This is a genomic window from Microcoleus sp. D2_18a_D3 (genome assembly GCF_036702455.1).
GTDB lineage: Bacteria > Cyanobacteriota > Cyanobacteriia > Cyanobacteriales > Microcoleaceae > Microcoleus.
Window position 1 is genome coordinate 1 of the sequence record NZ_JAUBTK010000036.1, and the last position, 57,671, is coordinate 57,671.

44 protein-coding genes and 2 tRNA genes are annotated in these 57,671 nt (G+C 45.8%); 16 read left to right on the forward strand and 30 right to left on the reverse strand.

The annotated features are described in order from the left end of the window. Positions 1-268: 268 nt before the first annotated feature. The 4 genes from QUB06_RS17480 to QUB06_RS17495 all read left to right on the forward strand — a co-directional run bounded on the left by QUB06_RS17480 (position 269) and on the right by QUB06_RS17495 (position 4,377). Positions 269-1,135 (forward strand): alpha/beta fold hydrolase, encoded by an 867-nt coding sequence (locus tag QUB06_RS17480; protein WP_333436341.1) that lies wholly within the window; start codon positions 269-271, stop codon positions 1,133-1,135. Between the two features lie 144 nt (positions 1,136-1,279). After that, entirely contained in the window at positions 1,280-2,266 is a 987-nt protein-coding gene (locus tag QUB06_RS17485) for an aldo/keto reductase (protein WP_333436342.1), read from the forward strand. Between the two features lie 166 nt (positions 2,267-2,432). Continuing rightward, a complete protein-coding gene (locus QUB06_RS17490) occupies positions 2,433-3,836 on the forward strand; it encodes an AAA family ATPase (protein WP_333436343.1) in 1,404 nt (467 codons plus the stop codon). 10 nt (positions 3,837-3,846) lie between these two features. Beyond that, entirely contained in the window at positions 3,847-4,377 is a 531-nt protein-coding gene (locus tag QUB06_RS17495) for a hypothetical protein (RefSeq protein WP_333436344.1), read from the forward strand. 172 nt (positions 4,378-4,549) lie between these two features. On the opposite strand, the gene QUB06_RS17500 is transcribed toward QUB06_RS17495, so the two are convergent. Both QUB06_RS17500 and QUB06_RS17505 read right to left on the reverse strand, forming a co-directional pair. Further along, positions 4,550-4,690, reverse strand: a complete 141-nt coding sequence (locus QUB06_RS17500; RefSeq protein WP_190736053.1) for a hypothetical protein — start codon at positions 4,688-4,690, stop codon at positions 4,550-4,552. Positions 4,691-4,798: 108 nt separating this feature from the next. After that, positions 4,799-6,490: a transglutaminase domain-containing protein gene (locus QUB06_RS17505; RefSeq protein ID WP_333436385.1), complete on the reverse strand. Its 1,692-nt coding sequence runs from the start codon at positions 6,488-6,490 to the stop codon at positions 4,799-4,801. Between the two features lie 422 nt (positions 6,491-6,912). Between QUB06_RS17505 and QUB06_RS17510 the strand changes: the two genes are divergently transcribed. The 4 genes from QUB06_RS17510 (at position 6,913) to QUB06_RS17525 (ending at position 16,566) form a co-directional block, all read left to right on the forward strand. Next, complete coding sequence (locus tag QUB06_RS17510) at positions 6,913-7,779, forward strand: DUF928 domain-containing protein (RefSeq protein ID WP_333436345.1); 867 nt, start codon at positions 6,913-6,915, stop codon at positions 7,777-7,779. A gap of 115 nt (positions 7,780-7,894) precedes the next feature. Beyond that, positions 7,895-8,071 (forward strand): hypothetical protein, encoded by a 177-nt coding sequence (locus tag QUB06_RS17515; RefSeq protein WP_333436346.1) that lies wholly within the window; start codon positions 7,895-7,897, stop codon positions 8,069-8,071. Between the two features lie 24 nt (positions 8,072-8,095). Next, positions 8,096-10,255: a ShlB/FhaC/HecB family hemolysin secretion/activation protein gene (locus QUB06_RS17520; RefSeq protein WP_333436347.1), complete on the forward strand. Its 2,160-nt coding sequence runs from the start codon at positions 8,096-8,098 to the stop codon at positions 10,253-10,255. Positions 10,256-10,761: 506 nt separating this feature from the next. After that, a complete protein-coding gene (locus QUB06_RS17525; RefSeq protein ID WP_333436348.1) occupies positions 10,762-16,566 on the forward strand; it encodes a CHAT domain-containing protein in 5,805 nt (1,934 codons plus the stop codon). A 110-nt stretch (positions 16,567-16,676) separates the two neighbouring features. Here the strand turns inward: QUB06_RS17525 and QUB06_RS17530 are convergent, their stop codons facing one another. The 3 genes from QUB06_RS17530 to QUB06_RS17540 form a co-directional block, all read right to left on the reverse strand. Next, the gene (locus tag QUB06_RS17530; RefSeq protein ID WP_333436349.1) at positions 16,677-17,075 is read right to left on the reverse strand and encodes an alr0857 family protein; all 399 of its coding nucleotides are present in this window, start codon (positions 17,073-17,075) and stop codon (positions 16,677-16,679) included. A 160-nt stretch (positions 17,076-17,235) separates the two neighbouring features. Continuing rightward, positions 17,236-17,751: an HNH endonuclease gene (locus QUB06_RS17535; RefSeq protein ID WP_333436350.1), complete on the reverse strand. Its 516-nt coding sequence runs from the start codon at positions 17,749-17,751 to the stop codon at positions 17,236-17,238. 220 nt (positions 17,752-17,971) lie between these two features. Further along, on the reverse strand, positions 17,972-18,226 hold the full coding sequence (locus QUB06_RS17540) for a hypothetical protein (RefSeq protein ID WP_333436351.1): 255 nt from the start codon (positions 18,224-18,226) through the stop codon (positions 17,972-17,974). Positions 18,227-18,319: 93 nt separating this feature from the next. On the opposite strand from QUB06_RS17540, the gene QUB06_RS17545 reads away from it, so the two are divergent. Both QUB06_RS17545 and QUB06_RS17550 read left to right on the forward strand, forming a co-directional pair. Continuing rightward, positions 18,320-18,655 carry a ribbon-helix-helix domain-containing protein gene (locus QUB06_RS17545; protein WP_039886507.1) on the forward strand — a complete coding sequence of 112 codons (336 nt, stop codon included), beginning with the start codon at positions 18,320-18,322 and terminating at the stop codon, positions 18,653-18,655. A gap of 513 nt (positions 18,656-19,168) precedes the next feature. Continuing rightward, positions 19,169-20,500 carry a D-alanyl-D-alanine carboxypeptidase gene (locus tag QUB06_RS17550; protein WP_333436386.1) on the forward strand — a complete coding sequence of 444 codons (1,332 nt, stop codon included), beginning with the start codon at positions 19,169-19,171 and terminating at the stop codon, positions 20,498-20,500. A gap of 255 nt (positions 20,501-20,755) precedes the next feature. On the opposite strand, the gene QUB06_RS17555 is transcribed toward QUB06_RS17550, so the two are convergent. Then, positions 20,756-21,862, reverse strand: coding sequence for an N-acetylmuramoyl-L-alanine amidase-like domain-containing protein (locus QUB06_RS17555; protein ID WP_333436352.1), 1,107 nt, complete (start codon positions 21,860-21,862; stop codon positions 20,756-20,758). Positions 21,863-22,371: 509 nt separating this feature from the next. On the opposite strand from QUB06_RS17555, the gene QUB06_RS17560 reads away from it, so the two are divergent. Continuing rightward, entirely contained in the window at positions 22,372-23,547 is a 1,176-nt protein-coding gene (locus QUB06_RS17560) for a serine hydrolase (RefSeq protein ID WP_333436353.1), read from the forward strand. 514 nt (positions 23,548-24,061) lie between these two features. Here the strand turns inward: QUB06_RS17560 and QUB06_RS17565 are convergent. Next, positions 24,062-24,133: transfer RNA gene (locus tag QUB06_RS17565), tRNA-Gln, on the reverse strand. 101 nt (positions 24,134-24,234) lie between these two features. Then, complete coding sequence (locus QUB06_RS17570) at positions 24,235-27,039, reverse strand: GAF domain-containing protein (RefSeq protein ID WP_333436354.1); 2,805 nt, start codon at positions 27,037-27,039, stop codon at positions 24,235-24,237. A gap of 741 nt (positions 27,040-27,780) precedes the next feature. Here QUB06_RS17570 and QUB06_RS17575 point away from each other — a divergent pair. Then, positions 27,781-28,167, forward strand: a complete 387-nt coding sequence (locus QUB06_RS17575) for a response regulator (RefSeq protein ID WP_333436355.1) — start codon at positions 27,781-27,783, stop codon at positions 28,165-28,167. Between the two features lie 146 nt (positions 28,168-28,313). Here the strand turns inward: QUB06_RS17575 and cheB are convergent, their stop codons facing one another. The 4 genes from cheB to QUB06_RS17595 all read right to left on the reverse strand — a co-directional run bounded on the left by cheB (position 28,314) and on the right by QUB06_RS17595 (position 35,907). Continuing rightward, positions 28,314-29,399: a chemotaxis-specific protein-glutamate methyltransferase CheB gene (gene cheB, locus QUB06_RS17580; protein WP_333436356.1), complete on the reverse strand. Its 1,086-nt coding sequence runs from the start codon at positions 29,397-29,399 to the stop codon at positions 28,314-28,316. A 142-nt stretch (positions 29,400-29,541) separates the two neighbouring features. Continuing rightward, positions 29,542-32,034, reverse strand: a complete 2,493-nt coding sequence (locus tag QUB06_RS17585) for a hybrid sensor histidine kinase/response regulator (RefSeq protein ID WP_333436387.1) — start codon at positions 32,032-32,034, stop codon at positions 29,542-29,544. Positions 32,035-32,202: 168 nt separating this feature from the next. Beyond that, positions 32,203-34,086 carry a methyl-accepting chemotaxis protein gene (locus QUB06_RS17590; protein ID WP_333436357.1) on the reverse strand — a complete coding sequence of 628 codons (1,884 nt, stop codon included), beginning with the start codon at positions 34,084-34,086 and terminating at the stop codon, positions 32,203-32,205. A 357-nt stretch (positions 34,087-34,443) separates the two neighbouring features. Next, a complete protein-coding gene (locus QUB06_RS17595) occupies positions 34,444-35,907 on the reverse strand; it encodes a methyl-accepting chemotaxis protein (RefSeq protein ID WP_333436358.1) in 1,464 nt (487 codons plus the stop codon). A gap of 60 nt (positions 35,908-35,967) precedes the next feature. Here QUB06_RS17595 and QUB06_RS17600 point away from each other — a divergent pair, with 60 nt between their 5' ends. Next, positions 35,968-36,177 carry a hypothetical protein gene (locus QUB06_RS17600; RefSeq protein WP_333436359.1) on the forward strand — a complete coding sequence of 70 codons (210 nt, stop codon included), beginning with the start codon at positions 35,968-35,970 and terminating at the stop codon, positions 36,175-36,177. A gap of 305 nt (positions 36,178-36,482) precedes the next feature. Here the strand turns inward: QUB06_RS17600 and QUB06_RS17605 are convergent, their stop codons facing one another. The 7 genes from QUB06_RS17605 to QUB06_RS17635 form a co-directional block, all read right to left on the reverse strand. Then, positions 36,483-37,613: a chemotaxis protein CheW gene (locus QUB06_RS17605; RefSeq protein ID WP_333436360.1), complete on the reverse strand. Its 1,131-nt coding sequence runs from the start codon at positions 37,611-37,613 to the stop codon at positions 36,483-36,485. Between the two features lie 3 nt (positions 37,614-37,616). Then, positions 37,617-39,293 carry a CheR family methyltransferase gene (locus QUB06_RS17610; RefSeq protein WP_333436361.1) on the reverse strand — a complete coding sequence of 559 codons (1,677 nt, stop codon included), beginning with the start codon at positions 39,291-39,293 and terminating at the stop codon, positions 37,617-37,619. Positions 39,294-39,682: 389 nt separating this feature from the next. Next, positions 39,683-41,449, reverse strand: a complete 1,767-nt coding sequence (locus QUB06_RS17615; protein ID WP_333436362.1) for a R3H domain-containing nucleic acid-binding protein — start codon at positions 41,447-41,449, stop codon at positions 39,683-39,685. Between the two features lie 156 nt (positions 41,450-41,605). Beyond that, the gene (gene ldpA / locus QUB06_RS17620; protein WP_333436363.1) at positions 41,606-42,757 is read right to left on the reverse strand and encodes a circadian clock protein LdpA; all 1,152 of its coding nucleotides are present in this window, start codon (positions 42,755-42,757) and stop codon (positions 41,606-41,608) included. Between the two features lie 195 nt (positions 42,758-42,952). Beyond that, a complete protein-coding gene (locus tag QUB06_RS17625; RefSeq protein WP_333436364.1) occupies positions 42,953-43,153 on the reverse strand; it encodes a hypothetical protein in 201 nt (66 codons plus the stop codon). Positions 43,154-43,183: 30 nt separating this feature from the next. Then, the gene (locus QUB06_RS17630) at positions 43,184-44,506 is read right to left on the reverse strand and encodes a four-carbon acid sugar kinase family protein (protein WP_333436365.1); all 1,323 of its coding nucleotides are present in this window, start codon (positions 44,504-44,506) and stop codon (positions 43,184-43,186) included. A gap of 192 nt (positions 44,507-44,698) precedes the next feature. After that, positions 44,699-45,367, reverse strand: coding sequence for a hypothetical protein (locus tag QUB06_RS17635; protein ID WP_333436366.1), 669 nt, complete (start codon positions 45,365-45,367; stop codon positions 44,699-44,701). A 96-nt stretch (positions 45,368-45,463) separates the two neighbouring features. Here QUB06_RS17635 and QUB06_RS17640 point away from each other — a divergent pair, with 96 nt between their 5' ends. Continuing rightward, complete coding sequence (locus QUB06_RS17640) at positions 45,464-46,636, forward strand: IscS subfamily cysteine desulfurase (protein WP_333436367.1); 1,173 nt, start codon at positions 45,464-45,466, stop codon at positions 46,634-46,636. 133 nt (positions 46,637-46,769) lie between these two features. Here the strand turns inward: QUB06_RS17640 and QUB06_RS17645 are convergent, their stop codons facing one another. Together QUB06_RS17645 and QUB06_RS17650 are read right to left on the reverse strand one after the other, a co-directional pair. Continuing rightward, the gene (locus QUB06_RS17645; RefSeq protein ID WP_190657555.1) at positions 46,770-47,774 is read right to left on the reverse strand and encodes a glycosyltransferase family 2 protein; all 1,005 of its coding nucleotides are present in this window, start codon (positions 47,772-47,774) and stop codon (positions 46,770-46,772) included. Positions 47,775-47,826: 52 nt separating this feature from the next. Beyond that, positions 47,827-48,534: a C40 family peptidase gene (locus QUB06_RS17650; RefSeq protein WP_333436368.1), complete on the reverse strand. Its 708-nt coding sequence runs from the start codon at positions 48,532-48,534 to the stop codon at positions 47,827-47,829. Positions 48,535-48,642: 108 nt separating this feature from the next. Here QUB06_RS17650 and QUB06_RS17655 point away from each other — a divergent pair, with 108 nt between their 5' ends. Then, positions 48,643-49,581, forward strand: coding sequence for a serine hydrolase (locus QUB06_RS17655; RefSeq protein ID WP_333436369.1), 939 nt, complete (start codon positions 48,643-48,645; stop codon positions 49,579-49,581). 85 nt (positions 49,582-49,666) lie between these two features. Here QUB06_RS17655 and QUB06_RS17660 read toward each other — a convergent pair whose 3' ends face one another. The 7 genes from QUB06_RS17660 to alr all read right to left on the reverse strand — a co-directional run bounded on the left by QUB06_RS17660 (position 49,667) and on the right by alr (position 54,559). Further along, complete coding sequence (locus QUB06_RS17660) at positions 49,667-50,218, reverse strand: helix-turn-helix transcriptional regulator (RefSeq protein ID WP_333436370.1); 552 nt, start codon at positions 50,216-50,218, stop codon at positions 49,667-49,669. Beyond that, on the reverse strand, positions 50,215-50,661 hold the full coding sequence (locus tag QUB06_RS17665) for a DUF6932 family protein (RefSeq protein ID WP_333436371.1): 447 nt from the start codon (positions 50,659-50,661) through the stop codon (positions 50,215-50,217). The genes QUB06_RS17660 and QUB06_RS17665 overlap by 4 nt, the downstream gene beginning before the upstream one ends. Positions 50,662-50,672: 11 nt before the next feature. Then, positions 50,673-50,846, reverse strand: a complete 174-nt coding sequence (locus tag QUB06_RS17670; RefSeq protein ID WP_333436372.1) for a hypothetical protein — start codon at positions 50,844-50,846, stop codon at positions 50,673-50,675. Between the two features lie 33 nt (positions 50,847-50,879). After that, positions 50,880-50,968: transfer RNA gene (locus tag QUB06_RS17675), tRNA-Ser, on the reverse strand. A 153-nt stretch (positions 50,969-51,121) separates the two neighbouring features. Next, positions 51,122-52,249: a patatin-like phospholipase family protein gene (locus QUB06_RS17680; protein WP_333436373.1), complete on the reverse strand. Its 1,128-nt coding sequence runs from the start codon at positions 52,247-52,249 to the stop codon at positions 51,122-51,124. A 47-nt stretch (positions 52,250-52,296) separates the two neighbouring features. Next, positions 52,297-53,145: a mechanosensitive ion channel family protein gene (locus tag QUB06_RS17685; RefSeq protein WP_333436374.1), complete on the reverse strand. Its 849-nt coding sequence runs from the start codon at positions 53,143-53,145 to the stop codon at positions 52,297-52,299. Between the two features lie 211 nt (positions 53,146-53,356). Further along, positions 53,357-54,559, reverse strand: a complete 1,203-nt coding sequence (gene alr / locus QUB06_RS17690; RefSeq protein ID WP_333436375.1) for an alanine racemase — start codon at positions 54,557-54,559, stop codon at positions 53,357-53,359. A 234-nt stretch (positions 54,560-54,793) separates the two neighbouring features. On the opposite strand from alr, the gene QUB06_RS17695 reads away from it, so the two are divergent. Beyond that, positions 54,794-56,374 (forward strand): peptidoglycan-binding protein, encoded by a 1,581-nt coding sequence (locus tag QUB06_RS17695; RefSeq protein WP_333436376.1) that lies wholly within the window; start codon positions 54,794-54,796, stop codon positions 56,372-56,374. Between the two features lie 96 nt (positions 56,375-56,470). Here the strand turns inward: QUB06_RS17695 and QUB06_RS17700 are convergent, their stop codons facing one another. Both QUB06_RS17700 and QUB06_RS17705 read right to left on the reverse strand, forming a co-directional pair. Further along, positions 56,471-57,490 carry an S-layer homology domain-containing protein gene (locus QUB06_RS17700; protein WP_333436377.1) on the reverse strand — a complete coding sequence of 340 codons (1,020 nt, stop codon included), beginning with the start codon at positions 57,488-57,490 and terminating at the stop codon, positions 56,471-56,473. A 77-nt stretch (positions 57,491-57,567) separates the two neighbouring features. Further along, positions 57,568-57,648, reverse strand: coding sequence for a DUF3370 family protein (locus tag QUB06_RS17705; RefSeq protein WP_333284001.1), 81 nt, complete (start codon positions 57,646-57,648; stop codon positions 57,568-57,570). Positions 57,649-57,671: the final 23 nt, after the last annotated feature.

The window sequence follows — 57,671 nt, forward strand, 5'->3', positions numbered from 1 at the left end:
TAAATGAGAAATCATTTGACACGACAGAGGACGGGATAGCATTCTAAGGCGTAGCCGCCTACAGTAGGCGGCTAGATTAAAAAAAGCAAGGTAGAACAGTCAAGGTAGGATAGAAGATTGATAGAAGAGTTCGCTTGTAAGCGAGTGTCAGGTAAGAGACACTGGGGTAGGTAAATGGGTCACGGTAAGGGCTGAAACACCCCAAAAACATCCCTTTTGCTAGAGTGTTGATAGAAATTGGTCAACTAGAGCCTGAAAGTATTGAAAAATGGTAAATATGTTAAACTACTGGCAGTGGCGGGGGCATTCAGTATACTACGTTCGATCCAGCGATCGGCATCCAGAACGCCCTCCCCTGCTGTTAATTCACGGTTTTGGAGCCTCCACAGACCACTGGCGCAAAAATATCAGCGGCCTGAGCAAAGACTTTGAAGTGTGGGCGATCGACCTGCTCGGATTCGGGCGATCGGCAAAACCAGAATTGCAGTACAGCGGCGACCTCTGGCGCGACCAACTCCACGATTTTATCACCAACATCATCGGCCGGCCCGCCGTACTAGCCGGCAACTCCCTCGGAGGCTACGCCGCCTTGTGTGTAGCAGCCCAGCGCCCCGAATCAGCAGCCGGACTCATATTAATCAACAGCGCCGGCCCCTTCAGCGAACCGCAGCCCGCACCCGAAGCCCCGCCCTTGCAAAAAGCCATATCTGCAGTAGCTAAAACTTTATTTCAGCAAGATTGGGCAAGTTTTCTGCTGTTCCAGTACGTGCGCCAGCGATCGACAATTCGGAAAACCCTAGAAAAAGTTTATCTCGACCAAAGCGCGGTCACAGACCAATTAGTAGAAGAAATATACCTTCCCTCCTGCGATCCCGGTGCCCCCAAAGTATTCGCTTCCGTATTCCGAACACCCCAAGGCGAAAAAATTGACGTATTACTTAGTCAATTAACCTGCCCGTTGCTAATGCTGTGGGGAGAAGGCGATCCGTGGATGAATTCCGCAGAAAGAAGCGCCAAATTTCGCAAACACTATCCGCAGTTAACAGAACACTTTATCAAAGCTGGTCACTGTCCCCACGACGAAGTACCAGAACAGATAAACGAACTGATTCGCGCATGGATAATTGACCAATAGTCGATCGGCACATAGATAATTTTTCCCCTGCCATCTCCTCCCTCGGAGAGGGGGAAATTTATCCAATTTGCAGTAACAATCTATTTATTGTGTTCTCACAAACGCGGTTAAATTCTACTCACATATTCTGAGGAGACGGAAACAATGACCCGCAAAAAGACTCGCCGCAATTTTATATTGAGCAGTATAGCTGTTGCCAGCGGCATTGCAGGTGCTAAGGCGATCGAACAGCAGGATCGGGAAATCGCAGCCGCACCTAATAACAAGGCGGCCGCCACAGTAAAAATGCCAGAACGACTGTTAGGCAACACCGGCGTGAAAGTGCCGATTTTCGGTTTGGGGGGGGCCGGACAAACACCGCTGTCGCAGCCGGGAAGAGAAGCAGAAGCAGCGGCGCAAATTGAACGCGCGATCGAAGTAGGCATTCGCTATTTTGACACGGCAGCCGACTACGGGCCCAGCGAAGAAAACTTAGGCAAAGTTTTGCCACCATATCGATCGCGCCTATTCCTAGCCACAAAAACCGCCGCCAGAGACAGAGACGGCGCGTGGAGAGACTTAGAGCGATCGCTCAAAAGATTGAAAACCGATCGGCTAGACTTGTGGCAACTCCACCACGTCTCATTCCAAGCCGAATTAGACCAAATTTTCAGTGCCAAAGGAGCAATAAAGGCGATCGAAGAAGCCAAGGAGCAAAAAATAATTCGTTTTTCCGGCATCACCGGACACCACGAACCAGCCATCATTGCCGCAGGCTTGGATCGCTATCCTTTCGACACAACATTAATCTCCCTCAACGCCGCCGAAAAACATCACCCGCGCTCCTTTGTTACCAGCGCTTTACCTGTAGCCAAAGCCAAAAACATTGGCGTCATAGCCATGAAAATACCAGCTTACGGCAAATTATTTCAGAACGGTGTTTTAGATGGAATGCACCAAGCAATGGGCTACACGCTTTCACTTCCCGGCGTGCACTGCTGCGTCATCGCCGCCGACTCAGTAAAGCAATTAGAAGAAAACTTCAAAGTCGCCCAAGCATTCAAACCCCTGAACACAACAGAAATGGCAGCACTTGAAAAACGCACCGCCGCCGCTTGGCAAGAAAATACATTTTTCCGACAGTGGACTTAGAGCTGATGTTGGGAAATGCGGCGCGATCGCGTCGCCGCTCTACTTTCTATTAATATTGAACTGGAATTACCAATCCAGGTATAATGGGTTGAGGAATGAAAAATCTATACAACTAACGGTTTCAGGTTCCTCCCTATCTGATAGTTTATCAACAGGACATTTTTTAATGAAATTAGAAATTAGAAACTTAGGTGTTGTTGAAAAAGCAGAAATTGATTTAAAGCCTTTAACTGTTTTTATTGGTCGTAATGGTGAGGGGAAAACATGGGCTGCATACACTTTATCAGCGATCCTCGGACAGCAGGGAGGAGGAAATTACTTGAAAGCTTATCTTGACGGTAAAACCCAACAGACATATCCCATCATAGATAGCGCACTTCAGCAACTTTTTGATGAAGGTAATGCACAAATTGATATGATTAAATTTGCTAATGACTGTGCGGAAATTTATATTAATGATGTGGCTCGTTTGGCTCCAAACTGGATGCGCTCTTTTATGGCTACAGAACGAGCAGATTTTGAAAATTTGCAAGTAGATTTTAAGTTGGAAGAAACAAAATTAAAGCTTGTGGAAAGGATAAAATCAGTTTCTGTCCAGAGAGAAATTTCTTTGGGCTTACTAAATTCTGTGAAAGAATCAGGCGAAACAATATTATACTTTTATTCAGGAGGAGGCAAAGATTTGAAGAAGCTGCCTAAAAAAGCGATTAAGCGATTCGTAATTCAGGAAATTTTTCAGATGCTCCACAGAGCCTTTTATGCTTGTATACATATATTCCCTACTGAAAGGACTACTTTTATAACTTTACCATTTAGCTCTTTTAGAGTCAAAGAAATTATAGACGAAGAACCTTTAAAAGAAACAGATAAATCAGAATTTGAAGGAAGAAAAACGTCTTGGGTTGAACCAGTAAAGCGTTTTTTGAACATGATTATATTGAGTTCTCTAAAAAAAGAAGACAGAGAAAAGGAAATAAAAGAAAATCATTTGTTAGAGGAATATGTGAAGTTAGCTGATTTTTTGGAAAAAGAGATTTTACAAGGAGAGGTCGGCTTTGAAACAATATCCGAAGTGCGAAAAGAACTACTTTTTCAACCTAAAGAAAGTACCAACTTGGAGATGCCTATTGTTTCTTCAATGGTAAAAGAATTAGCTCCATTAGTTCTCTGTTTGCGCTATTTAGTTGCACCAAATGAGTTACTGATAATTGATGAGCCAGAAATGAATTTACATCCAGCGGCTCAAGTAGAGATAGCTGAATTTTTGGCAATGTTAGTCAATGCTGGATTGCACGTCTTAATTACAACCCACAGTCCCTACATTGTTGACCATCTTGCTAATCTCATGCAAGCAGCTAAGCATGAAAATCCAGATAGCATTAAAGAAATGTTTTATTTAGAGCGAACAGATGCTTTTATTTCTCAAGAAAAAGTTTCAGTCTATTTGTTTGAGGATGGAACAGCCAAAAACATTATCAGTGAAGAAGGTACAATAAATTGGGAAACTTTTGGTCAAGTGTCTGATGATGTTTCTCGCATTTATGCTAATTTACTGAAAATTCAAGATTGAGAGATAGTTAATGCCTTTTGAAAATTTGCTTTTATCCTCCTGTTTACTTCCAGGTCAAACCTATTTTAAGGAAAGTAAAGCTTCAGTAAAAGTAGAACCCCTAGCGGGCGAAACAATACTTTTTTTTAACATAGATGACCAATCAAATCCTGGTTGTAAGCTGCGTCAATTTTTATGGGGAATAGAAAAAGGTCAAAAAATGTGCGACCTGATGGTGTTTTACGCTAAAGACAGCAAGCGCGTTATCTGTTTTGTAGAATTAAAAGATAATATCGGTGATTTAGGTCATGCCACAAAGCAAGTAATTAATACATACGATACTTTCAAGGTACATCTGCAAAAAAGTTATACGCCGAAAGCATTTATTTATGCGTGGGCCGGTTCTTTACCCTACGAACATGAGGAATATCAGAGAGAGTTATTAAAGGCGTTTGGGAAAAATAATTTTGATTTTAATAACAGAAGTAATGATGCTTTAGGTGATTTGTTGCGGGGAAACCCACCTAAAACAGGTGGAGGGAAGCGGAAAAATAAAAAGTAGAAAAAATCTGTCAATTAAGGCTATTCAATAAGATTTTTTTGAAGCGCCACACCTAGGTTATCTCTTCCCTTGCACCTCTGCTGTGAAAATACGTCAAATCAAAAAACAAGGCGACCTGGTTTGGTCGCCTTGTTTTCAATCATAAAAGATGCAATTTGTCAACAGCCAAAAGCTACTTTTTTTTCCGTTTAGCCTTATCTAACCGCCTACGATCGCGCCACTCAACAGAAGTCAAATAAGCGACCCCGCCAGTCACCGTCACCAGCAGTACAAAGGCCACTAAAACGAGAAAATTAGCAATCGAAAATTCCACAACCCCTCTTCCTCTGATTTTACATTTTCTACTTTCGATTTTAGATTAAAAATGTTAACAATTAACAGTTAAATGTTGACGGCTAACTGTTAACTGTTAACACTCCCTTCAAATTGCTGGCAACTCTTCCAAAATGGTAAACCTCACATGATTAATTGCCAGACTCCCCACGGAAACATCCTCCTTGTTTAAAGGAAGACCGCCGCTGGTGAGACCTTGAAACCGGATTCCCTTGCCAATTTCTACGTGATACCAAGCCAAACCCATAAAAAATCGCAAAGGATAAGGGCCTCTGTCTTGAATATCATCAGGATTAGATTCCATCGGCACCCAGCCAAAACCTGGAATGTAAAATTCCAGCCAAACGTGATTGAAATCCGGCTCCAGCGAGACACCTTTTCTGTCACCAAAAGCCGGACACTTGTAGCGGCCGATCGTGCGGCAAGCAATCCCGTTTAACCTAGCCAAAGCTAACAAAAGTCCCACGTATTCGCCGCAGGAACCGATACCACGGCGCAGCACAATATCGGGAGTGTCAATGTGAGGTCTAATTCCGTAAGAAAGTTGATCGTAAACAAAATTACGAATGCTCAGCAATTGCCTGAGAATGTTAGTTTCCGAGCCAATGGCAGCCACAGCAGCCGATCGCACAATCTCCGTATCCATCGCCAAATTGTCATTATCCACCAAATACTTAGCTGCAAACTCCGGCGACAGCTTCGGACTCTTTTCGACATCCCGAGGCGACAACTGATACTTAATCGATCGAACTTCTAACAAAGCCTTCCAGCCAAAAATTCGGCGTTCCCCAGGGTGCAGCCGATCGAACTTAAACACCGCCACCCGTTCCCCTTCCTGAATTTCCTCAGTAAAAGGCATTCCAATCGGCGTAATTTTCCTGACCTTTTGCCGGTGAGTTTGCGAAGGCAAAGCAATCCGCCACTCCAAATTTTCGATTTCTACCTCATCGAGGGGAGACAGTTCCTCCACATAAGACATTTCCATCAAAAAACCGTTTGACAGAGCGTAGCGCTCGGCTTCATTGTAGTGAAAAGACAAAGGCTGAATAAAAGTGCGATCGCGCTTCGTCAACTGAAAAGGATCTTCCGAATTCGGGTCATCCCGGATGTAAAGTTCATCCCCGGCATAAGCCACGTACAGAACCTCTTCCCCGGTTTCCGAATCCTTGTGAAAAGCCAAACCCGAAGGCGACTCAAAGGGAGTCAAAACGCTAAATTTAATCTCCCCAGTTCCCCGTTCCAAACAGTAAACAGTTTGCTCAGTCTTGTCACAAACCCAAATTTCCTCATCCCGGACTGTGATATTTTCTACCCCAATACCGGGAGCGTAAAACCGAGTAATTTCCCGACCAGTTTTCAGGTCAAAAACCAGAATCGAGGCTAATCTCTGGCAAGTGACATAAAGCGTAGATTTCCAAACAGCAATCCCGTCAGCAGGATAAGAAAGTGAAACAAAATGTTCCGGTTTGAGTTCAGTTATCGCCCCGTCCCGAATTGCGCCCCGACAGCAACAAATATCCTCATCCCGCGCAAACCAGAGAGTATCTTCCGAAATAGCCAGCCCCGTTGCGCCCGCAAACTTAGGCGTTTGATAAGGATTCAAAACAGTAGTGTTGTCACTTTCTCGATCGATCTCCAATAGCAGCCCTTCGGCGCGATCGACAGCGAACAACCTATTTCCTAAAAAAGCAATGCCGTGCAGTGCCAAGACTCCGATGGGTCTGACCATCCGCAGCCCCGAAGGCTGTTTGTCCGAGAGAACAGGTGAATCGAGATTCATGCTAAATTTCTTGCCGGTATTGTACAGAAAAACTGATTTGTAACTTGTAGCCGATCGCTTGAGGTTCACCAGCAAAATTGCCGAGTTTCCTGATATCCAGGACTGACGCATCAACCGGGTGTTGTTAGGAAAAGACGCCTTGTAGCCTCTTGTCTGAGTTAAAAAACCCGGAATATTAGTCTTTGTCCAAGTTGGGTTTAACAAGCTCAACCGAACCTGCTGCCGTGAATGGAAGTAAGTATAACTACTAAGCTACCACTGACAAACGCGACAGAGAATTCTATGTTGAGCAGAGCAACCCAAATAATCGTATCTGCCTGAAGATATAAATTAAGTACAACAGATTACTAGATCCGTCAAAACCTTGGATAGAATAAAACCGTGAGATAAAGTTCCTAGGTTCATCAAAAGGCAGGTTCGTCATGGCTTTGAAGTCTGCTCTAAATATCGGTGCTCTTTCCTTAATTCTGTCTTTAGAGGCAGTTGCCGCCGGTAGTTTTTTAATACCTGCAGAGGCTCTCAACAGCCCCGCAAACATTGTCCAGCGCGCCTCACCACCGCAGCTACCCCTCAACTGGCAAACAGTTCAACCTCCTGAACCCAGCGGAAGCAGACCGAACAGCCAGCAATTGGAACCCGCGTGGAATAGCTTTCAACCGCCGCAGGACGGAGTACCCGGAAGGCGGGAAGGGGGAGGAACCCGCGGCTTAGAATGCCCCACGGCCACAACTGCCTTAACTGCCTTGATTCCCCAATCAACTATGGGGCAAACCATATCAGCAAAACCAACATTTTTCTACTACCTTCCCGTAGCGATCGACAAAACAGTTCAGTTTGAGTTAGCAGACGAAAGGGACAAAACACTATACAAAAAAAGTTTTCGCATGGTAACTAGCCGTGCAGGTGTAGTTAGCGTCAGCCTCGGCTCCGACGACAACTCGCCAGCCCTGGAAGTTGGCAAAAACTATCAATGGTACTTTACTATCAAATGCAACCCAAAAAATACAACCGATGATGTTCTCGTTTCCGGGTGGATCAACCGCACCGCACTCGCCCCAACCGTGAAAACAGAGTTGGATCGATCGTCCGATCTCACCAAGCTCAGCATCTTCGCCCAACAAAATCTCTGGTACGAGTACCTGGCAACTCTAGCTCAATTGCGTATCGAGTCTCCCAGCGATGCCAGTTTAGCGAGCCAGTGGTCAGCAGTGTTGAACTCAGTCGAACTCGGCAAAATAGCCCAAGAACCCTTAGTCGCAAGTGAGTTAACACCTATCACAAGAAAATAATTCAACACCAGTCTCAAAAAAGAATGCAACGGTAGGCCCGTGCCCCAAACCCTGATAGCCATAAGTCATTGCCAAATCTAAAATCTAAAATCTAAAATCTAAAATCTAAAATGGTATGACTGGTGCAGCAAGTACGAAAAACTCGGTTTCGAGCGCGGTATTTGGCAGCGCCACAGATGATTTTTGGCTGTTGCGGGTTGTTTGGTCGATCGTCCTAAATAAATTAAAATTTTTGTACCGATCGGCAGTTCGGACTTCTGGCAGATTGAAAGCCGGACTGTGGAAATTTTGATGGTCAAATTTCGCCGAATACTAAATGATAAACTGGCATAGTCAAGCAGCCGACAAACTTATTTTAGAGAAATTATTAATTATGCGCCCGAATGCAAATATTGCAATATTTCGGTTGGCGATTTCACTTCTGACTGGACTCCCCATCGCTTGCTTTTATGCCAATAAAGCTATATCCCAAACCGACGATATTTCTCAGTTGCCCGTCGCCGCTGACAACTCAGCAGATACGGGCAATCAAGTATTAGCACTGCAAAAACTGGAAATCAAGCAGGATGAAACAGCAACAAACTTAAATCAGCTTCCCGATTCGATCGACACCAACCCTGAACCAGAAACACAATCGAACCCCGCCGAGAACAGCCAAGAAGCCTGTTCCACAATCGATGAAACTGCTTGTGGTGCGGGCATCTTGCCCGTAGCAAAAAATCTCGTTGACAACGATCCCCAATGTCAGAACCCGCTAGAGTGTAATTTTTTAGCCCAGAACCCGCAGACGCCACCGGGAAACCTCCCGCCCGACTTAAACCGCGATCGACTACCAAATCCGCTGTTACCGTCGCCGCCGACTCAGCCCGATCCAAATCGCGATCGATTTCTGCAACCGGCCCCGCAGCCTTCCCCAGAACCTCCCCAAGTACCACCCACAGTAGCGCCGCCGTCCCCGTCGCCAGTTCCCCCAACGCTGCCGAATACACCAATTGAGGTGCAGAAAATTCAAGTAGTTGGCAGCACAATTTTAAGCCAAGATGAAATTAATGCCTTAGTCAACCCGTTAGAAGGCAGTTCTACGACCCTAGAACAGCTCAAACAAATCGCCGACAAAATTACCGAAATTTACCTCAATCGTGGCTACATCACTTCGAGAGCAGTCTTGCCGCCCCAAACTATCACCGCAGGGGTAGTCCAAATTCAAGTGATTGAAGGCAAGCTGGCCCGAATTGAGGTAGAAGGAACTAAAAGATTGCATCCGAGTTACATCCGCAGCCGGATTCGACTCGGTGCCGGAATGCCTTTAAGCACAGCTTCCTTAGAAGACCAACTCCGGCTGCTGCGAGTCGATCCTTTATTTGACAATGTAGAAGCCAGTCTGCGGGCTGGGGATAATGAAGGAGAGAGCATTCTGATCGTCCGAGTCTCGGAAGCTAATCCGTTTCAACCTACTTTCAGCATTGACAATTACTCGCCTCCCAGTGTCGGTTCCGAAAGATTGGGAGTTAGTTTGCGGCACCGCAATATAACAGGAAATGGCGACGAACTTGCGGCGGCTTATTACCGATCGCTCGGCGATTCAGACGTGTTTGATTTCAGCTATCGCGTCCCGCTAAATGCAATGAACGGCACTTTGCAATTGAGGGCGGCGCCGAATCGCAACAGTATCGTACAACCACCTTTTAACCGTGCTGACATTTCGGGAAAATCGCATTTATTTGAAATTAGTTACCGCCAGCCGTTGCGGAGAACGCCGATCGAAGAATTTGCCTTATCTGGCGGTTTTACTTATCAGACAGGTAGAACTTTTGTCGCCGGCGAACCGGTTCCTTTTGGCATCGGCCCGGACTCCAATGGTGTCACCACTACGAGTGCAATTAAGCTGGGACAGGACTACATTCGGCGGGACCCGCAGGGCGCTTGGGCTTTGCGATCGCAATTTACGATCGGCACTAGCTTGTTTGATGCTACTCAAAACGAAGGTTCTGATCCCGACGGACAATTTTTTAGCTGGCTGGGTCAAGTGCAGCGAGTACAGCGATTGAATGACAAACATTTATTAATTTTGCAGGCAGACTTGCAGTTGTCAGCTAATAGTTTGTTGCCTTCACAGCAATTTGTAATAGGCGGCGGGCAATCTTTGCGCGGCTACCGCCAAAATGTCAGTTCTGGCGATAACGGCTTCAGAGTTTCGATCGAAGATCGGATTACTTTGCAGCGCGATGCTTCGGGAAATCCCAAACTTCAATTGGCTCCCTTTTTGGATGCGGGTATGGTATTGAACGTTGCGAACAATCCTAATAAATTAACAAATCAGACATTTTTAGCAGGTGTGGGTTTGGGGGTAATCTGGGAACCGATACAGCGGGTGAACCTGCGCGTAGATTACGCTTTTCCTTTGGTGAGAATTAGCGATAAAGGCGACAATCTGCAAGATAACGGCATTTATTTCAACATAATTTATACACCTTAAGAAGAGAGGGGCGAGGGGGAGAGTTGGAGAGGGGGAGAGTGGGAGCATTTTTCATCTTCTCCATGCAAAAGTGAGTGAAATTAATCCTCGCATTGCCACGCCAGAAATCAGACAGTGCATGGGCAAAGACGCAGGTAGCAGTCCCTTGAGAAAAATCAGCTCGCTTTACAAACCACATTCAGCCCGTCAAAAAATAATAACATCGACGAGCCAACGCCCCGCCGCCGATTCAAGTTACTTCCCTTAACGTCTTTACCTCACCCTTGACGCAGCCAATGACAGACAACGATTATGAAAAATGATAGAGTTTGTCCTTAACATAAATAATTTTTTCTGACAACTAACCCCCAGCCCATCTTAATTTTGATGACCTCGGTAAAAAAAAGAGCCAACGCTAAGCAGATTTGCCTATCCAAAAAACTATAGCTTTTGGCTTTTAGGGATTCGCTAGAGACAGGTTTAGTTGACCCCCCTCTCCCAATTCTTAACTCTCCCAAAAAACAATTATGCTGCCAGATAAATACCGAAAAGTGCATCGCTGCCTCCCTCTGGTAATGGGAGTTGTATTCGCTACTACCTACAGCATCCCCATCAGCGGCCAACCCAGGATTGCCACACCATCCCAGTCACCGGCAACAGAAAAACCCAACCCATCAGGAACGCAGCAACCCGTGCAAGCATTTGGCGGGCAACTCGCCATATTTGTGGGGCATGAAAATTCAATCAACAGTGCAGTATTTAGTCCGGATGGTCGGCACATATTGACTGCTAGTGCAGATAAAACCGCCCGCTTGTGGGATAGGAAGGGCAATCTTCTGGCTGTGTTGCGGGGGCATGAGAAAGGTGTCTTCGATGCAGTATTTAGTCCCGATGGCAGACAAATTCTCACCACCAGTGACGATCAAACCGCCCGCCTGTGGGATACTTCTGGCAATATGCTAACCGAGTTCCGGGCGTCTGACGATCAGTCTGTTATTAGAGATAGAAGTGCCGTATTTAGCCCCGATGGTAGCCAAATCCTCACCTTTAGTATGTTTGCGGATAAAGCCGACAGGTGGGATAAACTCCGTTTGTGGGATACCAAAGGCAATCTCAAAGCAGAGTTCCAGATCAGAAGTGACAGATCAGGAGGCTTCGTAAAAGCCATATTTAGCCCCGATGGTCGCCAAATCCTCACCCTTAGTTGGGATGGAACCGCCCGGTTGTGGGATATCAAAGGCAATCTTCTCAAAGAATTCCAGGCGCATAGGGAGCCTGTCGTCAATGGAGTATTTAGTCCTGATGGCCGGCAAATCCTGACCGCCAGCCAGGATAAAACTGCCCGCCTGTGGGATACCAAAGGCACTCTCTTAACCGAGTTCCAGGGGCATGAAAATCATGTCGAAAGTGCAATATTTAGCCCCGATGGTCGTCAAATCCTCACCGCCAGTATAGATAAAACCGCTCGCATTTGGGATACAAAAGGCTATCTCCTCGCTGTGTTCGGGCAGCATGGAGATTCCGACTGGAGTTCTGTCGGGAGTGCAGCAGGATTTAGCCCCGATGGTCGCCAAATCCTCACCACCAGTTTGGATGCAACCGCTCAAATTTGGGATACCAAAGGCAATCTGCTGGCACAGTTGCGGGGGCATAACGATAGCGTGGGGGCAGTATTTAGTCCCGATGGCAGGCAAATCCTCACCTTCAGTTGGGATAAAAAAGCCCGCCTGTGGGACGTGTCAGCCGCCATTACTGCCCAATCCGAGCAAATAGCTGCCAGGGAAACCTTTCAGGAAGGCGTGTCTAAAAATAACGCTCAACTGGCCATATTCCGACGACACAATAGTGATGTCACAAGTGCCGTATTTAGTCCCGATGGCGGGCAAATCCTCACGGCTAGTTTAGATAAAAAAGCCCGTCTGTGGGATACCAAAGGCACTCTCTTAACCGAGTTCCAGGGGCATGAGAAAGGGGTCTATAGAGCAATATTTAGCCCCGATGCTCGCCAAATCCTCACCACCAATGGTGAGAACATCCGTTTGTGGGACACGAAAGGTAATCTCCTCTCTGTATTGCAAGGACACAGTTACATCAATGCAGTATTTAGCCCTGATGGTAGCAAAATTCTCCCCAGCGATTGCCAGTGCTACCCGGTCAGCCTTTGGGATAGCACAGGCAACCTCCTCGTTCAGTTCTCGGTGCCTAAGACAATGGCAGTGGGGTTGGTGGGGTTGATAGTCTATAGTGCGGTATTCAGTCCTGATGGTCGCCAAATCCTCACAATCAGTGGGTCTAAAACGGCCCGCTTATGGGATATCAAAGGCAGTCTCCTCGCCGAGTTCCCACTGGGTCATGAGGGGAGCGTCAGAAGTGCAGTATTTAGTCCGGATGGTCACCAAATCCTCACCGCTAGTCGAGATGAAACCGCCCGCCTGTGGGATATCAAAGGCAATCTCCTGGCTGAGTTCCGGGGGCATAAGGAGCGGATCGAAACAGCCATATTTAGCCCCGACGGTCGCCAAATCCTCACAACCAGTTTGGATCATACTGCTCGCCTGTGGGATACCAAAGGCAATCTATTGGCAGAGTTTCGGGGGCATGATAATTTAGTCACCAGTGCCGTATTTAGTCCCGATGGTCGCCAAATCCTTAGCGCTAGCCGTGATCGAACTGCGCGAGTCTGGGATACCAAAGGCAATCTCCTGGCTGTGTTCCGGGGGCATAAAAGAGCTGTCAGAAGTGCCGTATTTAGCCCCGATGGTCGTCAAATTCTCACCGCTAGTTCTGATGGCACCGCCCGTCTGTGGGATATATCAGTAGCAATTGCTGCCCAAGCCGAGCAAATAGCTGCCAGAAAAACCTTTCAGGAAAACCTGTCTAAAAATAACGCTCAACTGGTAGAGTTGCGGGACGATCAGTATGGAGTGACCAGTGCAGTCTTTAGCCCGGATGAGCGCCAAATTCTCACCACCAGCGGTAAAACCGTCCGCTTGTGGGATACCCAAGGCAATCTCCTAACCGAGTTCCAGGGGGATGACTATCTCAAGAGTGCAGTATTTAGCCCCGATGGTCGCCAAATCCTCACCGCTACCGATAAAATCGTTCGCCTGTGGGATAACCAAGGCAATTTCCTAACCGAGTTTCAGGGCCATGAGAAAAGTGTCGGAAGTGCAGTATTTAGCCCCGATGGTCGTCAAATCCTTACTGCCAGTTTAGATAAAACCGCCCGTCTGTGGGATACCCAAGGCAATCTCCTGACTGTGTTCCGAGGGCATGAAAGAGGTGTCAGAAGTGCAGTATTTAGCCCCGATGGTAGTCAAATCCTCACCGCCAGTTTAGTAGATAAAACCGCCCGTCTATGGGATACTAAAGGTAATCTCCTGGCTGTGTTCCGGGGGCATGAGGGATATGTCGAGAGTGCCAAATTTAGTCCCAATGGTCGCCACATTCTGACTGATAGTAGGTATCCTTATGGAACTGCTCGTCTGTGGGATACTAAAGGGAATTTCCTCGCCGAGTTCCGGGGTAAGGAGGATGTTACGCACTACAGGGCCGTATTTAGCCCCGATGGTAGTCAAATCCTCATGGCCAGTGCGAATGGAACGCTTCGCCTGTGGGATACCAAAGGTAATCTCTTCGCAGAATTCCAGGGGCATAATTTTAGACTCAACAGTGCCGTGTTTACCTCTGATGGTCGGCAAATCCTTACTTCTGGTGCTGATAAAACCGTCCGTCTGTGGGATACCAAAGGTAATCTTCTAGCCATATTCCGGGGACATGAGGAAGAGGTCGAAAGTGCTGTATTTAGCCCGGATGGTAGCCAAATTCTCACTGCTAGTAGTGATAGAACTGCTCGCCTGTGGGACTTATCACTTGGAATAAAAGTTTCTGCGGCTGAAGTAGCATTTATCAAAGGAACTCAACTTTCTAGCCAAAGCACTGTGGAATCTAAACAACTTGCACTGGCAAAGTTAGAAGAAGCGGTTGCCCTCTATCGTGCCGATCAAAACTCTGCTCAAGCTGCACTCACTCTTTTATCAATGGGTAAAATTTACGCCCATTTCGGACAATTTCAATCTGCCCTAGACTCCTACAATCAAGCATTACCCTTATCGCAGCAAGCCGGGGCCAAAGCCGAAGAAGCCGCTATTATCAACAGTTTGGGTCAACTCTACACCGATTTAGCTGACCCGAAAAATGCCCTGGATTACTATAACCAAGCTTTGCCCCTGTTTTATCAATTAAATGACCAAACGGCAGTCGCCAACACCCTCAACAACATTGGTGATATTCATGCTGCTACAGGAAACTGGAAAAATGCCCTAGACTCCTACAACAAAGCCCTGGTAATCTCTCGACCCATAGGTAATCTAGCCACCGAAGCTACTGCCTTAACTGGCATTGGTAGCAGATATATCGCTTCAAAAGAATGGTCAACGGCCCTGAATGCCTACAACCAAGCCCTGAGCATCTCCCGACACTTAAACGACCAAGTAAAAGAAACCACAATCCTCAACCAAATGGGGAAAATACAAGCTGCTTTAGGTCAGAATTCTACCGCACTGGAAAACTATAACCAAGCTTTATCTCTATCCCAACAACTCGGTTACAAAACAGAAGAAGCGCACATCCTCTACAATCTTGCCATCTTAAACCGCCAACAAAATAACCTCGCCGCCGCCAAAACACCAATCGAAACCGCCATTAATATTATTGAAAACCTCCGCACCCAAATCGCTAGCCAAGAACTGCGCCAGTCTTACTTTGCCCGCAACCAAGATTATTACCAGTTTTACATCGATTTGTTGATGCAACTGCACCAGAAAAATCCAGATCAAGGTTACGACGCACAAGCCTTTCATGCTAGCGAACGTGCCCGTGCCCGCAGTCTGCTTGAACTCCTCAGTGAAGCCAGCGCAAATATTCGCCAAGGTGTTGACTCGCAACTGCTAGCACAAGAACAAATTTTGCAACAACAACTCACTGATTTTCAGCATCGCAAATATCAAATAGTCATCGCTAAATCTACCCAAGAAGCTGTGGAGGAAATTCAACAAAAAATCGACACAGTTCTCAAGGAACTCGCTCAAATAGAAGCTAAAATTCGCGCCAGTAGTCCTCGTTACGCTGATTTAAAATATCCCGAACCTCTCAACCTGCCACAAATTCAACAACAGGTAATCGATGACAATACGCTACTTTTAGAATATTCTTTGGGTGAGGAGCGCAGTTATTTGTGGGCAGTGACGAAAACTTCTTTCACCAGTTACGAACTTCCTTCTCGTATCGAGATTGAAGCGACGGCTAAGAATTTCCGCGATACTTTAACCAAAGCTACCACGAGAACCTCTCCTCAAATGGTTGCCGAATCTGCTGCACTTCTAAGCCAAATGATTCTCGCTCCGGTTGCTTCTGAGTTGGGCAACAAGCGCTTGCTAATTGTTGCGGATGGAGCCTTGCAATACATCCCTTTTGGCGCACTCTCTCTGGAAAAATCTGAAGCGCCGCTAATAGTTAAGCATGAAGTTGTTAATCTGCCTTCTGCCTCAACTCTGGCTATTCTGCGGCGGGATATGGCGACTCGTCAACCGGCTCCAAAGACGATCGCCTTGTTTGCAGATCCAGTTTTTAGCCCGGACGATGAACGGCTCAAAGGCACGAGTACATCCCCTGTAACGAGGAATCAAACTGTTGAAAATCTGCCCCTGGAAGCGCAACAATTACAGAGATCAGCATCCGAGGCTGAAATTTATTGGACTCGCTTACCTTTCTCGCGAACTGAAGCTGAGCAAATCCTGGCTTTGGTTCCCGATGATTTGGAAAAACAAGCGTTTGACTTTACTGCTAATCGTACCACGGCAACCAATCCCGATTTATCTCAATATCGCATTGTTCATTTCGCTACGCACGGATTTGCTAATAGCAGACATCCAGAATTATCGGGATTGGTGTTATCTTTGGTTGATGAGAAAGGCTCTTTACAAAATGGCTACTTGCGACTCAATGATATTTTCAATCTCAATTTACCGGCAGAATTGGTGGTGCTGAGCGCGTGTCAGACGGGTTTGGGAAAAGACATTAAAGGAGAAGGGTTGGTGGGTTTGACGAGGGGGTTTATGTATGCGGGGGCGCCGCGTGTGGTGGTTTCTTTGTGGAGTGTTGAAGACCAAGTAACTTCTGAGCTGATGACACGATTTTACAAAAAAATGCTCCAGGATAAATTGGCGCCTGCTGCGGCACTGCGAGCGGCGCAAATCGAAGTGCTACAGCTTCCAGAATGGCAATCTCCTTATTATTGGGCTGCTTTTGGGCTGCAAGGAGAATGGAATTGAGTGCGCCTCTGGCGGGAGAGGGGGAGAAAGTGGGGGAGTGCGATATGAAGAAAATATTTCCTTCTTGCTTCTTCCCTATTCCTTGTTCCCTCTTCCTTCCACATCCGATATTAATCGCCGACTTCCCCGACAACCTCCGCAGCAGCCTGAGTTTCGAGCCAGAGTTTGAGCAGCAAGAGCTCGGCCCGATCGCCCAACACAGTCGCAAACACGCCGTCAGCCTCCTCAGACGCCTCAGAAATCCACGTACCGCGCAGAGTCACTTCTACAAAGTCAGCATCAGCAACACAAAGCTCGATCGCATCGTTGTCGTTTCGGCGGGCCTCAGATTCCAACAGAGACAGCGCCGGCAAATTCGCGGGCAGCAAAAATGCCGCAGTGCTCGGTTCGACGCTGATGCTTTGACCAACTCGCATAGCCAGCACAACTCGCAGCGCCACTAACTGTTCGGGAGATTGAGCCAAACGCTCCAGGTTAAAGCCCGTTTCAGTGTAAGTCAACTTCAGCATATTGACAGCCCTAAATTTGGAATTGAAAGTTTAAAATTGGTAATTGAAAATTGGCGATAGGGAATTTGGAATTGCGATTTAGGGCAGATTTTAGATGAGAATTACGCATCAATTTAAAATCTAAAATCTAAAATCTAAAATCTAAAATTCTTCCCATTCCCTATTCCCCTATTTGGTATTCGTGCCAAAACAGTTCTGCAAAAGCAACAGTGGGGTGTATAGGAGCCTTCGGCTTAGTTCGCAGAGACATTCCAGCTTCTATGGGAGTTCGATCGCCCTTACGAGAATTGCACCGTTCGCAAGCCGTCACCACGTTGTCCCAAGTATGCGGGCCGCCCTTCGATCGAGGCATCACGTGATCCAGCGTCAAATGCCGATTGCTACCGCAGTATTGACAAGAATGAGCGTCGCGGCGCAGAACTTCCCGGCGATTGACCGGGGGCACTTTCCACAGGCGTTCCCTGTTACCAAAAGTCAAGCGGATTTGTTCGGGTACGTGGATGCTGCTGCTGGGCGATCGTACCAGCCAGCCGTTGCCAATGCTAAAATCCAGAGGTTCAGCTTTGCCTGTTACCAACAGTACGATCGCCCGTTTGATGTTGACACGGCTCATTGGTAGGTAATTCTGAGAAAACACCACCACAGATTGCCTCAATACATCAGTTACTACGGTCACGGCTTGCTCCTCCTCATCAATTTTGGATTTTAGATTTTAGATTTTGAATTTTGAATTTTGCTTGCTTCGTCAGCATTGGCTACATCTGGTTTTTTCCCAGTTCCCCAAGCGGATCGAATTTCTCAAATATCCAATCAAATGCCCCCGCTTCTCTTACTTAGAAGCGGGGGCTAGAAAAACTGCTTTCATGCAAATTTTCATCCTGTCTCGGTACAGTCGTTTAGCTGTACCTCCCGCTTCGCGTATCTCGATGTGGCTGTGCCACTTGCAGACCGTCTCGGTCTACCTCGTTGTAATTAATTTCTGCCGTTTGTTCTAATCCACTATAACCGCGTTTAATTAGGCCCAAGCCCGCCCACGAGGTCGCTGCGACAGTCGCAAAACCCGTCCAAAAGACGTGCTGTAACGACTCGGAGCGACCCCTGGGGCGATCGCACTTCAGTTGATAGGTGGAGTAGGTGGGGAGAAATTTCAAAGTCGGCAGAAGGTGGTTAAGAGGCTTTCAATCTAGCTGTAAACATACTACACTGATATTACACATATGTCCACCCGTCACGGAGAAAAAATTATGCATACCCTACCTAGAACCTCAACCACCGAAATGGAAGTCACCAGCATTCGACTCGAAAGAGAGCTCAAGGAGAGACTTAAAGAACTCGCGGGCAATCAAGGCTATCAAGCTTTGATTCGAGATTTGCTCTGGAATTACGTGCAGCAGAAGTCTGGAGAGTATCGGCAGATGTTTTCTCGATCGGATATTCGAGCTAGCATTAATGCCACAGCACAGCAGGAGGAACGCTGCGCGCTTACAGGAGAGTTGATTCGACCGGGCGGGCCGATGTTATTAGGCCTGACGATGCACGGCGAAATGGTGCCGCTGAGTATAGGGAGTATGGCTGGATAAACCAGTTTATCGAAAATTTGTGAGAGCGATCGGCCTGGGGTGAAGGCCCCAGGCGCTGAAGATCAGACTATTTTAGATTTTAGATTTTAGATTTTAGATTTTAGATTTGGGAATGACTTATAAGATAAGGGTTGGGAGCTTGCCTAGAGTTGCATTATTTTGGGAACTGGTATAACAATACTTCGGACAGTTGTTGATTACCAACCGTATAATAAGGGTTTCAAGGCTCCAAGGCAATCGAGCTACCAACCGAAAATCGAGGGTTTCAGACTACGAACTAAAAACAGTCCGGGCTATTGATATAAAATCCCGCAGTATTTAAACAATCTCTATTCAACTAACCGCGAAGACGCAAAGAACGCGAAGGAAGATGGAGAAGAAGATAGCTAATGTTAGCGGTTCGCAATTCTGGTAACGCAGCTCCGGATGCTCCAAAACGCGCGGGCTAGTGCTAAAATTTCCATCGGGCGTGCCGAACAGACGATCGTACATTTGATGAAAAAAATTAAAGTAATGCTGAAAAACCGCTACTTGACTGCTGCGAGTTCGATCGCCCTTCTCACAATTATTGCCGGATGTGCAGCTACTGAATCACCTCAACTTGCATCTCCCTCTCCTGTAGCTGAATCTTCCCCGCCCCCAGTTAAACCAAGTCAGCCTCAGCCCTTAATAGTCTCTGTTAGCAATCCCGAAACCGCCACAAATACCAAAATCCAGCAATATCTCAACGGGTTGGCGGCCCAAGGTTTTGCCAAAGAAGACCAAGGGATCTGGATGCAATCGGGCAATACTTTGCTAGCCAATCATCAAGGTACTGTTCCTCTGTCGGCCGCTTCTATTACCAAAGTAGCAACATCTCTCGTAGCGCTGCAACAATTCGGGCCGGAACATCAATTTATTACCTTAATTGGTACAACGGGAAAATTTGAAAACGGCGTATTAAAAGGCGATTTAATTGTACAGGGAAACGCCGATCCCTTGTTTGTCTGGGAAGAGGCGATCGCCCTCGGTAACGCCTTAAATCAAAAAGGGATCAAGCGAGTCAGTGGCAATTTGATAATTGTCGATAAGTTTTACATGAACTTTGAACTCGATCCCCTCAAATCGGGAGAATTGCTCAAACAAGGATTGAACAGTCAAATCTGGCCCAGCGAAGCCGCCGCCCAGTATCAAACCCTGCCTCCCAATACGCCAAAACCCCAAATAGCAATTGAGGGTACTGTAAAAGTTTTGTCAGCACCTCCCAATGACGTGCAGCCTTTAGTCAAACATTATTCTTTGCCCCTTGCTGAACTGGTCAAAAAAATGAATCAGTACAGTAACAATCTCATGGCAGATATGCTAGCTGATACTGTCGGCGGCGCCAAAACAGTCGCGAAAAAAGCAGCAGCAGCAACCGGAGTTCCTCCCGCAGAAATTCAACTCGTCAACGGTTCGGGATTGAGCGAAGAAAATCTGATTTCTCCCCGGGCTGCTTGCGCGTTATTTATAGCTTTAGAACGCTATCTTCAACCTTACAGCATGACAGTTGCCGATGTCTTAACTGTAGTTGGGAAAGATAAAGGAATACTGTCAGAACGGCCGCTTCCCCAATTAGCAGTAATCAAATCTGGAACCCTGGATAATGTTAGCGCTTTGGCCGGAGCGCTGCCAACTCAAAAACAAGAAACAGTGTGGTTTGTGATTATGAATCGTGGGGCTAATGTCGAGGCATTTCGCACTCAGCAAGAGGTTTTACTGAAAAGCTTTGTGGATGAGTGGGGAAGTGTTCAAGTTTCGCCGCCCGAATTAACGCCAAATCCTGCTAGAAGTAGTAAGGTATCTCGCAGCGAAATTGTTCAATAAGCTGTTGTGCATTTAAATTGTCTATTCGGGGTGGGTTCGCCTGCCCACCCCACAAGAGAGTTTGTAGGGTTCGTCAGCACAGAATACCTCTTACCAAAGTCCCAAAATCTCTGGCAATTATCTGCGTTCATCTGCGTTTATCTGCCTTGTATCTGCGGTTTCTTGATCGATCAAAGATTTATGCAATAAGTCTAGAAATTTTGAATTTGCAGCTAAAATAATGCAACCTGATGCACCCTCCCAGTACAAACCAATTTAATTAGGTGTTTTCGCCCTAGCGACTACAATGCCGATCGCACTTTCGACTCTGCTAATATATCTGTGCAAGTCATAAGCAACCGTCACCTCCCCAGCCGGCGAAGCGTGAATTAAACCCATATTGCCGTCAGCATTGCGGTAGACTAAACCGGTGTGGGTGACATCCAATCCTTTAACATCCGTGGCTACCGCTACAATATCCCCTGGTTTTAACTGAGAATAAACACGTTTTATCCGATTTGTCGGGATGTAATTAACAGTAGTTTTGGCTAAGTCTGCTTCTTGGCTGACTATGCACTGATAAGTCGCTTCGTCTTTGGCCATTTGCGGGTAACTGCTGCGGTGCTGACTCATGAAATTTAGTGTTTTATTCATGGGTACTCCCCCTAATTCAGCCGTGATATTTTCCACAGTTTGCCGTTTTTGATTGTCGTTAATCCATTCGGAAAAATAGTGCAATCTGCTGCAATAACCGTTGATTTTACCGTTTAAATACCGCTGTTCTTCTATGCGATTTACAAAATTTTGATAGTCGTAATCTTGTACTGCTACGCCCCTGGCGATCGCCAAAACGGTTTCTACAAATAAAACGCAATCAAATTTATTCAAAGTTACGATCAACTTTTCTTCGCCGGATTCGTCCAGCAAACCAGCGGCGTAGGGCTTTCCTAGGAAATTATCGGCGATCGCCTGGACGATTTCTCCCATCGAGCGATCGTGCAAATTTTGTTGTTTTGCATACTGTACAACTTTTTCAAAACGTGCTATGTCTTCAGGTTGTGCAACGGTTTCTCTCTCGGTATTATTGGAGTCCGATCGTCTCGCCAGCAGTTTCAGCAATTCGGAATAGGAAATTTCCGCTAAATTGTTGAAGTCCCACAACATACTCGGAAAACTGGAAACAGTTTGCTTGTTTGTTATCTCCAGATTTTCGCTTTTTCCCGTCAAGGAAAACGCTACATCCGCGCCCTGTCCTGCTGTTTGTCGATCGACAACATATCCCGCAGCAGATTGAGACTGAAATGCCCAAACATCAGGTATCAAAGAATTATTCACGCCGACGATCGCAAATCCCAAAACAGCCAGACTCCAAAAATTTCTCATGTTTTTCAAAGGATTTTGCTTCAACTCAGTGCTATCCTGAAAATTTTACAATTACTAGAAGTCTCAATCAGCCTAGTAGACCGATAAAATTGGCAACAGCGGACTAGATCGATACACTTGTCATTTAGATGCCGCCCTATTATAAACTGATCGTGCGAGTTTGATAGCACAAAACTGTAATGCAAGTAGAACGCCGACGCCGCCCCATCGGGCCGCAACCCCCAATCGAGTCCCGACGCCAAAGCACCGAGCGCCCATTCCAGTCCCGACGCCAAAGCACCGAGCGCCCAGTGCTATCTCGTCGTCGCCCAATCCCGACCCGACGCCCCATAGACCTCTTGCAAAAGTCGCTCTCAATTCTGGGAATTATCTGGGTTAATCTGCGTTCATCTGCCTTGTATCTGCGGTTGACCGATCAAGCAAAGATTCATGCAACAGGTCTAATCCAATCCCGACGCCAAAGCAGCCAGCGCCCCGTCGGACGCCGACGCCAAAGCAGCGAAGGCCCAGTGCCATCTCGTCGCCGAGTGAGGACGAAATTTTCTCGGCTAAAATACCGTAACATTTTGTGTTTAATCGCCGGGGCGATCGCGTTCTTTTGGGTCGTCACAATACCCTTCAGAATTCGCCGTGCCCCAGAACCGCCAGTCATCTTGCCTCAACAGGCCGTCTCGCCTCAAGAAACACTCTCGCCTCCGACAATTGAACCATCGGAAAATTTAGCCGATCGTCAAAGCGAGCCTACCTTTAGCTACAACATCAAAACACCTCCCAATCCAGTTTACTCTCAAGAATTGCAAGGGATTGTTGATGAAGCTGTGAAGATTGCAACCAGCAAAGGACTGCCTGCTGAACGGCTATCAATTAGCTTATTTGATGTCAGCAATTCCCAAAGTCACACATTTGCCGGATATCAAAATCAAACTCTCCGATTTCCCGCTAGCGTTGCCAAGTTATTTTGGATGGCAGCGTTTTACGCAGCCATAGAAAAAGGCATCATTACGCAAAGAGAATCTGCCTTTAAAAACGACCTAGAGCAAATGATGCGCGTCTCCAATAACGATGCTGCCAGCCGACTTTTAGACAAAATCACAGATACAAAATCCGGTGGCAGGCTCGCAGGAGAAGAGTTGCAAACCTGGCTGAAAAAGCGCACTCAAATTAACACATTTTTCCAGTCGGCCGGCTACAATGATCTTCGTATAAGCACCAAAAATTATCCCATATACTATTTAAGACAAGAAGGGCCAATCGGTCGCGACTTGCAATTGCGGGGCGATGCTTCTGTGCCGATTCGCAATCAAGTAACTACCGACCAAGCCGCCAGATTAATATATGAAATCTATACTAGACAAGCGGTTTCTAGCGTCGCCAGCCGCAAAATGGCTTACTTGCTAACGAGAGACTTAGACCCCAAGGCGTGGAAAAATGACCCTCTCAACTCGATACAAGGATTTTTGGGCGAATCTTTACCACCTAATATTTATTTTGGTTCCAAAGTAGGCTATACCTCCAAATCCCGCAGCGAAGCAGCATTTGTCAGAACTTTAGACGATCGCGCCATTTATATCTTAGTTGTTTTCGCAGACGATCCTGCTTATTCCAAGGACGAAACAGCATTTCCGGCAATTTCCCGATACGTTTTCGATCGGCTAAATGCTCGTGGCCCCAGCAATTTGCAGTGATATGGAGTAGGGCCTGTTGAGTGTTGAGTGTTGAGTGTTGAGTGTTGAGTGTTGAGTGTTGAGTGTTGAGTGTTGAGTGTTGAGTGTTGAGTGTTGACTGTTGACTGTTAGTCGAAAAACTGAAGGATGGTTGATATCAAATCCGGTAGCATCGGAATTATTCGTCTCTCTGTTCTTTTCCTCTGTGTTCTCTGCGTCAACAGCGGTTTAATCATTGCAATGCAACTGGATTTGATATTACTTGTTTTCATTGGTGGCCTACAACCAAAGCTATATCATTCCGGTGCAACCGGAATTGATATAACTTATATCTTGCACCCTTCTCAATTAGTCTTTTAGGAACAGGCTTTCCGGCCTGTTCCACAAGAAAATCTACTCTTTGTGGAACTGGCCCCAGAGCCCGTTCTTGAGAATGGTGCAAGATGTGAGTAGTATTGAAGTTGTTTGTCTCTCGTCTGCCAAGCCCTAACTCTAAACGATGAGTTAAACAATTGATTGACCGAACACAATTTAACTGGGGCGAAAGGATTCGAACCTCTGAATGGCGGGACCAAAACCCGCTGCCTTACCACTTGGCGACGCCCCAATGTCTTAACCTTCACTATCTTAACATTCAAACACAGCAATCTGTCAAGCATTTTGACAAGAAAATTTAAAAAATGTTTTTGGAAGCGATCGCCCGCAGGTTTATGCTTTGATCGCAGGGGGGCGAGCTACCGGGATTTCAATCCTGAAATCCGCTCCCTGTCCCGGTTCCGAGATACACTTCAAACTTCCTCCGTGTTTTTCCACCACTATCTGGTAGCTGATAGACAAGCCGAGCCCCGTACCCTTGCCTACAGGTTTAGTGGTAAAGAAAGGGTCAAACAAGTGGCATTTAGCTTTTTCGGGCAATCCGGGCCCGCTGTCTTGAATCCGAATCACCACAACTTGACCCCTCGACTTTCCTGACTCATCAGCCTCCGAGTCTGGGTTCACCACCGCCGTCGAGATTTTGATCGTCTTGGGTGGAGGCTGATTTTCCAAAGAGTCGATCGCATTCGCCAAAATATTCATAAATACTTGGTTGAGCTGTCCGGGATAGCACTCTACCTTCGGCAAGTCGCCGTAGTCTTTAATGACCTCAATTCCCGGCACTAGCCCGTTTGACTTCAAGCGACTCTGCAAAATCAGCAGCGTGCTGTCAATCCCTTCGTGAATGTCCACCGGCTTCATCTCTGCTTCGTCGTGCCGTGCGAAGTTCCGCAGAGACAGGACAATTTGGCGGATGCGTTCAGTTCCCATCTCTATTGAAGACAGAATTTTCAGCAAATCCGGCACTATGAACTCAACATCGATTTCTTCGTTTTTGTCGAGTATTTCGGGGCAAGGCTCGGGGTAGTGCTTTTGATACAGGTGCAGCAAGTCCAGCAGATTTTTCATGTACTGCTTGCAATAAGTCAAGTTGCCGTAAATAAAATTAACCGGATTGTTAATTTCGTGGGCGACGCCGGCGACCATTTGACCGAGAGAGGACATTTTTTCGTTTTGGATGAGCTGAGCTTCTTTCTGCTGCAACTGCTGCAATGTTTCCGTCAGTTGGCGAGCTTGAGTTTGAGCGGCTAAGGCGGCAGCGCGGGTTTGGGCGTAGAGTTCGGCTTGGTCGATCGCGATCGCCAATTGATCCACCACCGCTTGCAGCAATTCCACTTCGCTCGTGGCCCAGGAACGGTGGCTGCTGTAATGGTTGCAAACTACAGCACCCATTTGACCGGAGCGAGTCTTGAGCGGCAGCAGCAGGTTAGAAACAATACCGATACTGCTCAAAAAAGCTCGCGTGGACGGTTCGATGCACAGTGCTGTGGCAGCGTCGCCGATCCGGAGCGTTTGGCGGTGGCAAATTTTCTCGGCCAGCAGGGTTACTTGTTCGATCGGGTATTCTGTAAGCCGGTCTTTCAGTTCGGGATTTGCCGCTTCGTGGGTGATTGCAAAGCTTGGCTGCCCGTCTCGCGAGATGGAATACCACAAAAAGTAGCACTGGTCAACCTGCAACAAGCTGCGAATTTCGTTGACAGCCGTATCTAAAATTTTGTCGAGATCGAGGGAATTCCGCATCTGGCTGGCGAGGCCGAAGAGCAGGGCTTCGCGGCGGCTCAACAATTCTTCTCGGGCAGTGACGCGATCGATCGCCACGGCGATGGCGTTAGCCATGCAGCCCAGAACTTCTAGCGCTCCCTCGCTTGCCAAAGCGCTACTGCACAGAGCCATCACTCCCACCAACCGATCCTCCACAATCAGCGGATAGGCGGCGCAGAGAGACGGGTTCGACACTAGGCACACAGGAGCCGTTTGGAGGTTTCCGGCTTCTGTTCGCACCCAATCTTCTATTTCCCGTGCCCACTCTTGGCTGCTAAGTCCTGAATTGGCCTGCAATTCTAAACGCTCTGTCTGCGGGTTGAAAGTCCAGATGCTCACCCCTGTGGCGTCTAGGTACTCTACCATTGCCTCGGTGCAGCGGTTGAGGATGACCGATATTTTCCCGCCTTGTCCGAGGGCTGCACCGACTTTAGCTTGCAGGGTTCCCAAGCGAGCTCGCTCTTGTAGGGATGCTGCCGTTAGTTGGCGATCCGAGGTGTGCCGGGAGCCGGCAACAATTTCTTGGATTTGTTGGGTATCGTCCGCGCGCCCGATGCCCGCTGAAGCTTCCCACCCATATTGAGATTTGCCTGTTTCCCCCAGCGTCGGGAGCTTTTTTGTGCCGTATATTGTCCTGCTACTCTGTGGCGTATGTACCGCATACCAGCTCGATCGGTTAGAGCCAGAAACTAACTCCGAGATTGGCTGGCTGTTCGAGCTGATATCTTCTACCTCTGGCAACTGTTTCTGGGCTTTGACTAATTGCCAGCGCAGCTCCACCAAACTCGCAACTTGCCGACTTAAAGCTTGGAGAGCTTCTATCGTTTCTTTTGTCAAGTCTCGCGGCACCGAGTCCATGACGGATAGCACTCCCAGCACCTGCCCATCTGAGCTAACAACTGGGATTCCGGCGTAAAATTTCACGAAGGGGTAGAAAACGATCAGCGGATGCTCGCCAAATCTCACATCTGTGGAAGCGTCTCGAACAATGGCGGCAGGCAGTCCTTTAAAGGAATTTATAGGGAGTTCGATCGCCAATTCGGGAGCAACTGGCGGTTTTTGTAGGGAAATTGCCCGGTCAAATTCCGAGTTTGAGTTTGAGCCAACGGCGAACTCTTCGGGAATTTGGTCCAGGGCGCGATCGCAAAAATTCAGGTAACGGTGGGCCAAAGTTCGATCGATACCTAGCTGCGACTTCAACCAGTGGCGGTTTCCGTCAATCAAGCTCAAGAAAGCAATAGGAGTTCGGCTAAGCTGAGCTGCCAAACCTACCAAATTGTCCAAGCAAGCGTCGGGAGCAGAGCCGAGAAGCTGATACAAGTCAATGTTATGGAGCTTGAACACTTTTTTATCAAGAGGCAAGGGTGCTTTCATCATGTGTAACTGCCCGTCTAGTTGCTGGCAACCGCCCTTCTCAATACTTTCGAGAAAAACAAGCTATGAATTGTGTGATGGGAGACTGTGGGCGCAAATTCGGCGCAGGCTGCTTGCGCCGAATTCAGACTAACCTCTTGACTGAATCTGGAAACTTTTGAGTTATGGGAGTTAGAGCACCCCAGATCCAAGACTATATAAATTATACTTCCAGTTGACTATGCTTTTGAATACCTCCGGCTCTCTAAATCTAAGAGCCTGTGTTGGGAGGAAGCGGCTTTCCCAAATATATGGCGATTGCTTACCTTGAATTTTTTAATCAGTTTAATTGTATTTTAACAGACTTCTCTAATCGTGGGTAGCTGACTTGCTGGTAGATTTAAATCAGGGGTTTGTGCCACAATACCAGTGTCCTTTACCGAGCTGTGCCTTAGCCGGGAGTTCAACTACAGTTAGGAGATGAATTACAAAAGATTGGTAAGATGTTAAACTTTGTAACAAGAGTTGTTCAAACTCGACCTTTTAGGGTTTATGGGCCCGGATGCACATTTTGCAACTGTTGTAATGGCCGATAGACCACTCTCCCAATCCCTTTTTTCGGGTTTGAGGTAAAAAAACCGGGCTAAAGTTTCAACTAACGCTCCAACGGGGTTGACAATTATTGCACAGAGACAACTCTCAAAAAATGACGGCGGGAATTATGTTTGGTATTTTCAAGAACTATAAATAAACAGGGAGAAGAATATGTCTGCAAGTAGCAGTCAAGTACCAACTATTTTGGCAGTTGATGATAGCGTCGTGATGCAAGGACTTGTTAAACAGGCTTTAGGCAAAGAGTTTCGAGTTCTCGTAACCGACAATGCAGTGGATGCTTTGTCAACGATTTATCACGAACAAATTTCGGTTTTGTTGCTCGATGTTTCGATGCCTGGTATTGACGGATTGGAACTCTGCCGCACGGTGCGGAGCTTGCCTCAGTTTCAGAATTTGCCGATCGTAATGCTGACAGCGCGAGATGGAGCCTTTGATAAGGTACAGGGGCGTTTGGCGGGAGCAACAGAGTATTTAACTAAGCCGTTTGATGCTGATAAGTTGCGCGAGGTAATTGGTAAGTTTATCAAAATCAAATAATCGGAATTTTAAAAAATTAGTTGTGAGTAATTAATGAAGTAATTTGAGTAATTAATGAAGTAAAAAGTTGCGATCGCGCTCTCTGATCCTCGACTTCGTTAACAATTCGGGGGGCGGGGTATTCTGCACAATTTGCGAGGTAAGTCCTAAATTTTTAATTTTGCCAGGAGTAGGGGAGCGATCGCACTGACAGGTAGAACATATTGGGCGGCACCGAGGGCGATCGCCTCCTTGGGCATTCCGAAGACAATGCAGCTAGCTTCGTCTTGGGCGATTGTCAACCCCCCTTGTGTGGCGATAGCCAACATTCCGTCAGCACCATCTCTACCCATTCCTGTCAGCAAAACCCCCGCTGCTGCCCGACTATAAAAATTAGCTACCGACTTAAATGTCACCGTTACAGAAGGGCAGTGTCCCGCAGCATGAGCCGATTCTGAATAAACAAATCGCCCTTGAGAATCCAATTCTAAATGACGTTTTTCTGGCGGGAAATAAACAGTCCCTGCTTGTGGCAATTCCCCAAAAGAAGCTATCTTAACAGGCAGTTTCGATTCATTACCCAGCCAATCAACTAATCCTTGCAAAAAACCTTCACTGATGTGCTGGACACAAATTATAGGCACGGGAAAACTAGCCGGGAGTTTAGAAATAATCGTGTACAGTGCTTGCGGCCCCCCTGTTGAAGCCCCTATAGCCAATACTTTAATAGTTGGAGATTTAACATTTTCGTTGGAGAACTTGTAATTAGCAACTGGTGCTTGGTTGATTTTTACAACGTGATTATTATATTCTGTTGGCATCTTTTTTTGATGCCGTGTAAATACTTTAACTCCTGAGAGGATTTTAACTTTAGCTATTAATTGGTTGGCGAGGCGAGCGTAATCAGATACCAACCCGCCAATCGGTTTCGGAAAAACATCCAATGCACCAGCCTTTAACAGTTGAAATACATTCTGAGTATCATTCGCTTGCACTGAAGCACTAATTACTAAAATTGGTAGCGGATATTTCTTCATTACTTCTTCCGTAAATTCTAACCCGTTCATTGGTACCATGTTCAAATCCGTACAGATTACTTGGGGCTGAAGTTTGGGGATTAATTCTAGTCCTTCTAATCCGTTGCAAGCGGTTCCTACAACTTGGATGTCTGGCGAGGACTCAAAAATTCGTTTGAGGACGAGCGTAACTACGGGAGAATCTTCAACTAACAATAGTTTAATGGGCGATAACATCAGTTTGCTGGGAAATGGGGAATGGGGAACGGGAAATGATAAATTCGGCATCCATGCACGGGGAATTTTTCACTAGACACAGGGCATTGGGCATTGCTAATTGGTAGTAAATAACAAATAGCTAATAACTAATGACTAATGACTACACTAACCTTTTTAGTGTCTCTACCAGCACATCTTGATTGAAAGTACCTTTAGGAATATAAGCATTTGCCCCCGCATCAGCACCTCTTTTTTTATCTTCATCCGATGCCAAAGATGTCACTAAAATTATCGGCAACTCACTGTATTCTTTTTGCTCCCGAATCTTAACAGTCAGGGCCAAGCCGTCTAAATTTGGCATTTGTATGTCAGAAATCACAGCATCAAAATCGCGAGTTTTCAATTTATGGAAAGCATCCAATCCGTCTACCGCAGTCACAACTTCGTAACCCGCACCTTCCAGGATGCGTTTTTCTTGAGTGCGCGTGGCGATCGAGTCTTCTGCTAATAGTATAACTTGTTTTCGGGTGGCAGTCTCAAGTTGCGATCGCGCACCAGAAACTCCACGAGACGAAACTTGCTGGCGTACAGATTTTATCAAATCGTGGGGATTGAGTACCATACAAACTTCCCCAGTAGCGAGAATGGTGGCACCCGAAACATTTCGCACCCGTTTCAGCAATTGACTTTGAGGTTTCATCACCACATCCTGTTCGTCTATCAAAGCATCTACAAATAATCCCAATCTTTCCTCCCCGACTTTCAAAACAATACAAGGCATTTTTGAAGTGGAATTTACGAAGTAGTTTGGATTTTTTATCAGACTTTCACTCCCGGTTTCCTGTCTCAAATACCGATTTTTTTGCCAGCCTTGTCTATTGTTTAATTCTAGTAAATCTGTAAGATGAGCAACTGACAGAGGCTGACCCTTTGAAAGTATAGTTTCCTTACCTTCTATAGCAAATATCTCAGACTGAGACACCTGTTGTGCCGTCTCTACAAACTCGACTGGCAGAGCATAAGGAATGTCTTCAACTACGACAATTAATACATTGGCTGTAGCTAAAGACGTGCTGATTTGCAGCCTCAAAGTGCATCCTTTTCCCGGTAAAGACTCTACTTGAATACTACCTTTTAGGGCTTCAACATTAGTGCGAACTACATCTAAGCCCACCCCGCGGCCCGAAACTTCGGTAACAAATTTTTTGGTCGACAAACCCGGAGTAAAAATTAAAGATTGTACTTGAGTTTCTGTCATTTCGGCCAGTTGGTCAAGCGTACAAATATTACGTTTTACAGCCGTTTGTTTAATGCTCTCTAGATTTAGTCCCCGGCCATCATCAGCCACTTCAATAATAATATTGCTAGCAATATTATAGCCTTTAATTCGGAGAGTAGCCACGGGAGGTTTACCTAGTTTTTTCCGCTCCTCAACAGTTTCAATACCGTGGTCGATCGCATTTCTAATCATGTGCATTAAAGGGTCTTTCATTTCCTCTAAAATGCGTTTATCGGCTGTAGTTTCGCCTCCTTCAATCACTAAGGCAACTTCTTTCCCTTCCCGTTTCGCTAAGTCTCGAACAGTTCGAGGAAATAAATTAAAAATAGTAGACAAAGGCAGCAGTCTCAGAGTGCGAATTCCTGATTCTAATGCCTCAGCGATTAATTCTAGTCTGGCAGTATCTTCATAAACTCGATTTCTCAAGCGGTTGACTAAAGTTCCGAGACGTTCCAAACGTTCTTCTGTACGTTGATAGTAATCCTGCAATTGGCTAAATTTACCGTTGGCTTTAATACCGTTTTCATCTATTTGCATCCGATCGAGAGTCAAGCTCGTTACAAAATATTCTCGGCTCCACTCTTCCCACAAAGTTGTAATTTGTTCGAGCTCTGCAACTCGGTGTCCTAGCCGAGTTTTTGTGACAGTAAGTTCCCCTGCTTGAGTCATTAAATCGTCTAAATTTTGAGTAGCAACGCGAATGGTTTCAATGCGGTAAGATGAGGTAGAGGATGCAGTAACTGCGGACTGCGACGCCGACGCAGGGGCGGAATCAGAAGGTGCAGGCAAGTTGTGAGCTTGCAGTGGAAATTCTGGCTGGGATTGTCGGGGTAAAAAAGAGGAATTCTTCTCTAAGTTAACGACTTCTGAATTTTCAACGTTGGTTTCTGGTTGTTGGGTAGGAGGCTCAGTAAATTGCGGTTCTACCAACGGTTGTTCTGGTACTGGTGAAGATGATGGCTCTACTATTGAGGCGGCCGCCTGTGGCTGTAACTGACTAGAAGCACCCATCATGCTAGCGAGGATATAAAATGTATTAATGCCGGAATCTTGGCCGGTAACGGCTTCGTTAACGAGTTTGCGGATGGCCTCTAAACCTTGCGAAAGCCGATCGCTAATATCTGAATTTAGTGGAGTTTCTCCCCGCTTGACACCTCCCAAAATATGCTCCATTTGATGAGCTAAAGATGCTACATTTTTTACTCCCAGCATCCCAGCATCACCTTTAAGAGAATGGGTTTCTCGCAACAATTGTTCTAACTTAGCTAAGTCGTCGGGATGTTGTTCTAAGTACAGCAATCCGTCATCTAGTTTCTGTAAGTGTTCTTGACTAGCGACTTTAAATACATCTCGAAGTTCTTGATCTTCAATCATCATATATGTTTTTGAGTAATAGGTAATTGAGCATGGCTCATGGGCAATTGGTAATGATAATTATCTTGACTCCTCAGTCGATTGCTCATGACTAATGACTAATGACTACTGACTAATGACTACTGACTAATGACTACTGACTAATGACTAATGACTACTGACTAATGACTACACTACTTCTTTAAGATTAAAGGCAGCTTCTGTGAGTTGTTGAGTACCGATTTTAACTTGAGTAATGCCGCTGACTGTTTGAGACGCTGATTCCTTCATAGAACTCATGGCATCACCTACTTGCTGAATCGCGATCGCCTGCTGTTTAACATTAAATGAAATTTGCTGGTTGCTAGCAAACACCAGATTGCAAGCTTCCCTCACACCCGTAAAAGCTTCGGCCGTATCTTGTGCTGTTTTCACCCCTTCTGCAACCGTTTTGCGACTATCTTCAGTTGCTTTCACAGTTGAGTCGATCGCGCCCTTAATTTCTGGAACAATACCATTAATTTTTTGTGCTGCTTGTTGGCTTTCATCTGCTAACTTACGAATTTCGCTTGCTACCACCGCAAAACCTTTACCGTACTCACCGGCTCTGACTGCTTCAACAGCAGCGTTGAGAGCCAGCATATTAGTTTGGCTGGCTAAATCGCTAACCAAACTTGCGAGAGTCGATATATTGCCAATCTGACTCGTGCTGTCGTCGAGTCGATGATTTTGCTTAGAAATTGCCACCACAGCTTCTCTAAGATTCAGCATTTGATTGAGAGTTTGATCTACCTTTTTAGTACCTTCTTCGGCGAGATTTAAAGCTTGGCGAGCGGCAGCGGCAACAGACTCAGCTTGCTCGGCTGTTTGCTGAGAAGATCTGCCCAAATTTTCGAGAGTTATAGTTGTTTGATTGACAGAGACAAATTGCCGATCGGCTATTTGCTCTTGCCGATTCATATTAGATTCTATTTGCAGTGAAAATGACGATATTTGGTAAATCAACCCCCGAATGAGAGCAACAATCTGTTGCAAAAAAAACCATCCCCATCCCAGCACCACAGCCAGGGAAACAATAGCAATAAACGCGGCTATTTTCTGAAGAGAATCAATAGAAGAAAATAGCAACTTTTTGGGTGAAGTATCCACAATTACTAAAAATTTATTTTTATTTTCATTGCTGGGAAAAACTGTATTATAGCTAATCACTAGATCCGTCTTGTCAATATTTCCCTTGCCACCTGAGAGTATTTTAGCAACAATGTCTCCTGAATAATCATTTTTGACATTTTCCTTAGTTTTGAGTTCCAATCCCCATGCTTTTTGAGGATTGGGATGAGCCAGATAATACCCATCTTGATTTAAGATAAAAGATTGGTCTGATAGTTCAGGATTAAAATTTTTAACCATATCGAGCAGAGTGCTACCCAGAGCATTCGTAATGACAAAGCCTTGTCTTTCTCCTTTGGCATTAAAAATTGGAGTGGCGTAGCGAATGGTTGGCTTGTAAGGAATTTCTATTCTCCCCCTTTCCTCATTCAGATTTAAGGAAGACACATAGACTTCTCCTGATTTTAGCTTCATAGTTGCCGAAAAGTAATCTGCGTCTGCTTTATTTTGTAGTTGAGAATCTGGAATAACTTGGAGATTTGTGCCGTCAGAATCTACGCGGACTATCTCCTTACCGCTGTTATCTATGTAACGCAATTGCATATAATAGGGCTTGGCTTCCATCAACGATAAAAATGTGAGTTGCATTCGATAAACCCAATCTTTATAAGTTGAATTAGTTTGTTTGTCTACTCCCTTTCCTTCTCTAGCTCTAATCATTCCCTGAACTGGGGGAGTTTTGCGAAGAAACAAAATATCGGCTCTCAGATTGTCAAATTGGTTAATCATTTGATTGGCGGTGGAATTAACACTGTCACTAAGGGTTATTAATGCTAAATTTTGTAGTGCTTCTGTTGAAGAAGAAATTCCATACCAACCAACAAGAGATACTGGAATCAAGGTACTTAAAATTAGGAGTAGGAGCAGTCGGTGCTGCATTTTTTGGAAAAATTTGTTCATCATTGGTTACGGGGAATTGGTTACTGGGAACTTGTACGCTCGCATAGTCTAAGTATGGGAATTGGGAACTTGTACGCTCGCGTAGCTATAGGGAATTGGAAAATTGTACGCTAGCGTAGCCGAAGTATAGGGAATTGGGAATTGGTAGTAAAGAAAAAATAACAACTCCCAAATAATAACTCACAAATCACAACTAACTACACTGCTGATTTGAGATTAGGTTCTGATTTGCCCAGAAACAAGTTATTACTCCCGTTAATATCGCTGGAATTGTAGCGATGCCGATCGCCAAAGCAATTGATTTAATTTTTAAGGATATATTGGGCATTTTTTTGGAACTACTCATAATTCATCGATCTCCTACAAAACTGCTTTCAAATCTAAGGCTGCTTCATTCAATTTTTGAGTGCCGACTTTAGTTTGACTGATACCGCAAGCGGTTTGGGCTGCCGCTTGATTGAGGGAGTTCATAGCTTGCACTACCTGTTCGATCGCGATCGCTTGCTGTTTGGCATTCAGAGAAATTTGCTGAGAGCTCAAAACCACATTGTTAATGGCATTGGCAACTCCTGCAAATGCCACTGCGGTTTCTGAGGCAATATTCACGCCCGATTCCACAGTTTTAGTTCCTTCGTCTGTCACCATTACCGTTGAGTTAATCGCCCTTTGAATATCAGCAACTAATAGATTAATTTGCGCTCCTGATTTTTTACTGCGATCGGCAAGTTTGCGAATTTCTGACGCCACCACGCCAAACCCCTTGCCATGTTCCCCCGCCCGCACTGCTTCAACAGCAGCATTGAGTGCTAACATATTAGTTTGATTGGCCAAATCGCTAACTACAGTTGAGATATTACCAATGTGATCTGTTTGTTCGCTCAACTCTATAATTTGTCCTTGGATATCCTGAACTTTAGTTTTGAGAGTGGCCATTGCTTCTAAAGTTTGTTCTACAGCTTTTGTGCCACCTCCAGCTAAATTCAAAGCTTGCATTGCTTGAACCACGGCTGTTTCTATCTGCTGTGATGTCGCCCTGGAAGATGCTCCCAATTCGTCCATTGTAGTAGTAGTTTCATTTACTGAAGCTGCTTGCTGACTTGCCATGCGTTCCTGTTCTTCCACGGTGGCTGCGATCTCAGTGGAAGAAGTGGCGATCGAGCTAATTGCCCGATCGATAGTTTGGGCAATTCCTGACGAAATCAACCCAGCTATAATAGTACCTAACACCAATAAAAGTACGGAAGCAAATACCACAGCCCAGAGCAAGAAAACTAAAGATTCCTTCGTTTTTGCGGTGGCTTGCTTAATCGCATTGACTTCTATGTCGCGAAATTGCTTATTCACTTCCACAAATTCATTCACAAATTTTGTCTGTTTTCCGGTGTTAAATATAGCCACGGCTTCCGCCCTCTTATTTTGTTGTAACAAAACCACCATTTGGTTAGAACTCTCATAATATTGGTTGCAGAGTTGTAGCATCTTCTCTAAACGTTCTTTTTGTTCAGGATTTTGGATCATTGACTCAACACTATTAGCCGACTGGCGAGCTAATTCTAAACCTGTTTGAAAATCATTTAAAAAGTCCGTATTTTTATTATTAATTAAATACCCGCGCAACCCCCGTACCATTTGCTCGGCACCTGCAGACATATTATTTGTGTGTCTGATCACATTTTCGATCCTTTCTACTTCTTGAAAATTACTCAATACCTGATTAGTAGTTGTATAAACTAGCACGGGAAAACCCAAGTATATAGTTGCTGGCGCTACATATGCAAGCAGCATTCTCTTTCTAATATTGAATTTTATTAAGTTAGCAAACATATTTTTCTCCTTAATTTTAGTCCAATATGGCTTGAAAAGCGAGGGGATTTGGTATAGCGTATGTTGAAGGAAGAAGGAAGAAGCCGCTTCGGCTCGCTTCCCTTTGACTACGCTCAGGGGAGCCGAAGCCGATCGCCATTCGGTTACGATCAGGGCGCGATCGGCCCCCTGATCCTAGTCGAATGGCAAGTTAAAAAGAAGGAAGAAGCAATAAAATCTATGATTTGGGCCATGAACAACTTCCTCACCGTATTGGCGGTTGCTATATAGCAAGTCTAAATCATTTATGCAGATTGGTAGGGTTAGTGGCAAGAGTGCCTACCCCGATCCGCTTAAGCACGGGGGGAGTGGACATACCTTAATTTTACAACTCATTTAGACGCACTATATAAGATAAAATCTGCTAGCATCGTCGTGGTAAAGTCGAGTCAAGTCGTCTCCATATGTATCTTCCATATATCAGCGCAATTTGCAGCTTTTCGACTCACTGTCAATCGTTCAGTCTCAACCGTGAAACGTCAACAATCATCTCGATCGTGCAACCGGAATTGATATAATTGAGATAACTTGTTGATTCAAACCTCCTCATCAACCACAAGTCCTCCTTTGGTAAGGAGTTTTTGCAAGTTCAGAATAGCCATCATTTTTTCCCCGTAAAGAGCTGTCCCCCTTAGATATTCGCGGTTGGCAGAATACAGTGCAGTCGGAACAGCCGCAATTTCCGACACATTTAAGTATATAATATCTAATATTTCGTCAACAACTATACCAGTGACTAAATCCCCAACTTCAACAACGATCGCCTTAGAGAGATAATTGGCAGCATCCGACATATTTAAAGACATATTTAAAACACTGCGAATATCAATTAGCGTCACAATTTCTCCGCGTAAATTTATATTTCCCACTATGCGATCTGGAGTGCAAGGAACCGGAGTTACTTGACCAATGTCAGTAAATTCGCGCACTAGATCTAAAGGAATACCCAAGTATTCGCCATTCAAAGCAAACACTGCCAAAGACATATTAATTGCAGCACCATTTTCCCCCTCGCCTTGCCGCCTTAAATTATTAGCCCGCAATTTAAAAATTGCTTTTTCTTCCGGCGTAGCGTGCGGGCAAAAAACGTCACGCTTGCTCAGAATTTTAGGATTTTCGCCTAACCATTTTCCATTTATTTGCCACTTTAAATTTTTCGTCTCTGCCTCACCTGCTGTTTCTTCACTACCTGCACTGCTTGGAGAAAGAGGCCAGCTTTCCTCTGACTTTTTGGGAGAATATCTAATTAGGGAATCGAGATTCAGCAGCATGATAAGATCGGCTTCGCAGCGGGCCAATCCAGCTACAAAATGATGAGAGGCTTCTGAATTATCTCGCCCGTAAGATAGCTGCGGAGTGATCGCATCTTCTGAGATTTCCTTAACTTCGCGAACTTGATTGACAATTATACCGAGTTTCGATTCTTGCCACTCTAGGACGATCGTACTATCTGTCACAGAATACTCTTGCCAAGCGTATCCAAAACGGAGGTTCAGATCCATCACGGGCAGAATTTCGCCCCGAAGGTCGATCGCCCCAACAATATCTTGAGGTGCTTCTGCAATTGCTGTCAACTCCGGCAGAAAGAAAATTTCCCGAACGTAACAGGCTTCTATACCGCAGAGAAAACCGTTCTGTTCAAAAATAAGATACGGTTTAGTTTCCATATTTTAATGTACAGTTTCTTTACTGTATAATTTTAACAATTTTTTTTTAACATTCATCAGCACTTGATTAGCTGTCATTTTTCCCTGTGAATCTATGGGAGTATTTGGCGGTAGTGCTTTCAGGATTTCACAAGATGAATTGTACATTTTAATAGCTCTTTTTACTTGACCTTCTTTATTGTATATATTCCCTAGTTCTATATAAGCTGAAACAAAAGAGGGACACATATAAATAGTCCTCTTTAATAAATTCTTTGCTGTTTCCAACTGCCCCTGTTCTTCAGCAATGTGAGCTTGTAAATAATCAGTAAATACTGAGCCAGGATCGACTTTTCTAGCTCGATTACAGTATTCTATTGCCTGAGAATAATTGCCGGAATTTGCCTGAACTTGAGCCATCAAATAATAAGCCTCAAAATTATGTCCCTGCAAGTCTATTGCCTCTTGTGCCTTGTTGAGCGCCTCAGCATAATTTTTATTGTTAAATGACTTTTTAGCCTCTAAAATTAGCATTTGAGGCGTTTTATTTTGAGTATTTTCTGCTATTATTTTTTCTGTAACTGAAACGGCATTGTTCGGCAAGCCCTCCTCCAGATAGGGAGATGGCAGCATCTTCCCCAGCGGATTACTTATTTTTAATACGGGCGGCATCTCTATCTCTGTAAAATTGCTGTTAGTAGTAACACTAGGTGGCATCGTTTCCCATGTTAGCAACTCACCACTATCATCGCGCATAGTATCTGCTTTCGGGAATTCCCGAAATGCCGAGTTGGCTTCCCCTACCGTTGCAACCCTAGACTCTATTTGACCGCCTTCCTCCGGTACTGCCTCCCGACGCTGATAAACCACCGACTCCGGGAAAATCTTGGGTTCAAACTCGTTCATAATTTGACCGTAAACTTCAGCGTGACCGGTCATTAAATATCCTCCAGGTCTCAGGGTATTGGAAAATTTTTTCAGTACCAGTGAAATATACTTATGTTCAAAATACACAAAAACGTTTCTACACAAAATTAAGTCTATGTTATAAAGATTTTGGTAAATATTAGGAAACTCATCTGTGATTAAATTTACACAGCTAAAGTTGACACTTTGGCGCAATTCTAGATTAATTTCCCAATCATTTTCCCTCTGATGAAAATACTGCTTTTGTATCTGCGGTTCAACCAAGCGAAACGACCAATGACTGTAAACTCCCTGGGGCGCTTTTTTGATTACTTTTTCATTGATATCTGTACCTAAAATTAATATTTTCCATTGATCCCAATCGGGAATCAACTGTTTTAAAACAATAGCTAAAGAATAAGGTTCTTCACCGGTGGAGCAGCCCGCACTCCAGATTCGCAGTGTCGGCTGCTTTCCCAAGGTCTTGTGCAATTTTATTTTCTGCTCTATCAATTCAGGAAAAATTACTCTATTTAACAGAGCAAACTGTCCTTTATCTCGCATAAAATAACTTTCAATTGTTGTTAATAGTAATACTAATTCTGTCCATTCGTTTTTACTTTCCAAAGTTTTGGCAGTTAAAAGTTTATAATATTTTTCGGGTTCGGCAATTTTTTTGGCTCTCATCCGAGTCAAAATTTTGTGAGACAAAGCCGAACGATCTTGCGACCGAATTCGCAAACCAATCTGAGTAGTAATTAAGTTAATAAATAGCTGAATTATTGAATCATTCATGTCCACTCAGGTAGATTCTTTTAATAATTGGGAAATTCGGAATTTTTACTGAGCTGTTGCTGATTTTTGGCTGAGCCTAGCTGCTAGCCCGCGGCTCGCCCGTTCGCAAAGCCAAAGGGAGCCGAAGGGAAGTGCGTAGCCGAACTATTGGGAATTGGGGAACTTGTAAGCTCGTGCAGTCGAAGTATTGGTAATTGAAAATTGGGGAATTGGAAATTAGAAATTGGGAATTTAGCCGATCGCCTTAACAAGAACAGTATCACACAACATCATATCAGAAAGTGGTCAGCTACTTAAAGGAAAAAGGCAAAAGGTAAAAGACAGAAGCCAGGAAAAAATTCTCCCTTCTGCCTTCTACCTTCTGCCTTCACAGGCATCAACCTCCCACTTTAAGCTGGATATATCCGCAGGCGGCGATTGGGTTCTTCCCCAAAACTGTGGGATTTCAGGTGATAGTGTTCCACAAGTTCGTGCTGCATTTTGCGGACGTTGGGAGAACGGGGCAGGAGTTCCACCGGCTGTCCCTTCGGAATGACAATTTGCTCCACTGCTAAGCGCGTTTCTTCGAGAGCTTCGAGCTCGTCAGAAGAACCGCTGCGGGCGAATAAAGCGAGGTCTGCCACTTCCGGGGTACCTGGGTCATCCATGTCCAACAGGCGCCGCAAAGCTCTCGCTACGTGGGGAATAGTGGCGGCCTTAATTGTGTGCAGGGGAACTTGGCGAGTTTTGGCCAAGTGCCTCAATTTCGACTGGTTCCGAACGTTCGATCGCAAAGCCAAAACCACGTCAGCACTCTCAATATCCTTCGTCAGCAGCACCGGCAGATTCAGCGTCGAAATCACCTGTTCGAGCTGGTGTCGAGGTATGCCGTAAGGATAAACGTGGAGGGGCAAATCTTCGCCGTTAGGGCCGACATTATGGGAATAGCGTCCGGGGGTGGGTACTGGTTCGACGGACAGGGATTCTTCGAGCAGTTGCTCGAAATACCGAGTCTCAGAAACCGGCGCGCTTTTAGCAGCGAAGTTCTCGCCTTGAGCGGGCATCGGCACCATTTTGCCAGCACTCCGCCACCCGGAGATCGGTGTGACGGGCCGGATTGCCGATACAGCAGCCGGGCCGCCGGAAGCTGCCATCCCCGGAAACCGGGCGGGGGGAGCGGCTGAGTCGCGCTCGATAATTACTTCTCCTGTCTCGCTGACGCTTCTGATTTGCTGGTTGGGTTCGCGTCCCCGCAGCAGAGTGTCGATCGAATCTGCAACTCGCTCGTGTATTACCCAGCGCTGGCGTTCCAGCATTTCGACGGCTATTTCAAAAGTTGGCGGTGATTTGCGCTCCAAAACCGTCTTTTGAGAACCGCGCCGTCTTGCTTCGTCATCTCCCAGCGTCACCGCTTGGATGCCCCCAATTAAATCGGCCAGAGTCGGGTTTTTCATCAAGTTTTCGAGCCGGTTCCCGTGGGCGGTACCGACCAACTGCACGCCCCTTTCGGCGATCGTCCGAGCCGCCAAAGCTTCGAGCTCCGTGCCGATTTCGTCAATCACGATCACTTCCGGCATATGGTTTTCCACTGCTTCGATCATGACTTGGTGCTGGAGTTCGGGGCGGGAAACTTGCATTCTGCGAGCTCTGCCGATCGCTGGGTGGGGAATATCTCCATCTCCGGCAATTTCGTTAGAGGTGTCGATGATTACCACCCGTTTTTCCAAGTCATCGGCGAGCACGCGGGCAATTTCGCGCAGGGCCGTGGTTTTACCGACTCCGGGGCGGCCGAGCATCAAAATTGACTGACCGGTTTCCACTAAATCGCGGATAATGCCGATCGTCCCGAACACAGCGCGGCCCACCCTCAACGTCAAGCCGATAATCTCGCCGCTGCGGTTGCGAAGGGCGCTAATTCGGTGCAGGGTTTGCTCGATACCGGCTCGGTTGTCGCCGCCGAAGTGGCCGACTCGCTCGATGCAATAGTTGATGTGTGCCTTGGAAACCGGCGTTTGGGAAAGAGGTTCGGCCAAGGATGGAAAACGAGCTTCTGGTTGGCGGCCCAAATCCATGACAATCTCAATGAGATTGTTGCGCTGCGGGTGCTGCTCTAAGGGCTGCCGGATCTCATCTGGCACGATGTCTAATAATTTGTTGAGGTCGTCTGTAATCTGCATTCGCCTCGATGTGTTCGGTGACTTTTTCAACTTTTTAGTCAGTTGTCAGTTGTCAGTTGTCAGTTGGCAGTTGTCAGTTGTCAGTTGTCAGTTGTCAGTTGTTGTTGATATTAACGACTAACCACTAACCACTAACTAATGACTAATGACTAATGACTAAAATTCTTTGAGCTGGGAAACTAGAGAACAAGCTAAACTCACGGCCTGTGAGAGAAGTTCTGGGACGGCTTCGAGCTGAGGTAGCCGAGATGTTTGAACTCCGGCTGCTGGCCGCGCGGCTGCCACCGGAACGGCATAGGCTCGATCGGTCTGCATTGTTTCTAATTGTTCTAAAACTGGCGATAGCAAAACCCTGGCATAGCTGCCGTAAGCTACACCTGCAATGTATGGGACAGGGGGAACTGACAAATTTTTCCCGGCATCCTTCATCAGTCCCTCGGCTCTCAACTTGCTGACAGTGTGAGCATTAGTGCCGCCTGCAAGTTGCACGTATCCCGGCAACTGGGCAGCCAAAACTTTTTGACCGAGTTTGACCGCGGCTCTAGTAGTTCCTGTTCCGATATCTCCGCTCATTGGCCTACCGTCCGTTTGCCAAATTAGGGGACAAGGAAGGGGGGAAATTATTTGATAGAGTGTCCGCAAATAATCAATCAAACCGTCTCCATCGGGGCAACTAATTGCTATTACCTTGAGTTGAGCGACCCAGGGAGCTATGCTCGACCAAAGTCGCGCAAAATCTGCCTCTCTGCCTACTTGCGTGTGAATTTCTAGGGCATCCGCACCGGATTGCAAGATTAAAGGTGCGATCGCGGCGGGAGCAGACACGTAAGAACGAGTATAAATCAGTTGGCTCGGACAAATCGGCAGACAGCGACCGCAGCCATAGCATTGCTGGTCTATCACCCCGGAAAAACCACTGCCAGCACTCTGAAAAACTATTGCTTCGGCTGGACATATTTTTTCGCACGGCCGCCAGCAGTCCACCGGACAATCGGCTGGGTTGAATTCGGCTTTGCGAAAATGCGGGTCTTCCCCATCGTTTAAACTCACCATCAGCAACGGCAACCCTTTGCCGCCAAACCTGCGGTTTTGAGTTCTTGCCTGTAAGTCGCTGGCCACTTGTAGGGCTTCTTTCGCTGCGGCGACGGCGGCGGGATCTGCCGCGACATCGATACAGTCAGCGCCTGCTAAGGTGTAAGCCAAGGTGAGATTCCGTACAGCAGGCAGGTGTTGAAAGCTCGCCCCACAGATCAGCTTGAACCAATGGCCATCTTTTAATGAGTTTAGGGGATGATAATGTTCTGTCACCCTTATATGCTAATCCTTTGAGCTGAAAATTACTATCTGAAAATTTCTACTTAATTTTAAAATTGAGGCTGATACGAGCTGGAAACGCTACTGATAGGAGTAGCTCTGGTGCTGTTGGCCCTATATGTAGAGTTCGGAGGTAACTATTTTTGAGAAATCTAATTTTTTTGAGAGTGCCTAACGATGACGCGATTTTCAACTTTGGCGATCGGCTTTAGTTACGGACAAACTCTCTATCATATCATACTTGGGTCGATTTGGCAAGAAAAAAGTAAAGTAGAGATTTTTTTGGAAGTGACCGTGGAGTGGCAGTTGCCATAAAGTTCGATCGAGCATGGAAACCCATCGACCAACCGCAGATGAACTGTCTCCTCCCTTACTAGAAGCTAAATTCATCTGGGTTAATCGGCGATTCAACGAGCTATACTACTTGCTCAGCCGCTTGTAAACCGTAGCCAAAGCATGGCTATCCCCCACATTTCCCGGAAACAAAACAACTGGCAAATTGGGAAACAGAGGATGCTCTGCCTCGGTTTTCACCACCGAACAACCTGCGATAATTTGACCAATTTGCCTGACACTTTTCAGCGACAAACCTGTACTCAAAACATCATTAGAAGTAATGCCGCCCTTGCTAATCAAAAACCCGATATCGGCAGGCAGTCCCCGCACGATATCCATCAATAAAGCAGAAACCGCCTCTCCAAATTTTAACCGAACTTCGGTATTTTCAAATTCGAGTTCCTTGCGGCTGGTATAAATTACAGGCGTTTTGCCATCTGCATGAGCAGTGCGGACTTTTTCGAGAATTTCATCGAGCATTTGGGTGCGATACTCTGGTGAATCTTCTACCAAGTGAGATACATCTATTTCAATGCTAACTATATTGGGTTCTTTTAACAAGCGTTCCAATTGTTCAGTAGTTTTCTTAACGTGGGAACCAACTATTACTGCACCCGGTTTGCGATTCCTCACATATTTTGCCATTTCGTCGGCTGCTACTGGCTGTGGGCCGAGGTCAGCTAAGGATGTTAAAATACTTGCTGCACTGCGGAATAAAAACTTTTTGCCTTGACTGACTGCATTGAGAATGTGTTTGGCAAATGTGTCTAAATCGCCTTGGCTTTGGCCGTCAACAACTGCACATTGGTTGTCTGTCATGTCCATCAGTCGATCTAAACTTCCGTAGCGAATGTCTCCGAGTAAAATGCGATCGACTGCATCAGCGGGGATGCGACCTTTGGTTTTTTCTTCTACATAGTCTGGGAGGTAACTGTGACTGTAGCCGAAGACTGAATCTTTGGCAAATTCGGTTTCGTGTACTGGTGTCGGCACACTGTTAACTATTAGGTAGTGCACGCTGTGGCGGGTAATTCTGCCTCCTTCAAAAAAGGCGGGAATTAGGAAATGGGCGTCGAAGGGGCCGAGTTCTTCGGCGATCGCGTCGGTTTCGATGGGATAGTGGCCGCGCAGGGTAGAATCGGAACGGCTAACTATTAGGAAGTCTTCGATTTTTTCAGCGGCGATCGCTCTTTTTAGATTTTGGCACACTTCGCGGGTGACGGAGGCTGCTTTTTCGGGAGTTAGCGATCGAGTATTTGTCAGTATGAAGAAAATCGGGCACTTGTCCCGCAGCCCCAAACGCAGGGTGTCTTCGTCCCAACGTGTCAGCAGCAAGCAACTGTGCACGGTTTGAGAACCAGTCGGATCGTCGTCGAGAACTATAATCTTGGGTTTAACAGAAGACATACTGACCTGGTTGTTAACGTCACCTTTCCAAGATATCCTTACCTGTTACGTAACAGGAAAAAATTTACAATAGTTATGATATTTTTTTCACAATTCTCATAACTTATAATTTGGAGAATGTGTTTGAGTTCGCTCGGTTCAGTCAGCTTCATGTTGCTACTGGGTAAGAGGCGCACGCAGCCGTGCACGCTACTAAGTTTTGCCATTTTTAAAATTAGCAGCGTTTCGATCTTGCAACTTTTTCATTTCTGCTTGAACTCCCACGGCTACCTGCAAAGCTTCGTTGAGCAATCGTCCTTGTTCGCTGGCTCGATCGCTAATTTGCAGGGCATTCAAATTTCTTAAGTTATTGGCAAACAATTCGGAGTTAGTAGCGACAAATTTTTTGTTTTCCCTAAGAATTCTTTCGGTTTTCAAAGCTCTAACTAAATCGTCTCTGATTAGCTGCAAAGCTTGAATAACTTTGGCACGATCGCCGATTTTGACTTCCGCATTGCCAGCATCTTCTATCTGATCGTTAATGGCGATCGCTTTGATTATACCATTATAGCGATCCACATCATCAAAAAGATTGATTAAATGTTGGTTTTGGCGGCTGCACCAAATTTTCCACGCATCCTCAAGGATTAAACCGACTATCGCAACCAAATGAAGGGCGAACCACAACAAATAAGCTCTAGGAAATATCGCAACCAGCAGCCAACAACTGATGAGAACCAAAACAATTAAACCGACAGTTTTCAAAGCTTCGCGGGCAAACTTAGTCGCTGTCGGCGGCCGGTATACGCGATCGGGCCCGGCGCCGGTGAGGTGCTTGAGCTCACCGAGAGTAATTTCTAATCCCTGAATGTCAGCTCGCATAAATCTTCACAAATATATGTTAATTATAAAGTTTTGTAGTACGAGAAGGGGCTCGTCTACAATAAACCTAACACTTTTTTCAACCAAAACTGCACTATGTCCGCACGTCCTATATACCTCGACAACCACGCCACAACCCCCGTAGATCCACGGGTACTTGATGCAATGCTGCCGTATTTCACCGAACAATTCGGCAACGCAGCCAGTATCAATCACGTCTACGGCTGGGAAGCAGAAGCAGCGGTAAAACAGTCACGACAAATAATAGCAGAAGCGATCAACGCCTCCCCAGAAGAAATTGTTTTTACCAGCGGCGCCAGCGAAGCAAATAACTTAGCGATTAAAGGCATCGCTGAAGCTTATTTCAGTAAAGGAAAGCACATTATCACAGTAAAAACCGAACACAATGCAATTCTTGACCCCTGTACCTATTTGCAAAAATTGGGGTTTGACATTACTGTTTTACCAGTTAAAAGCGACGGGCTGATTGATATAGGCGATTTGATCAAAGCGATTCGCGCCGAGACAATTTTAGTTTCAGTGATGACGGCTAACAACGAAATTGGCGTCATCCAGCCGATCGCAGAAATTGCAGCAATTTGTCGCGGAAATGACATTCTTTTTCACACAGATGCGGCACAGGCGATCGGCAAAATTCCCCTCGACGTAGAGGAGATGAATATCGATCTAATGTCCTTGACAGCCCACAAAATTTACGGGCCAAAAGGGATCGGTGCTCTCTACGTGCGCCGCAACAAACCGAGAGTGCAGCTAGCGCCGCAAATGCACGGAGGAGGCCACGAACGGGGAATGCGATCGGGCACTCTCTACCCACCGCAAATAGTTGGGTTTGCCAAAGCAGTAGAATTGGCAATTGCAGAAATGCCGTCGGAAACAGAACGAGTTGTTAATTTGCGGCAGCGTTTGTGGGAAAATTTGAGTGCATTGGGCGATGTTTTTCTCAACGGTCACGCTACTAAGAGATTGCCGGGGAATCTCAATATTAGTGTAGGTGGCGTTGACGGTCAAGCGTTGATGTTGGGTTTGCAACCGGCGGCGGCAGTTTCTTCGGGTTCTGCTTGCACTTCCGCAAAAATATCGCCATCTCATGTTTTAGCAGCGATCGGGCGATCGGACAAATTAGCTTACGCTTCAATTCGGTTTGGTATTGGCCGGTTCAATACCGAAGCAGAAATAGATGCAGTCGCCGAACACGCGATCGCAACTATTCAATCTCTCCGACAAGCTCAAAAAGTCAATCAATTTTAGATTTGAAATTTGAGATTTTAGATAAGAGAATGGAAGATTAGGAAGTAGTTTTGAGTTGTGAGTTTTAAATTATTTAACTTATAACTCAAAACTTTTCCTCTTTTTATCACCTAGTCTAATTGGAATCAACCCCTTATTTAGAACCAAACACCTCGCGCACCCGATAAATCGGTTTTCCCTGCGACTCGTGATAAGTCCGCATCATCACTTCCGCCAGCAAACCAAAACAAAATAACTGCACGCCAGTTAACAGCAAAACCACAGCCAAAATCAGCAAAGGACGATTGCCAATAATTTGACCAAAACCCAATTTTAAGACGGTCAAATAAATTCCTAAAATCGTTCCCAACGTCATAGAACTCAGTCCCAAAAGTCCAAAAACGTGCATCGGTCGAGTCAGGAACTTTTTCATAAAAGAAATAGTTAACAAATCCATCAACACGCGAAAAGTCCGCCAAATTCCGTACTTACTTTGACCGAAACGGCGGGCGTGGTGTCGCACAGGCAGTTCTGCAATTCTCGCCCCTTCAATAAACGCCAAAGCAGGCAAAAAGCGGTGCAATTCCCCGTACAGATTCAAGTCTGCTACCAACTCGGATTTATAAGCTTTCAAAGAACAGCCGTAGTCGTGCAGAGTTACGCCTGTAACACGACCAATTAACCAGTTCGCAATTTTAGAAGGAATCAACCGACTAATAGTATTGTCCTGCCTATTTTTCCGCCAGCCGCTAACTAAATCGTAGCCTTCATCTAACTTTGCCAACAATAGCGGAATATCAGCCGGGTCATTTTGCAAATCGCCGTCAAGGGTAACAATAGCACGGCCGCGAGCGCGATCGAAACCCGCCGACATGGCAGCAGTTTGCCCGTAATTGCGGCGCAAAATTACAGCACAAAGGTCATCGCGAGTGCTGGCTAACTGCTGGAGAAGTTCAGCAGAACCGTCCTTAGAACCGTCATCTACACAAATAATTTGATAGCTGAGTCCAGATGGTTGGATAGAAGAGGCGATCGCCTCAATCAAATGAGGCAAACTTTCCACCTCATTATACACCGGCACCACCACTGAAACGTCGAGAACAACCTCAGCGCCAGCCTGCTGTGCAGCCAATTTTTCCAAAAATAATGCAGCGTCCATTTTTTTATTCGATAATATTAACAGTCAACCGTCAACAGTCAACCGTCAACAACTAACTAGGTTGATAACTTGCCACAACTTTACCATATCCCCGCAATTGCTGGTAATAAGCTTGACTGACTAGATCGCCATCCTCCGACAAAACATCGATACCGATACCGTTGCGACCTTGTGCTTGTCCCGAACTGTGAATGTAGCGATTATCTCCGAGATACAATCCTACATGAGTTGCTTTTTCTGGCGTACCAAAAAATACTAAATCCCCCGGTTCTAAAGCACTGATACTAACAGGTTTAGTAAAAGCTTCCTGCTGATAAGCATCCCTCGGCAACCAGATGCCCGCAGCAACAAAAGCAGCTTGCATCAAGCCCGAACAATCATAATTTGGCCCGACTGTACCGCCCCAAAGATAATAATTGGATTGGTTCATAGCCTCACGAGCGAAAGTAATTACTCTTGGTAATTTTTCCTTGATTTCTGCCTCAGAAAGCACCAGAGGATGATACACTGTTTCTGTCGGGTCGAGCAACTCAACATCTCGAATATCCAGCCATCCCGGATAATCATCTTCGCACAGCCGCACCATCACAGCCGTTGTATCCAAGTTTACATCGCTCTGTCTTAGGGGGAGTTCAACGACGCGCAAATGTCGCCCCAGCGCTGCTTGAGTTGCCAATCGATCGCACTTTGGGGAATCGTAAATATTTATGTGCGATCGGGTTCGGTACTCCACAACATCAGATAATTGATAATTGGCCATTGCTAATTGCTCATTGTTTGCTGTTAATTGTTCGCATTTATTGTTCGCATTTAACGATTGATTGCCATTAGCTGCTAGCCGTTAACCGTTAACCGTCAGCCATCAACCATGACATTTTTTCACAAAGACGAACAATTAGAAACCCTCGGCAGTAGCATTATAGACGCAGCCAAAGCAGAATTTACAGGATTAAGTGGCGATCGTACAGCCATTACCTGGATAGTCTACGATCCCCCGGTGCGAGTCAATACAGGCGGCGCCCTGAGTGCAGAAGAATTTTGGAAATATCAACCGCGAGGTTTTAGCGCTAGAGCTTCCGAACGAATTTATCCAGCCAGCATCGTCAAATTATTCTACCTCGTTGCCATCTGGGAATGGGCGCAAAAAGGCATGATTCAAACATCGCCAGAATTAGAACGCGCCGTCCGAGATATGATAGTTGATTCCAGCAACGACGCCACCAGTTTAGTAGTAGACGCGCTCACCGGCACCACCAGCGGCCCAGAATTATCACCAGGCCCCTTTGAAACGTGGAAACAGCAGCGAAACCTCGTCAACCGTTACTTTCAATCATTGGATTGGCCGGAATTACAAAATATTAACGCCAATCAAAAAACCTGGTGTGACGGCCCCTACGGTCGCGAGCGAGCATTTGTGGGAGAATTAATGGAAAATAGAAATATGCTGACCACAAATGCAGCGGCGCGTTTGCTGCACAGTATAATCGGCGGCGTAGCTGTTTCGGCCCAAGCATCGCAAGAAATGATGGGTTTAATGAAACGCAGTTTAGACCCAGCAGAATTAGAGGCAGATCCCGAAAATCAAGTTACAGGTTTTTTAGGCGGGGGATTGCCAGAATCAGCAAAATTGTGGTCAAAAGCGGGACTGACAAGTCAAGTTCGTCACGATGCTGCTTATATTGAAATAGCGGGTTTGCGGCCGTATTTGTTGGTTGTATTTACCGAGGGGAAAGAGAATAGCAAGAATGAAGAGATTTTGCCATTTATATCGCGGCAATTTGTCGAAGCGATGAAAGCACTTAATTAGACTTAGGTTGGTAAATTGAAAACTATACACGCAGATTCCCGACTTCTGAAAAAAGTTGGGATTCTAACAGCGTCAACTGTCAACCCTAACTTTTTAATTGAACTTGCTCCATCATTCGTTGATCTTGTTGGCTGTGAAAACGATGAGTTGAGGAAAGTAATTCTTCTTTGGTAACTGGCGTTCTTCTTAGGGTATCTAAAGGAACTAGAAACTCACATTTTTGAATTTGGATTTCCAGTGCATCAATTACAAATCTTACATCCAAAAAACTGGCATCTTCGTAATCATTATCTTCATAACGTTTAATTTGTTCTTCTTTGAGTCCAGCTAAATCTGCCAATTCTTTTTGGCTTAGCTTAGCTGCCATGCGGGCTTTAATCAAGATTTGGGGTAAATAATCAATATCATCAAGTGTTAATACTATTGGGGTGTCGCTATCATGAGATGTAAGCCTGTCATATTCAGCAATTTCTGCTTGTAAAGCCATCAGGTGAGATTGTTTGACATCCCCAGAAAGTTGCCACCCTTCGGGGTCTTTTTTCTTCAGTTCCTCATCTTGCTCTAACGCCCTAAGAGAATATTCAAATTTTCGGGCGCATTCTTGACTATATTCATACTCTTTTTCATTTTTAATCATGGGTTCCACCTTAATAAATCTATAGCAATAATGCCTTTAGGATTTAACTTTCTGTCACGCTGAAAGAATTCTATAGAATTTAAGCCGTAATCTCCTACAGGTTGATCTGAACGAAAAATTTCACCTTTATATTTGGATTTCTGTGCGCTACGATCCAAATGATTTAGTAATCTAGGGGCATTTTTTCGGAGATAATCGTAATCGACATCCTCGCTATCCCAACAAGCATCAAAATCTCCTGGGTCTGGCTTAATGGTAACAAAGCTGCCGTTGATATAAATTGTCCGGCAACCACCTGCTTTGAGTTGCTCCATTGCCATTCGCAGTCCGCGCATTAAACGCAACCTCAGCTCGTTGCTTCCAAATCGTTCTACAAATTCTTCCCATTCGCAAAAATGAACTCCTGGGGGTAAGTTGCCGTTTTCATCGAATTCTGGAATCACTTACTCACACCTTAACACAGATGAATATCGGGCTCTTGAGCGTACCATATTGCGATCGTTGTTGGGAAAATTGCGATCGCAGCGATAGCTTCATTGACGATCGCGGCAGACTGAGGTGGCGCTACCGATCCCGAAAAGTAAGCAAAAGATGAGCGGAAAACGCAACTTTTAAGGGTATGACGCATCCCAACCCTTGATTCATCAAGCATTGAATAGAACGGAGAGGGAGGGATTTGAACCCTCGAAGGATGTTAACACCCTTAACAGATTAGCAATCTGCCGCTTTCGACCACTCAGCCACCTCTCCAAGATGACAGTAACTAACTATAGCACACACATCTTATTTTTGCCAACCCCTTATTGAAAAATTCCTCAATCCCTTGCTGTGTATACTTTCCGCCGCAGGCCAAAGGCAGATTTTACCCAATATCCGCCTCTGGCCAAACTCCAGACTCGAAACCTACTCCCCAAAGCCTCTAGCTTTCAAGTGCTTCTCCCAACTAAAATTGGAACTCAAAAAGAACCTCTTAGTATACAAATACCCCAAGCGGTACAGGTGAGCCTTGCGATCGCCATCGAGATTAAAGTCCGTCGTCGTCACCCCAGCATCAGTCACATCAATATTAATCACCCTGCCCTTATCCATTTCTCGCTGGTGATAGCGGTCTCTTGCTTTCATCATCGTTCTGAACATCGCCGCCAGCATCGACAGCGGAGTATCAATCTTAACTTTAGTCTCAATTCCGGTATCAACTAATCGAAACCCAAAGGTAAACCAGCGGGGCGGCGCAGGAGTCGCACCAACGGATTGTTTGTCATAAATCCACAGGGGGAAATTGCTCAAAATTCCGCCATCGACAATCAAGTCATCGCCGAGTTTTCCTGGTTCAAAAAAGAGCGGAATACTCATCGACAACCGAACGGCTTCAGCCACGCTAAAATGTTCAGCACTTGGGAGTCGCAACTGCTCATACAAAGTATCGGAATCCGTCGATTCGCGCCGATGTAAGTCGTCGGGTAGCACCAACATTTCACCGCGAGTGAGGTTGGATATTACTACTTTTAATTCCCGGTCTTTTACGATGTGTTTGACATCGGCAAAAGTGTGCAAGTTACCTCGACCGAGCATTGTTTCCAGCCACTGCCGGAACGGCTGCGCCGAATATTCTCCCATCTGACGGCTAACTGTTAGGAAAAGCAGAGTCCAAGCAGGAGATTGCAAGTCGTCGGCGGGGTCGCCGTTTAAAATTAGAGGACTGTTTTTTTGAGTTAAAAATAGGCTGTAATCGAGCTGTCCTAAAATTTCCTCTAAATCATCAATTGACAAGTCGGTTGCCAATACTGCGGCAGTAATTGCACCGGCAGAAGTGCCGGCCAATTTTCGCCAGTTGATGCCCAAATCGCTACAGCACCTGAGTGCTCCTAAAAACGCAACTCCGCGCACGCCACCGCCTTCAAAAACCCCATCGGCATAGATTTGACCGTTTTCGTCGGGAGGCGGAAATTTGCTGAGAATTGTTTGTTTCTCCGTTGGGGTGATCCTGACACCGGGTTCTTGCAAAATTTGCTGCGGATACCACTTGCTCATGGGAAATACCTCGGATAAATTTGGGGTTTTAGATTGGAGATTTATATCTATTGTTCTTGATTTTTGTCGGCATCCATTGCCTCTTTGACGTATTGTTGAACTTGCGATCGCACTTGTTCGTAGGCCACCGACGCGCACCAAGGTCGGAGAGATAAAATAGTTGTCTCTGGAGTAATCTCGGCCACCAAACAAGTCGGGGGCGGATTCTCTAACACCAGCGGGTGAGAGTGGGCAATTTCTAATAACTCAGCTACAGTTGGACGAATTGGCCGATCGCCAATATCAATCTTCAAGTCTACTCGCCTCGTTCCCATTGCCGTTGTATTTTTCAGTGTACCGTTAAACAACTGATTGTTCGGGACAATAATTTTTATGCGATCGTCTGTCACCACGGTTGTTGAAAAAATCCCGATGCTGTCCACCACTCCCTTAACATCGCCAGCTTCAATCCCATCCCCGACTTCAAAGGGCCGCAAACTAATCAACATTACCCCAGCAGCAAAGTGCGACAAAGTATTTTGCCACGCCAAACCAATGGCCAAACCCGCCGCACCCACCACCGCAACCACACTGGTAGTTTGAATTCCCAACTGACTCAAAGCGGCGACTACTCCCACTACCAAAATCGTAATTTCAGCAGCTTGAACTAAGAATTTCCGCAGCGTGGCTTCGGTGCGACTCAGTGCTCGGCGAGTCACGCGGCCCGCAAAGCCGATCGCAAATCGCGTAATTAACAAAATGCCGATCGCCCACAGCAGTTGAGGTACAATTTTAAACCCCAATTCTACGAATTTTTTCGAGAATTCTTGGGCTACTTCCAAGGCTTGTGTTCTTTCTGCATTTAGCTGAGAATAGAAGGTTTGAGCTATGGGTAAAAACGTCTGAATAACTGTCATATCAATTGGGAATTGGGAAGTAGAAATTGAGAATTGCAGTCTCAGTCTTCTGCATAAGTCGGAGAGTCCGACAGGGGTTAAAAACCCCTGTCTCATAGCTAAAGTCCTCTCAAAGAGGAATAAAATCGATAATTTACTCGCTCAAACTCTTGAGTCGGTTTAAACCGACTTTTGCTATGAGGCAGGGGTTTAAACCCCTGCCGGACGACTGCTAATAGTGTACTGCTACGCGGGGCAATCGGTGTTTAAAACCGCAGAGAATTTCCCACGAAATAGTTCCTAAAGTCGCGGCCCAATCGTCAGCAGTAATTTGATATTCCCCATCTTTGCCCAACAGCGTCACCACTTCACCGACTTCTAAATCGGGAATATCAGTTACATCCAGCATTAACTGATCCATCGTTACCGCGCCCACTTGTCGCACGAATTTACCCCTGACTAAAACCTGCATTTTATTAGAAAGATTGCGCGGAATACCATCTGCATAGCCGATACCAATTACGGCAATCTGTGTCTGCCGCTGAGCTATAAATTGATAGCCGTAACTGACGCCGGTTCCTGCTTGAATTGTTTTCACCTGCGTTACCCTAGCTTTTACCTGCATTGCGGGCTTCAAATTGGATTTCGACTGCAAGTGAGGTGCGGGATAAAGACCGTAGGTAGCTAAACCGACTCGCACTAAATCGTAGTGCAAATCCGGATCGGCGAGGGCTGCTGCAGAGTTTGCCAAGTGGAGGCGAGGGGGGTTAATTCCTGCTATTTTAATTTGCTCGATCGCCTGTTGAAACCGCTGGTGCTGCTCTATCATAACTGCGGGGTCAGGACTATCTGCTGTCGCCAAATGAGAGTAAATGCTGGCTAATTTTAAATTGGGCAACCGCTTGACTAATTGCACAAATTCTGTAGCTTCTTGCCAGGGCGTACCCAAGCGAGACATTCCCGTATCCAACTTAGCGTGAACCGGCAAAGATTGGTTAAGATCGGCGAGAACTTCTGAAAAAATTAGGGCTTGTTTGGCAGTACAAATAGTCGGCTGCAAGTGCCAATGGGCGATCGCCTTTACCTGTTGGGCTGTATGGGTTGCCCCCAACAGCAAAATCGGCGCTTCTATCCCAGCTTCTCGCAATTCTATTCCTTCGGGAATTGTCGCCACTCCCAGCCAACTAGCACCTGCTTGCAATGCTGTTTGACTGACTGCAACAGCACCATGCCCGTAAGCATCCGCTTTCACAACTGCCATCAGTTCTGTGTGGGGAGATAAGAGCTTTTTAAGCTGTTTTACATTGTGAGTTAAAGCTGCTAAATCGATTTCTACCCAAGCCCGCTGGCAAAGTCCCCCGTTATCGTCCCACAGCAACGTCTGGCGGGATTCTTTTGTCGTTGATGCTGCGGTTGTTTGTTCCCCACTCCACATTGTCGATCGCTCCTACTTGCTTACACCATTAAAAACTGCTTGGAGATTTTACCCTAAGTTTGATTATAATATTTTTCCTTTAATCAATGTTATACAACTTAAAAAAAAGAATGGAACTGTAGGCAAGCTGCAAACCCATATTGCATCAGTCATTCCCCATCTAAAATCTAAAATCTAAAATCTAAAATGGTATTAACTGGTGTATCATAGCACCAAAAATACCCGGTAAAAACTATGGACGGACTGGCCTACCTACATTTAGCTGAAACTTGGGAAACGGCTGCGGGTCAAACTCGATCGACCCACTCAAAAAAACACCTGAATTTAGCCTATACTCCTTTACTTTTCTTTACGATCGCTCTCACAATTTTCAATTTAGTCAATCCCGCACTCGCCATCAAAAAAGGTGATTCAGGCTCGGAAGTAGCCGAACTCCAGAAAACTCTACAAAACGCAGGCTATTTTCGCGGTAAGGCTACAGGATTTTACGGTTCTCTCACCCAGGCTGCTGTGAAAAAGTTTCAAGCAGAGAACAACCTGAAAGTTGACGGAATTGTTGGCCCTAAAACCTTGTCCGCACTGAAAGGTAAGCCGGAAGAGGCGAGTATTGAAGCTGCGGAAAAAATCGCGCCAAATGTCGATCGACCTTCGCCATCTCCTACCACCACAGAAAACACAAACGAAGTCGAAGATAAAACTAAAACTCAGCCCCAAGAACCTCTATTTCAAGAACCATCTTTGCCACCTTTTAAAACAGAAAATTCCGAGGATCAAGAAAGTGGCTCACAACCCCAAAGGCTAGTAAATCCTCCCGACAACACTCAAGGGAAAATGACATTGAAAAAAACCATTTACGGCAACATATCGCCAAAATCAATAGTTTATTCGGGAGCGGGTTTGTTTTTTGCTCAAAACATGATGTACCGCCACACAATCACAGTTTACGACAGGAACTTTAATTTAGTCAAGACTATTCCCGATACAGTAAACTTGTCGAAGTTCGGCTTTTCTAAATTCAAAGGCAATTATAAAGGTTCTCCCGTAGAAGCTGCTTTTTCAACCGATGGCAAATATGCCTACGTCTCCAACTACAAAATGTACGGTTCGGGGTTTAGCAATCCGGGAACCGACAGGTGCTCTCCAGCAGCAAAACACGACCAAAGTTTTCTGTACCGCATCAATACCAAAACTTTGAAAATAGAAAAGGTAATTCCTGTAGGTGCAGTGCCGAAATTCAATGCTGTTTCGCCTGACAATCGCTTCGCGCTCGCGAGCAATTGGTGCAGTTGGGATTTGAGCGTAGTTGATATCAATAAAAATATCGAAATCGAGCGAGTGAAACTGGGTGCATATCCTCGGGGAATTGTTGTCACTCCCGACTCAAAAAATGCCTATGTTGCCATCATGGGTTCTTCCAATATTGCGAAAGTGAATCTCATAGACTTTTCGGTAGAATGGCTGAGAAATATTGGCAATGCGCCGCGTCATTTGACGATCGATCCCAACGGAAAGTATCTTTATGCCACTTTAAATGGTGAAGGAAATGTGGCAAAAATTGACCTAAAAACTGGTAAAGTGGTGGACAAAGTTTCGACAGGAAAAGCACCTCGCAGCATGACAATTTCCGATCAGGGAAAACTGCTTTATGTGGTCAACTATTTCTCGAATAGTGTTAGCAAAGTTAGGACGAGCGATATGAAAGTGCTGCAAACAGTGAAGGTTAATTCAAGTCCGATCGGGATTACTTACGATCCGGAAACTAATCAGGTTTGGGTAGCTTGCTATTCGGGCAGTATTATGGTGTTTCAAGATTAATTTAGCTGCTTCGTAGTGAGGGCTTCAGTCCTGACTACAAACAAGAGCGATTAAATGTTATTGTGGGGCGTTGCTCTGAGCAACGCCCCTAATATATTACTTGGACAACTTTACAGGCTTCACCACATACTCAGAAGACTTAGCAGGTACTTGGCCTTTTTTCGCCATAGCTTGGTAAATCATGGCTGCTACTTCAGCGCGAGTTGCTGTTCTATTAGGCTGCAAAAGTGCGCGCTTCGGGTGATTGACAACAATGCCAGCTTCTGTGGCTGCTGCTACCTTATCAACTGCCCATTTCGGCACTTTTTTCCTGTCTGTATAAATCTGCAAAGTTTTGCTTGTTTTCGCTGACCGTTTCAAGTTTAAACCGCTCGCTAAAGCTGTGATGACTTCCACGCGGGGAATATTTTTGTCGGGACGGAACTCATTGTTTGGGTATCCTTTAAGATATCCAGTTGTGACGGTGTGGTCGATCGCAGGAGCGACAGGACTCTTGTCTTTTACGTCTTTAAAATCAATTGGTTTTCGGATCGGTTCTTTGTCGTCGGACATTCGCTGAATCAACCGCGCTAGTTCGGCTCGCGTCATCGGTTCGTCGGGACGAAATTTGTTGTCGGTGGAATCAGCAAAAATTTTCCGATCGACTAAAGCTACAATGAACGGACGCGCCCAATATTTGTCTGGAACATCGGAGAATCTAACGGGCCCAATTTTGGGTTTATCAGCTTTCGGTTTGGTAATTGCTGGATCGGGAGTCGATCGCGCAATTGGCTTGGGAGGAACAACGATTACACCCACCGGAGGAGTTTGCGGTAAAATCCGCCCTAAAGGTGCAACAGGTGCGACATCCGGTTTTGACGGAACGGGGGTTGTAGCGGGCGATCGCAAATCCGAACTTGGCGATTCTGGCGTTAATATTCCCGGGCTCGCGGGCGTAACAGCAGGCTGAGAGAAAACGGCTGGAAATTGCCAATTTCTGGCATTCAATCGATCGGGATTTTTACCTGTTACCCAAAATAAAATTGCTCCCATCGTGCCGAAGGCAACCAAGATAGCAATCAATTCATCCAATCCTAGAGGGTTTCTTTCCCCTGACGGGGGTTGTGAAGAAGACATATTGTCACCTACATATCAATGTAGAAATTAAATCACATATTTTTTGGGTCTGGTGGAAACAGAGAAGGCTAAATCAATTATTCCAAAGTTCTCACTGTCAATACTTGCGGCGGCGTGGAATCGGGAGGATAAATAAAATCAACTTTTACCGATGTCAGTTGCTGATTTTTTCCATCTTCAA

Coding starts and splice junctions, on each gene's coding strand:
- QUB06_RS17510 (WP_333436345.1), top strand. CDS start 6,913: ATGGCTTTGAAGTCTGCTCTAAATATCGGTGCTCTTTCCTTAATTCTG.
- QUB06_RS17685 (WP_333436374.1), bottom strand. CDS start 53,145: ATGACAGTTATTCAGACGTTTTTACCCATAGCTCAAACCTTCTATTCT.
- QUB06_RS17700 (WP_333436377.1), bottom strand. CDS start 57,490: ATGTCTTCTTCACAACCCCCGTCAGGGGAAAGAAACCCTCTAGGATTG.
- QUB06_RS17485 (WP_333436342.1), top strand. CDS start 1,280: ATGACCCGCAAAAAGACTCGCCGCAATTTTATATTGAGCAGTATAGCT.
- QUB06_RS17590 (WP_333436357.1), bottom strand. CDS start 34,086: ATGATGAACAAATTTTTCCAAAAAATGCAGCACCGACTGCTCCTACTC.
- QUB06_RS17670 (WP_333436372.1), bottom strand. CDS start 50,846: ATGCGTCATACCCTTAAAAGTTGCGTTTTCCGCTCATCTTTTGCTTAC.
- QUB06_RS17585 (WP_333436387.1), bottom strand. CDS start 32,034: ATGATTGAAGATCAAGAACTTCGAGATGTATTTAAAGTCGCTAGTCAA.
- cheB (WP_333436356.1), bottom strand. CDS start 29,399: ATGTTATCGCCCATTAAACTATTGTTAGTTGAAGATTCTCCCGTAGTT.
- QUB06_RS17660 (WP_333436370.1), bottom strand. CDS start 50,218: ATGATTAAAAATGAAAAAGAGTATGAATATAGTCAAGAATGCGCCCGA.
- QUB06_RS17550 (WP_333436386.1), top strand. CDS start 19,169: ATGCTGAAAAACCGCTACTTGACTGCTGCGAGTTCGATCGCCCTTCTC.
- QUB06_RS17615 (WP_333436362.1), bottom strand. CDS start 41,449: ATGCAGATTACAGACGACCTCAACAAATTATTAGACATCGTGCCAGAT.
- QUB06_RS17635 (WP_333436366.1), bottom strand. CDS start 45,367: ATGCGAGCTGACATTCAGGGATTAGAAATTACTCTCGGTGAGCTCAAG.
- QUB06_RS17520 (WP_333436347.1), top strand. CDS start 8,096: ATGATAAACTGGCATAGTCAAGCAGCCGACAAACTTATTTTAGAGAAA.
- QUB06_RS17625 (WP_333436364.1), bottom strand. CDS start 43,153: ATGAATTTAGCTTCTAGTAAGGGAGGAGACAGTTCATCTGCGGTTGGT.
- QUB06_RS17605 (WP_333436360.1), bottom strand. CDS start 37,613: ATGGAAACTAAACCGTATCTTATTTTTGAACAGAACGGTTTTCTCTGC.
- QUB06_RS17530 (WP_333436349.1), bottom strand. CDS start 17,075: ATGCTGAAGTTGACTTACACTGAAACGGGCTTTAACCTGGAGCGTTTG.
- alr (WP_333436375.1), bottom strand. CDS start 54,559: ATGTGGAGTGGGGAACAAACAACCGCAGCATCAACGACAAAAGAATCC.
- QUB06_RS17655 (WP_333436369.1), top strand. CDS start 48,643: ATGACATTTTTTCACAAAGACGAACAATTAGAAACCCTCGGCAGTAGC.
- QUB06_RS17680 (WP_333436373.1), bottom strand. CDS start 52,249: ATGAGCAAGTGGTATCCGCAGCAAATTTTGCAAGAACCCGGTGTCAGG.
- QUB06_RS17490 (WP_333436343.1), top strand. CDS start 2,433: ATGAAATTAGAAATTAGAAACTTAGGTGTTGTTGAAAAAGCAGAAATT.
- QUB06_RS17545 (WP_039886507.1), top strand. CDS start 18,320: ATGCATACCCTACCTAGAACCTCAACCACCGAAATGGAAGTCACCAGC.
- QUB06_RS17570 (WP_333436354.1), bottom strand. CDS start 27,039: ATGATGAAAGCACCCTTGCCTCTTGATAAAAAAGTGTTCAAGCTCCAT.
- QUB06_RS17555 (WP_333436352.1), bottom strand. CDS start 21,862: ATGAGAAATTTTTGGAGTCTGGCTGTTTTGGGATTTGCGATCGTCGGC.
- QUB06_RS17495 (WP_333436344.1), top strand. CDS start 3,847: ATGCCTTTTGAAAATTTGCTTTTATCCTCCTGTTTACTTCCAGGTCAA.
- QUB06_RS17650 (WP_333436368.1), bottom strand. CDS start 48,534: ATGGCCAATTATCAATTATCTGATGTTGTGGAGTACCGAACCCGATCG.
- QUB06_RS17505 (WP_333436385.1), bottom strand. CDS start 6,490: ATGAATCTCGATTCACCTGTTCTCTCGGACAAACAGCCTTCGGGGCTG.
- QUB06_RS17645 (WP_190657555.1), bottom strand. CDS start 47,774: ATGGACGCTGCATTATTTTTGGAAAAATTGGCTGCACAGCAGGCTGGC.
- QUB06_RS17640 (WP_333436367.1), top strand. CDS start 45,464: ATGTCCGCACGTCCTATATACCTCGACAACCACGCCACAACCCCCGTA.
- QUB06_RS17610 (WP_333436361.1), bottom strand. CDS start 39,293: ATGAATGATTCAATAATTCAGCTATTTATTAACTTAATTACTACTCAG.
- QUB06_RS17525 (WP_333436348.1), top strand. CDS start 10,762: ATGCTGCCAGATAAATACCGAAAAGTGCATCGCTGCCTCCCTCTGGTA.
- QUB06_RS17515 (WP_333436346.1), top strand. CDS start 7,895: ATGACTGGTGCAGCAAGTACGAAAAACTCGGTTTCGAGCGCGGTATTT.
- QUB06_RS17600 (WP_333436359.1), top strand. CDS start 35,968: ATGTTGAAGGAAGAAGGAAGAAGCCGCTTCGGCTCGCTTCCCTTTGAC.
- QUB06_RS17695 (WP_333436376.1), top strand. CDS start 54,794: ATGGACGGACTGGCCTACCTACATTTAGCTGAAACTTGGGAAACGGCT.
- QUB06_RS17575 (WP_333436355.1), top strand. CDS start 27,781: ATGTCTGCAAGTAGCAGTCAAGTACCAACTATTTTGGCAGTTGATGAT.
- QUB06_RS17630 (WP_333436365.1), bottom strand. CDS start 44,506: ATGTCTTCTGTTAAACCCAAGATTATAGTTCTCGACGACGATCCGACT.
- QUB06_RS17480 (WP_333436341.1), top strand. CDS start 269: ATGGTAAATATGTTAAACTACTGGCAGTGGCGGGGGCATTCAGTATAC.
- QUB06_RS17595 (WP_333436358.1), bottom strand. CDS start 35,907: ATGTTTGCTAACTTAATAAAATTCAATATTAGAAAGAGAATGCTGCTT.